We start from the raw sequence: 56,295 nt of genomic DNA, 5'->3' as shown, positions 1-56,295 counted from the left end.
CCCGACCCCGCCGAGGTCCGGGCCGTGCTGGACTGGGAGCTGTCGACCCTGGGCGATCCGATGGCCGACTTCTCCTATCTGCTGATCGCCTGGGCCATTCCGGCCAGCCTGCGTAACGGCCTCGCCGGGGCCGATCTGGAGGCCCTGGGCATTCCCTCGGTCGAGGAGACGGTCGAACGCTACGCCGCCGCCACGGGGATGCGGCCCGCTAATCTGGACTGGCTCTACGCCTACAATCTGTTCCGTCTGGCCGCCATCTGCCAGGGCATCGCCGGCCGGGTCCGCGACGGCACCGCCGCCAGCGCCCACGCCAAAACCATGGCCGCCCAGGTCGGTCCGCTCAGCGACGCGGCCTGGGGCTTTGCGAAGAAGGCGGGCGCCTGACGGTCGACGGCGGCGTGACCATCAACAAGACCTGACGGGTCTCAATCCTGCGTCGCCGCGCCGATGATCTGGCGGTCGCTCTTGGCCTGGACCAGGACGACGACGGCCTGGCCCTCGGCGGCGCGGGGCAGGGGGAACAGCACCGGGCGGCCGCGCCAGTCGCCCAGACGTTTGATGTCGCGCACCACATTGATGTGACGCACGGCCTGGCCCTGGTTCTCGCCCGTGCGGACCTGAACCACCTGGGGACCGGGCGTATAGGTGACGGCGATGACCTCGGCGCCGCCGACAGGCGCACGGCCCGAGCCGACGCCGACCCGGTCGCCGGTCTCGCGGAACTCGATCTGGGGCGGCCAGTTCAGGCGGCCGGCCTCTTCGACGATGGCGGCCTCCAGCTGGGCGGCGTGGGCGCCCGACATCTGGCGGCGGCCGTCGATGACCACTTCCGGCGTCGAGACGCCGCGCAGGCGAAGCGCGGACCGATAGGCGCGCTGACGCTCCGAGAATTTGGGCTGGGCGAAGGTGTCGGTCCAGCCCAGATAGTCCCAGTAGTCGACGCCATAGGTCAGGGCGATCACGCCCCGGTCGTTCGCCGCCCGCTCGACCGCCGCATTGGCGTCCAGACAGCCGCCGCAGCCTTGGGCGGTGAACAGTTCGATCACCACGGGCGGCGCATTGCCGACGGCATGACGGAGGGGGGCGACGGGACGCGCGCGCATCGGCTGGGCGGAAGCGCCCACCGACACGAGGACGCCCGCAATCACCGTGCCCGCAATGACCCAGCCCGCAGCTTTCATGGCCCCATTCTTAGACGGCGCGGTCGGGCGGATCGCCTCATAAGTGCGTGAACCCGCCTCAATCCATCAGCTGTTGCGACAGATAGACATAGTGGCGGGCCCAGCGGCGGGCGTTGGCGACCGGATCGGCGTCGTTGGAGTGACCGCCCGCCGTGTCCTCGTAATAGAGGTGGTCATAGCCCAGGTCGCCCAGACGCGCGGCGAACTTGCGCGCATGGCCGGGGTGGACGCGGTCGTCGCGGGTGTTGGTGGTCAGATAGACGCGCGGATAGGCGGCGCCGGGGCGCAGCTGCTGATAGGCGGAATAGCGGGCGATGAAGGCGGCGTCGGCGGGGATGCGCGGATCGCCGTATTCGCCGATCCAGGAGGCGCCGGCCGGAAGCTCCTGATAGCGCAGCATGTCCACCAGCGGGCTTTCGATCACCGCCGCATTGAACAGTTCCGGGTGCTGGGTGATCGACACCGAGGTCAGCACCCCGCCGTTCGACCGGCCGTATATGCCCAGGCGGCGCGGACTAGTGACGCCGCGCTGCTCCAGATCGCGGGCCACGGCGGCGAAGTCGTCGAAGGCGCGCTGACGGTTCTCTTTCAATGCGGCCTGGTGCCAGTCGGGACCGAACTCGCCGCCGCCCCGGATATTGGCCTGAACGAAGACCCCGCCTCGCTCCAGCCACAGCTTGCCCATCTCGGGCTTGTAGGCCGGGTTCAGGCTGACCTGGAAACCGCCGTAGCCCAGCATGATGGTCGGGTTCGACCCGTCCAGCTTCATATCGCGCGGGCGGGTGATGAAATAGGGAATCTTGGTCCCGTCGGTGGAGGTCGCCTCATACTGTTCGGTCACGTCGCGCGAGGCGTCGAACTTGGCCGGGGCGGATTTCAGCGTCGTCAGGGTCGCGGCGTTGGCGGCGGCCAGGCTGAGCGTCGGCGGGACCAGGAAGCCCTGGGTCGAGACGAACACCACGCCGCGCGACTTTGAGGAATCGCCCAGGCCGACGGCGAGGTTGGCAGGCACGGCGATCGGTGCGGCCGCCCAACCGGCGCCTTCGGTGCGAAAACGCATCAGGGCGCCCGCCACATTGTCGGTCACGGCGGCGACGACCGTGTCGGAAAGCACCGCCACGTCCTGCAAGGCCTGACGCGGGGTCGGTTGAAAGATGACGGCGGAGTCGCGGCCAATGGCGATATCCAGTCGGGGGTCTCCCAGCACGCCGAGCGGCAGGGCCAGCAACGATCCGGCCCTGTAGTCCTGACCATCGAAGCGCCAGGCCTGGTCCGGGGAGAAGACCAATCGGCCGTCGATGACGCCGTGGACCCCGACCCGCTCAGGCAGGTTCAGCTTTTGCGCCTTACCGTCGTTCGCCAGTATCCACGTCTCCGACCGGAAGGTGTCCAGCGGGCGGGTGATGATGACGGCGGTGACCTTGCCGTCCCTGTCGCGATAGACGGTCGGGCTGACGCCATAGCCGCCGTCGGACTGCTCGCCGCGATAAACCTCGGTCGCCTGGGCCAGGGTCTGGCCGCGCTTCAGCGTCTTGACGATGAAGGGATAGCCGGACTCCGTCAGGGTTCCGGCGCCGAAGTCGGTGGCGACCAGAAGCGTGTCGCGGTCCAGCCATTCGATCCGGTGCTTGCCCTCCGGCAGGTTGAAGCCGCTGTCCACGAACCGCTTGGTCGGGATGTCGAATTCGCGCACCACCACCGCGTCCTTGCCGCCGTCCGACAGCATGATCAGGCAGCGCGCGTCGTCGGGCGCCAGGCAGTCGGCGCCCTTGAACACCCAGTCCTTGCCCTCGGCCTTCGACAGGGCGTCGATGTCCAGCAGCGTCTCCCACCGGGGCGTGGCGGTGCGATAGCTGGCCAGTGTCGTGCGCCGCCACACGCCCTTGGGATTGGCCGCGTCCTGCCAGAAGTTGGCGATCCCGTCCCCCAGGAAGGAGGGGCTGGGGATGCGGTCGGTGGCCGTCAGTATGGCCTCGGCCTCGGCCCGGAAGGTCTCGTAGCGCGGATCGCCGGTCAGGGTGGCCAGCGACTTCCGATTTTCCGCCGCGACGAAGGCCATGGCCTCGGCGCCGTCCACCTGCTCCAGCGCCAGATGATCGTCGGCGGCGGCGACCCCGGCCGGGGTCAGGTCGCGCGGGAAGTGGGGCGGCGCTTCACGGGGGATCATGACTGGCGGGTCCGAATATTCGGCATGCTGTTGCGCCTGAGCGGTCGCGCAAGCGCCCATCAGAAGCGCCGGGATGGCGGCGGACAGGATCAGGTGACGCATGGCTTAGACTCTCCGCTCATCCCCGCGAAGGCGGGGACCCAGACCTTTGGGCGTTCGGCGTCGCCCGTCTCTTACTGAACGCGATCCCAGCCGCCGAACCTTGCGAAAGCACTGGGTCCCCGCCTTCGCGGGGATGAGCGGACTTTGGACTTACTGCTGCGCCGGCGTGTCCATCAGACGGCGCGACAGATAGGTGTATTCCAGCGCCAGCCGCCGGGCGGTCTCTCGCAGGTTCGCCCCCGCCGCATGGCCGCCGTCGGTGTTCTCGTAGAACAGCACCGGATAGCCCAGTTCCTCCAGCCGCGCGGCCGCCTTTCTGGCATGACCCGGATGGACCCGGTCGTCCTTGGTCGAGGTGTGGATGAAGACCTCGGGGTAGGGCTGGCCCGGGCGCAGGTTCTGATAGGGCGAATACTGCTCGATCCAGGCGCGCTGTTCGGGGATGTCCGGGTCGCCGTATTCGCCGATCCAGGAGGCGCCCGCCAGCAGCTTGTGGAAGCGCAGCATGTCGAACAGGGGCACCTGGATGACGGCGGCGTTGATCAGGTCCGGACGCTGGGTCAGCATCGCCCCCATGAACAGCCCGCCCTGCGAGCCGCCCATGATGCCGAGTTTCGGCTGGCTGGTGACGTCGCGCGCGATCAGGTCCAGGGCCACGGCCTGGAAATCCTCGTGCGCGCGCTGGCGGTTCTGTTGCAGGGCCGCTTCGTGCCAGCGGGGGCCGAACTCGCCGCCGCCGCGCGTATTGGCCACCACATAGACCCCGCCACGCTCCAGCCACAGCTTCCCGACCGTCGCCGAATAGCCGGGCAGCAGCGAGCTTTCGAACCCGCCGTAGCCATAGAGCAGCGTGGGGTTGGAGCCGTTCAGCGGCATGTCCGCCTTATGCACCACGAAATAGGGGATCATCGTCCCGTCGGCGGATCGGGCCTCGTGCTGGTCGACCGTCATGCCCGTCGCGTCGAACTTGGCCGGCATGGACTTGACCTGATCGACCGCGCCGGTCGCCGCATCGGCCAGCCACAGGCTGGACGGGTTCAGATAGCCGGTGACGCTGACGAAGACCTTGTCGTCCCTTTCCGACGCCGAGCCGACGCCGACCGAGACGTTCTGGGGCAGGTCCAGAGTCGTGTACGCCCATTCTCCGTCGCCCGGCGTATAGACCCGCAACGACCCGCGCACATTGTCGTAGAGGGCCACGACCAGGCGGTTGCGGGTGACGTTGACGCCCTCGATGGCCTGACGCTCGGTCGGGCGCAGCACCAGCTGGGCCGGGGTCTTGGGATCGGCCAGCCAGGCCTCCAGCGGCCAGGCGATCAGGTCGCCGGTCTTGAAGTCCTGACCCGAGGGCGCGGTCCAGTCCTGCTTCAGCGACACCAGAAGCCGCCCGTCGACCAGGCCGCTGATGTCGGACTTGGGCGGCAGTTGCAGCTGGGTCAGGGCGCCGTCGTCTGTCACGCGCCAGGTCTCGGACGAATAGAAGTCCACCGAACGGTTGATCAGGACCGCCTTCACCACGCCGTCCGCGTCGCGCAGCGTATAGCCGGACACGGCCACGTCGGTCGGCTGGCCGGTGAACAGGGTCTCGGCCTGGTCCAGGCTCTGGCCGCGCTTCATCCGCTTGACCACCATTGGATAGCCCGAGTTGGTCAGGGTGCCGGGGCCGAAGTCGCGCGAAACCAGCAGCGTGTCCTTGTCGATCCAGGAGGCGCCGCCCTTGGATTCGGGCAGGACGATGCCGCCCTCGACGAATTTGCCCTCGACGCTGTCGAACTCGCGCAGCGTCACCGCATCCTTGCCGCCGTTCGACAGGCTGATCAGGCAGTAGCGTTCCTCGGGCTGCAGGCAGGTCGAGCCCTTATAGACCCAGTTCTGGCCCTCGGCGGCGGCCAGGGCGTCCACGTCCAGGATCGTCCGCCATTCCGGCGTCGCGGTGCGATAGCTGTCCAGCGTCGTGCGGCGCCACAGGCCGCGAACGTGCTGGGCGTCCTGCCAGAAGTTGTCGATCTGGCCATCATGGGTGAAGCCGGGCGCGGGAATGCGGTCCTGGGCCTGGACGATGGCCAGGGCTTCCTGATGCAGGGCCTCGTAGCGGGGATCGCCCTGCAGCACGCCCAGCGAGCGGGCGTTATGCTCGCGCACCCAGGCCATGGCGCGCTCGCCGTCCACATCCTCCAGCCAGACATAGGGGTCGGTCGCCTCGCTGGAGGCGAAGCCGCCCGCGGGCGCGGGGGCGGAAGTCGGGGACGCGGTCTGGGCCATGGCTGCCGAGGTCAAGCTGGTGGAGGCGAGAAGGGCCGCGAGCGCGGCGGCGGACGAACGGATCATTGGTTGGGCGGTCCCCGAAAACGAAGCCGGCACCTTAGCGACGGCGCATCCATCGGCAAGTCGGACGGCCGGACCGATTTGTCACACCGCCTCAATCCTCGTCGGGAATGCACAGCAGATTTCCGCAAGCCTTGCAGTGGACGGCGTCGGGATCGTGGGTCTGCAGACCGCAGGCCTCGCACGGATAACGGACCTTGTGCGGCTTGATCAGGGCCTGGGCCAGCCGCAGGAACAGGGTGATCCCCACCAGCATGACGGCGATGGACAACAGCCGCCCCCAAGGCCCCGGCAGGGTCACGTCGCCGAACCCGGTCGTGGTCAGGGTCGCCACGGTGAAATAGAGCGCATCGACATAGCCCGAAATCCCGTCATGCCCCCGGAAGGTCGCATAGACAAAGCCGGTCGCCACGAAGACGAATGTGACCAGATTGGCCAGGGCGCGGGCGATGGCCTCCACCCGCGTATCGTCGAACCGGCGCCCCACCGTGCGCCAGAAGAAGTCCGAGTTCAGCAGGGTCCACAGCCGCAGCATCCGCAGGAAGCCCAGGTTGAACAGCCAGGCCGGGAACAACAGGGTCGCCAGGACGAACAGGTCGACCCAGACGATGGGCCGCTTCAGCCAGTCCTTGATGTCCGCATAGGCGTAGGCCCGCGCCGCCAGGTCCGTCGCCAGCACCGCCGCGATCAGATAGTCGACCGCATAGAAGGCCCAGCCCATGTTCTTCAGGATCGGGGCGGCCAGGAAGAAGCCGATGATGACCAGATCGACCGCGATCACCGTCAGGCGGAACCGCACCGCCGGCGGCTGGGAGCCGTGATAGAGGTAGCGCAGCCGGGCGCGCAGACGCAGGCCGTCGTCCTTGGGATCGGTTTGGGTCTGGGACACTCTGGTTTCCGGGACGCAGGGATTGCGCCTATATGGCCTGCATGACCCGTCCTTTCGTCAAGATGAACGGCGCCGGCAACGACTTCGTCGTCGTCAATGCGCTGGAACAGCCTTTCGCTCCGACCGAGGACCAGATTCGCGCGCTCGGCGACCGTGAGACGGGCGAGGGATTCGACCAGCTGATCGCCATCGAACCGGCCGAAGACGCCGACGCCTTCATGCGGGTGTGGAACGCCGACGGCTCGATGGTCGAAACCTGCGGCAACGCCCTGCGCTGCGTCGGCTGGCTGCTGATGCAGGCCAGCGGCGCCGACCGGGCGGTCATCGACACGGCGGGCGGCCCGACCGTGGCGACCCGCGCCGGCGATCACAAGGTGACGGTGGACATGGGACGCCCCCGGCTGGACTGGACCCAGGTGCCGCTGGCCGAAGAGATGGACACGCGCGGGATAGAGCTTCAGGTCGGCCCCATCGACGATCCGGTCCTGCATACGCCGGGCGCCGTCTCGATGGGCAATCCGCACGTGGTTTTCTTCACCGACCGCCAGGACGACGCCTTCGTCACCGGCTCCGGCTCTCTGGTCGAGCATCACCCGCTGTTTCCGCAAGGGGTCAACGTCGGCTTCGCAAACGTGCTGGACCGCGACCATGTGCGCCTGCGGGTGTGGGAGCGGGGCGCTGGCCTGACCAGGGCGTGCGGCACCGGCGCCTGCGCGGCCCTGGTCGCCACGGCGCGTCGGGGCCTGACCGAGCGCAAGGCCACCGTGGTCGTGGACGGCGGCGAACTGGTCATCGACTGGGACGCCGAGACCGATCACGTCCTGATGACCGGCCCGGTCGAGATCGAGCGCACGGGCGTCCTGGCGATCTGAAACCCCGCGCCCTTTGCGGAAATCCGCACGGACGGGCGCGCCTCCATCACCTTTTTCGCACACCGTCGAAGCGCCGCCGCGCCGGCCTCGGTCGCGTCGCCCGTGATGACGGGATGGCGAACGATAAGGCCTGGCCGGTTGTCCCGCCCCGTCGCGCGCTTTAGGACAGGCGAAGCCAACCAGAACGACGCGCCGGAAACGCCTGAAGCCCATGCCCGACCAGACCGAAAAACAGACCTTCTCCGACGAAGAAGCGCTGGACTTCCACCGCATCCCGACGCCGGGCAAGATTTCCATGGCGCCGACCAAGCCGATGGCGACCCAGCGCGACCTGTCGCTGGCCTATTCGCCCGGCGTGGCCGTGCCGGTCCTGGCCATCGCCGAGGATGCGGACAAGGCCTACGACTACACCGCCAAGGGCAATCTGGTCGCCGTGATCTCGAACGGCACCGCCATCCTGGGCCTGGGCAACCTCGGACACATGGCCTCCAAGCCGGTGATGGAGGGCAAGTCGGTCCTGTTCAAACGGTTCGCCGACGTCGACAGCTTCGACGTCGAGGTCAAGACCACCGACCCGGAAGAGTTCGTCACCGTGGTCAAGAACATCGGCGATACCTGGGGCGGCATCAATCTGGAGGACATCAAGTCCCCGGAATGTTTCGTGATCGAGAGCGAGCTTCAGGACCTGCTGGACATTCCCGTCTTCCATGACGACCAGCACGGCACGGCCATCATCTCGACCGCCGGCCTGATCAATGCGGTCCACATCGCCGGCAAGAAGCTGGACGAGGTCAAGGTGGTGTTGGCCGGCGCCGGCGCGGCGGGCCTGTCCTCCATCGCCCTGATGAAGGCGGCGGGCGTCAAGGCCGAGAACACCGTGATCTGCGACCGCGACGGCGTGGTCTATAAGGGTCGCGAACACGGCATGGACCAGTGGAAGGCCGCCCATGCGACCGACACCCCGTTCCGCACCCTGGCCGAGGCCATGGTCGGCGCCGACGTGGTGCTGGGCCTGTCGGCCAAGGGCGCGATCACCAAGGCGATGGTGGCCTCGATGGCCCCCAATCCGATCATCTTCGCCATGGCCAACCCCGACCCCGAGATCACGCCCGAGGACGTGCAGTCGGTGCGCTCGGACGCCATCATCGCCACCGGCCGCTCGGACTATGTGAACCAGGTCAACAACGTCCTGGCCTTCCCCTATCTGTTCCGGGGCGCGCTGGATGTGCGGGCGCGCCGGGTGAACCACGAGATGAAGGTCGCCTGCGCCCAGGCCCTGGCCGCGCTGGCGCGCGAGGACGTGCCGGACGAGGTGGCCGCCGCCTATCGCGGGCGCAAGCTGAAGTTCGGGCCGGACTACATCATCCCGACCCCGTTCGATCCGCGCCTGATCTGGTACATCCCGCCCTTCATCGCCCAGGCGGCGATGGATACCGGCGTGGCCCGTGTCCAGATCGACGACATGGACGTCTATCGCAACGCCCTGCGCTCGCGCGTCGATCCGTCCGCCGCCCTGATGCAGAAGATCAACTCGGCCGTGCGCGGCGGGCCGGACAAGCGCGTGGTCTTCGCCGAGGGCGAGGAACCGGCCGTCATCCGCGCCGCCTGGGGCTTCAAACAGGCCGAACTGGGCACGCCGATCCTGGTCGGACGCGAGGATCTGATCCGCCAGAACGCCGCCGAGGCGGGCCTGAACTTCGACGACCTAGGCATCGAGATCACCAACGCCCGCGTCTCGCCCAACAACGCCGAGGACACCGACTGGCTGTACGAGAAACTGCAGCGTCGGGGCTATCTGCGCCGCGACGTGCAGCGGATGATCAATCAGGACCGCAACTATTTCGCCGCCACCCTGGTCGCCAAGGGCCGGGCCGACGCCATGGTCGCGGGCGTGACCCGCAACTTCAACATGGCGTTGAAGGAGGTCCAGCGCGTGCTGGACGTGGACGACACCCTGATCGGCCTGTCGATCCTGCTGGCCAAGGGCCGCACCCTGTTCGTCGCCGACACCACCATCCACGAACTGCCCAACGCCGAGGAGCTGGCCGACATCGCCATCAAGGCGGCCGAGACGGTCAGGAAGCTGGGCCGCAATCCGCGTGTGGGCTTCCTCAGCTACTCCACCTTCGGCAACCCGCCCGGCGACCGCGCCGAGAAGGTGCGCGAGGCCATCCGCATCCTGGACAAGAAGGGCGTCGATTTCGAATACGAGGGCGAAATGCCGCCCGAGGTCGCGCTCGATCCCAAGGGCCATCCCGCCTACGCCTTCAACCGCCTGACCAAGCCGGCCAACGTCCTGGTCATGCCCGCCATCCATTCGGCCGCCATCTCGACCAAGCTGGTCCAGGCCCTGGGCGGAGCGACCGTGATCGGCCCGCTGCTGGTCGGTCTGGAGAAGCCGGTGCAGATCGTGTCCCTGGGCGCCTCGGTTTCCGAGATCATCACCGCCGCCACCTTCGCCGCCTATGACGCCGGCCCCGCCTTCCAGGGATCGGGCCTGACCTCGGCGCCGCGCCCGCCGGCGGCCGTGGTCGAGCGTTGAGCGAACCCGCACCCTTTCCCCCCGCCGCCCCGCCGCCCCGGCGGGTGGAGCCGGGCCTCTATCTGGTCGCCACCCCGATCGGGAACCTGCGCGACATGACGCTGAGGGCGCTGGACGTGCTGGCCGCCGCCGATCTGGTGCTGGCCGAGGACACCCGCGTCACCGCTAAACTGCTGAGCGCCTATGGGCTAAAGGCGAAGCTGGAACGGTGCGACGACCATGCGTCCGGCCGCGCCGCCGACCAGGCGATCGAACGGCTGCGTGAGGGGCAAGTCGTGGCCCTGGTGTCGGATGCGGGCACGCCGTTGGTCAGCGACCCCGGCTTCGTCGTCGCCCGTGCGGTCATCGCCGAGGGTCTGCCCGTCCATCCGATCCCCGGCGCCTCCAGCCTTCTGGCCGCCCTGTGCATCGCCGGCCTGCCAGCCGACCGGGTGCTGTTCGCCGGCTTCCTGCCGCCCAAAACAGCGGGCCGCCGCGCCGCGCTGGAGGACCTGAGGGGCCAGCGCCAGACCCTGGTCTTCTTCGAAAGCGGCCCGCGCCTGAAGGACAGCCTGACCGACATGGCCGCCGTGCTGGGGCCGCGTCCGGCCGCCGTGGCGCGCGAGCTGACCAAGCTCTACGAGGAATGCTTGCGCGGTCCCCTGGAGCAGCTGGCCGTCGACCCGCGCCTGGATGCGCCCAAGGGCGAGATCGTCGTGGTGATCGGCCCCGGCGAGGCGGTTCAGGCGACCGAGGCCGACGCGGACGCCGCCCTGATCGACGCCCTGAAGACCCTGTCCACCGGCGACGCCGCCTCCGAGGTCGCCAAGGCGCTGGGGCTGAACCGCAAGACCCTGTATCGCCGGGCGCTGGAGCTGAAGGCCAAGTGAAGCGGCTGACCCGCCCCGCGCCGGTCCCTCGCCCCAAGGCGGCATGGCGCCAGGCGAAGGGCGGAACGGCGTTCCGGGCGGGCCATGCGGCCGAATGGGTCGCGGCCTTCTGGCTGATGCTGCGCGGCTATCGCATCCTGGGGTTTCGCCTGAAGAGCCGGGCCGGCGAGATCGATCTGCTGGCCTGTCGCGGCCCTGTGCTGGCGGTGGTGGAGGTGAAGCAGCGCGCGACTCTGCAGGCGGCGCGGCTGGCGCTGAAGCCCGCCCAGTTCGACCGGCTGATCATGGCGGGCGAGGCGATCCGGCGCAATCGACCGGCCCTGCAAGGTCTGGATTTGAGAATTGATATGGTGGCGCTGGCTCCGTGGCGGTTTCCGCGTCATCTTCGCGGCGTCGAACGCGGCGGTTGAAGGACGGCATGACGCGCGAGGAGGCCGAGCGTATCCTGACGGCGGCCGGCGAGGCCGACGACGAGGCCTTCCCCCTGCTGGAGGCCGCGATCGCCTGCGCCATCCACGACCACCCCTTGCGCGATGCCGAGCCGACCCGCGCCCTGGCCCGAAACGCCTGCGTGCGGTTGAAGGAGCGGCTGGGCGGCGAAAGCCCCGACGACGCCCTGTCCGAGACCCTGTGCGCGGACCTGCGTCTGAACGGCGACCTGATCCATTACGACCACCCGGCCAACACCGACATCATCGAGGTGGCGGAGCGGCGGCGCGGCCTGTCCGCCGCCCTGGCCGTCTTCTATCTGCACGCGGCGCGTCATGCGGGCGTGGCGGCGGCGGGCGTGGACTTTCCCGGCCATTTCATGGTGCGCGTCGAGACGGCGGAGGGGCCGGTGGCGCTGGACCCCTTCAGCCAGGGGCGGCTGATCCTGCCCAGCGAACTGACCCGCCGTGCGCTTAGAGCCGGGCTGACGCCGCACGTGGCGGACCGGCTGGACATACTGATGGCGCCGGTGACGGATCGGCAGTCGCTGATCCGACTGCAGAACGTGCTGTTCAGCCGGGCCATTCGCGACCGCGACTATCAGGCGGCCGAACGCTCGGCCCTGCGCCGCGCCCTTCTGGACCCCGAGGACCACCGCCCCTGGCTGGACGTGGCCTCGGCGCGCGAGAAGCAGGGGGCGCTGGCCGGCTCTCTTGAGGCCCTGTCGCGCGCTCGGGGCCTGAACGGCCCGGAGGAGGCGCGACGCTTCACCACCTTCGAACGAGTGAGGCTGCAGCTGAACTAACGCCCAGACCTCTCCCTCCCCGCTCCGGGGAGGGTCGTCGCGCAAGCGACGGGGTGGGGGCGGCCCGGCAGGGTCGCGCTTGCCTGAAACAAGAGAGATCGTGGGACGTCGCCTTGCCGTCCCCACCCGACCTCGCTTCGCTCGGCCACCCTCCCCGGAACGGGGAGGGAGAGGTTATTAGACCGCCTCGCCCCTCAACAACCTCGGCAAGTCCCCCGTGGCGCCGCCCGCCTCCTGCATGAAGGCGCGGCGCAGGGGGCCGATGCGGTTGACCGCCGCCATCCCCAGGTCGCGCGCCAGACGGATCGGCGCGATGTCGTTGGAGAACAGCCGCACGAAGGCGTCGAATCCCGCCGCCAGGGCCGCATTGTCGAACCGGCGCCAGCGGGCGTAGCGGTCCAGCACCGTCTCGGCGCCGATGTCCTCGCCCAGACGCGCGGCCTCGGCCAGCACCTCGGCTAAGGCGGCGGCGTCCTTCAGCCCCATGTTCAGCCCCTGACCCGCGACCGGGTGAACGCCGTGGGCCGCATCGCCGATCAGGGCGATGCGCGGCGCGACCAGTTTCTCGGCCAGACTGAGCGACAGCGGATAGACGAAGCGCGGCCCCTCGACCGTCGCCCCGTCCAGGAATTCGCCGAACCGCCGCATCAGATGGGCGTGGAAGGCGTCGTCCGAGGCGGAGCGCAGGGCCTCGCCCCGCCGCGTCGTCTCGGTCCAGACTAGGCTGGCGCGCTGGTCGGTCAGGGGCAGGATGGCGAAGGGGCCGCCCGGCAGGAAATATTCGTGGGCGACATTGCCGTGGTCGCGGCCCAGCCGAACCGTGGCCACCACCCCGCTCTGGCCATAGCCCCAGCCGACGGTCTCGATGCCCGCCGCGCGGCGCACGACGGAGCCGCGTCCCTCGGCCCCGACCACCAGGGGCGCGGTCAGGACCGCCCCGTCCGCCAGCGTCACCGTCGCCCTGCCCGCATCGGTCACGACCGTCGCGACGGACGCCGGCGCCCGGACCGCGATCCCGGCCGCCGTCACCGCCTCGGCCAGAGCGGCGCGGATGCGGCGGTTCTCGACCATGTATCCCAGCGGCTCGCCGCCCGTCCGGCCGCCGATCTCCTCGGCGTCGAAGCGCAGGAAGGCGGGCAGGGCGGGGCGGCTGGCGGCGCCCGGACGGCGGCCGTCCGTCACCAGAATATGATCCATGCGACAGGCGTGGGGCCGCAGCGCCTCACCCAGTCCCAGGGCGTCCAGCATACGGAAGGTCGAAAAGGCGATGGCGGTCGACCGGCCGTCGAAGGTCGGCGCCAGCTGGGCGTCGAACGGCTGGGGGTCGATCATCACCACCTTCAGCCCGCCCTGCGCCGCCGCCAGGGCGAAGGCCGCTCCGGTCAGGCCCGCGCCGGCGATGACGATGTCGTAGCGTTCGATGTCAGCCATGACAGGCTTGTCGCCCCGCGCGGTCCAAAGGTCCAGAGGGCGAAACGCCCGCGCAAGGCCAAGCTGGTAAACAGCCCTATTACAGTTTCACTTTACCTGTGCGGCTCAACCCATGTGTTGGCCTGACCATCGTCCGACTTTGGGGCGTTCATCCGACTTTGCGAAAGTCGGATGTCCGACTTGCGTTCGCGGCGCGTTCTAGACGGCGACCTTGAAACCGGAGCGTTCAGCGTAGCCGGACAGGCGCTCGGCGCTTTCGATGGCGCCTTCGTCCAGCAGGGAGAGATAGTGCTGGCGCAGGATCCGCTCACCGGATTTTCGGCTGTGCCCCGTCCAGGGCATGATGCGGTCGATGTTGGGGTCGGACGCGAACAGGCGCGTGACGCAGGTGTCGCGCATGTCCTGGAGCTTCTTGTCGGCGAGCGTCGCCGGCACCGCGCCACTGGCGATCGCCGCCGCGCGCGCCTCGGTGAAGCGGTCGCGGATCGAGGTCGAAGTGTGGGGCCGGTTCAGTCCGTGGTTCCACAGGAACAGCATGGCGTCGGGATTGAGAACCAGGCTCTTGGCCAGTTCGGCGCGGCGGCGGGCGACGCGCTGGCGCACCGGGTCGGTGATGCCGGGCACGGCCTCCTGCTTCTTGCGCTTCGTCTTGGCGCGCATGTAGCGCCAGACGGATTTCGAAAGATCGCCGACGGTGGCGGCGCAGATGTCCACGGGACTGGCGGCGGTCCACAGGCCGGTGACGACACAGTCGGCCACGTCCGAATAGCCGTTGGCGTCGCACCATGCGGTGAAGGGCTGCTCCTCCTCGAACGTCCAGAAGACGAGACGGCCTTCGGCCTGGTCGAGACCGAGGTTGGTGCAGGGGCTGGCGTCGATCCAGGCGGGGTCTTGCCACATGGCCCAGCGGAACAGGGCGCCGGCGACGCCGATCGCGGCGTTGGCCGTCGTGGTCGAGACGGACTTCTGCAGCTCCAGATACCAGGCGCGCAGCTGGGGCCGCGTCAGGGCATCCACGCGATCCCGGCCGAAGCGGGCCGACAGTTTGCGCGACTGAATCCGATACTGGCGCTGGCTGGACCGGGCGATGCGGTTCAGCGCCTCGGCGTCATTGAAGAAGCCTTCGATCATCGCATCGACGGTGCGGTCGCCGCGCGAAGTCGCGGCGGTCAAGCCGGGTTCGCGATCCTCCAGCACGGCGCGGCCGCGCTCGATCAGGTCCGCGACCAGGGAGCGGGCGTGCGGATCGGCGGCGAAGGTCGGCAGGCGGTCCAGGGCGGCGCGGAGCTTGATGCGCGCAGCGCCGCCGGCGTCGGTGTCCTGCATGGCCTCGCGCACGATCTTGGCCCACAGGGTGCGCGCGTCGGCCGCCGTCGTCGCCGCGCCGCGCTCCATCCATTCGCCCGCCGCCGTCTTCAGCACCATGCCCTTGAAGCCGCAGGCGCGGTTCGCCGGCGACGGCTCCCAATAGGGTCGGCCGTCACGCCATTTCAGGCCGTTGCGGAGGTTGGACGGTGCGGCGGGCGTCTTCATGATGGATTGCTAGCAGAGGTCAGGCCCAGCCGAAACGGCGACACTGCACGCCGTGATCCAGCATCGGCCCAAGATTGCCGTCCAGCGCACCGCCCGCCGACCAGTTGAACAACCTTTGGCGGCCCACCAACGGGATCGGGTCAAGAACACGTCGGATGTCTTCGATCCTCCAGGCGAAACGGCCCCGGTCGAAGTTTCCTGCCGCGCGGTCCGCAGGCGTCAGATGATCGGCGACCTTCTCGGCCGGATCGCAGGCGGCGAGATAGCCGACGGCCACCACGACACCGCGCGGCATTTCCTTGGGCCAGAAGCGTCCGCTGACGGCTTCGCACAGAAGATCCGGCGCGCCGGCCAGATCGAGCGTCCTCGCGGCGTGAATGGCGATAGGCCCGCGGTATGAGGTGGCCCAGTGCCGGGTTTCGTGGCGCTTGACCCCGGCGGCCATGAGCGACGCCCACGGCTGCCAAAGAGAGATGGTCTTCATGGAGGCGCCTTCGCCAAACAGATCGGTCATGATATTTCCAGAAGTTCAGGGAAAGCACCGCGCGGCGGGTGCGAGACCAAAGGCCACGAGCCCCGCCGCGCGGTGCTGCTCTCTCAGGCGAGGCTCGTCGCTTGGGCGATTTCAGCATCTAGAAGTGCAAAGAGGGTTTCGACCTGGCTCCATCTCGCCTCCGCCGCCTCCGCCGCCGCCGCCGCCGCCCACGCCGCCCTCGCCGCCCTCGCCGCCGCCGCCGCCCTCGCCGCCTCCGCCGCCTCCGCCGCCGCCCACGCCGCCGCCGCCCACGCCGCCCTCGCCTCCGCCGCCTCCGCCGCCTCCGCCGCCGCCCTCGCCGCCGCCTCCGCCGCAGTCGACAGAGCCTTCGCGTCGCCGCTGCGGAGGGCCGAGACGACCATTCCACAGGCGTCATGCACCTGGTCCCAATAGGCGCGCCGCGGCTCCGGCTGGGATTTTTCAGCCGCGGCGACCGCCGCTTCGACGCAGTGGATCAGGAACCCGGTCCTGACACGATCCCACGCCGCCGCGTCCAGAACCTTCCATCGCGCGGACCGCTCGGCCAGGCCGATGGTGAAATCGACGACGCGGTCGGCGGCGATGCCGTCGTCAAGCCCGGGTATCAGCTCGGCCAGCCATCGCGGCATATAGTCGGCCGGACAATCGGCCGGGCTGTTGATGTCGGTCCCGAACGCCGCCAAGGCGCAGACCATATCCTTGCCTGCGGATTTGCGCCGCCAGGCGCCCTGGATGATGCGGCCGTCGCGGGCCGCCGAAATCACGCTATCCGCCACGTCGGCGGGCACCTGGTAGGTCATGGTCTTTCTCCGTTTACAAGTTTGAAGCGTCAGCCGCCGGCGGCGGCGAGAAGGGCGTCAACGTCGGGCTGGCGCGCGTGGTGGACGAGGTCGTTGGCGACGGCGAAGGCGGCCGAGGGGGCGACCTGGGCCGGAGCCTCGGCCGCCCAGCGACGGCCGAGGCGGTATTCGAGGATGACGGCCCGCGCCCAGAGCGGCCGCTGGCCCTTGCCCGCGCCCTTGAACGGCGGGGGGAAGCCCGGCTCGGTGCGCCAGTGGCGCTGAAGCCAGTCGTAGGTGACGCCCAGGACCTGGGCGACGCCGCGCAGATCGAGGACGTCGGGTGCGATCACAGCAGCCGCTCCCGGCCCGTCAGGGCGAGGATGACCGCATGGGCCAGGAGCAGCAGCCGAGCCATCAGAAGGCGGCCGAGGCGCGGTTCAGGATCGAGCGGGCCTCGGACGTGACCCGGACGCCGCCGTGCGAGCCGGCGTCGGGATCCCATTCGGCCAGCCCGGCCGACACCAACGCCTCGGCCGAGGCGGCGTCGATGTAGGGCGGGTGGGTGTTCGACGAATAGCCGTGCGCGGACTTGTAGAGGAAGCGGTTGTCGACCAGGCGCCGCGCGTCCTCGCGCCTCACCGAGACGGAACCCTTGGGGGTCGCGATAGTCAGCAGGTCTTCAGCCAGACCTGTCCGCGCCGTCAGTTCCTCGTCCGTCAGGACGGCGGACATCTTGGAGCCGGAAGCCGTGACCGTATAGGGCCTGTCTCCCCAGGCCGTCTTGGCGCGCTCGTCCAGTTGCGCGCGCACCTGTTCGGGCGTGATGTCCGCCCGCCACGGGACGCAGACGATGATCTTGGTTTCGGTCGGTTGAGCCTCGGCCGCCGCCGCCACCTGTTCGGCGTCGAAGGTGTCGCCGTGACCGTCCGGCTCGAAGTGGACTTCCCATTCGCCAAGAACGTCAGGCAGCGGGATCGACGCGCCCTCGGCCGTGACCTCTTCGCCCTCGGCGTTCCGATGTCGGCCAGGCGCGAGCATGGCGTCGGCGAAGGTTTCGACGGTGAAGGCTTCCTGATCCGTCCAGCTCTCTACGACGGCCTCGACCGAAAGATCGGAGCAACGGGCGCCGATGTCCGTCAGTTTGCCCGTTAACCGGGCGTCGTCGCGGGTCCAGCCGGCCGCGTCCCGAGCAGCGGCGTTGGCCTGGTCCACTTCGCGCTCGATGGCTTCCAGCTTTTCGGCACCGTCGCCGGGCGTGGTGCGGGCGTTGGCCAGGTCGTCGCCGGCGGCGTCGGCCATCGGGGCGGTCTGGTTGCCGGGCAGGGAGCCGCCGGGGGCGCCGTCGCCGTCGCGGTCGAGGGGGTGGGTGCGCTTGGACTTGGTGGTCACGTCGGATCTCCGATCAGTGGCGGGTGGTGGAAGGGTTGAGCGCGGCGTGGACCGCGCGGGCGAAGGCGTCGGGGGCGTCGCGGCCGTAGCGCACGACCATCCGGCCGGTGCGGCGCACGACGCAGTAGTCGGGGCTGCGCAGGGCGGCGATGAAATCGGCCGTCTCACCCTGGCGGATCACGCAGCGCCAGCCCGGCAGGCCCGCGTCGCGACAGGCGTCGGACACCTCTTCGTCGGACAGGGGGCGGCCGTGCGCCGGGCGGGCGACGACCAGGGTCACGACAGAATGACCCAGGCGGCCAGGGCCATGACCGCCAGGACGGCGACGGCGCGGACCAGGCGGATGGCGAGCGGCGGCGGCGGGCGGTGCATCCAGTCGATCACCGGCGACGGCGCGCTGTCCGGGATGCAGGGCGTGGCTTTGTGGCGCAGCGCGGCCATGACCACGGCCGGGATGGCGTTCTTGCCCTTCCCGGCGCATTCCAGCGGCAGGAGATCCATTTCATCGATCCAGACGCCCTCGACCTGAACGCCGTCGTAGGGGCCGTCCTCGTCGAACTTCGGCACATAGCAGCCGAGCGGTCCGGTCCCGTGAACCACGGCGTCGCGCCAGTCGTCCATGTCCGCCTCGGTCAGATCGATGCGGGCCGGCGGAAGCGGCGGGGCCTGGATGCCCTCGAAGTTGAAGCCGCCGGGCATCAGATCTCTCCCAGGGCGGAGAGGTAGAGGTCCAGGATGGCGTCGGCTTCCTGACGTTTGGCCTTGTCCTGTTTGCGCAGGGACACGACCTTGCGCAGGATCTTGACGTCGTAACCCTCGCCCTTGGCCTCGGCGTAAACCTCGGCGATGTCCTGGGTGATCGCGGCCTTGTCCTCTTCGAGGCGTTCGACGCGCTCGATGATGGTGCGAAGCCGGCCCTGGGCCGTGGCGTTCAGAACGTCTCCGCCGCCGTCGAATGCGCTGTCGTCGGCCATCCGGCCCTCCTCACGTGGAAAGTGTGGAAGATATGGATGGATGATTTCTCTTCCATGTCAATATCCATAGATCATGGACACTGTTTCAATATCGCCCCGCCGCCTCACAGCCTACGGTGGCGCTTATGATCTGGATCGCGATAGTGTGTTGGTTCGCAGCGCTCTTGGTGTTGGCGTATGATGCCTCCGGCAACGCGGTGGCTCGCCGAATTGGCCCGCTCTATTACGCGGCAGCGCTATCAGGATTGCCTTTTTGGAAGCTTACGATCTGTGCTGTCGCTCCTTGGATTTGCTATGCAGCGTTGGTGCTCGCTGCATACTTCGCTTTCCAGTTCTGGGGCTTGCTGGCGCTCGGCGCGGGATGGTTCGCCAGCTTCAATCTTGGTGCCGCTGTATGGATGCGAGCCGTTAGCGACGGGTCTGTCGAAATAGACGACTACCTGCCGACCAGGTGGCTGCATCTGGCTTTGGCGGTCGTCTTGGCCATCGCCGCAACAGTCTTCGCCTTACTGGCGATTTAGATCATCCCCGGCTTCCACACGCTATGCAGCGCCGCAACTGTCGCGGCTTCATAGCTGAGGCTCTGGTCGGGATTGTATTGGGACGCAAACACCCGCCCGTCTCTCTGGCCCTGATAGGTCTTGATCTTGGCCGTGCCGTCCGTGAACTCGATCAGGCAGTCCGATCCTTTGGCGGGCGGAAGGTTTAGGCGCACCGCGACTATCTCGCCCGAGAAGTAGCGGGGCTCCATGCTTTCCCCGACCAGGCGCACATAGGCCAGGTCGTCGCCGCCCCGCCAGAAGGGCGGCGGATCGAGGTAGTCAATGATATGGCTGTCGGCGTAGGCGATCCGCTCGCCCTGCCCGGCCGCCGCATAGCCATAGACCGGGATTTTCGTTGGCGTCGCCTTGCGGCGCGGGGTCTGCGGCGCTGTCTCCGTTACGCTGATCGACAGCTTTTCGCCGAAGAATTTCTCGATCTCGATGGCCTCGGCTGGCTGGACGCGGCGGACGCCCTTGATCGTTTTCGTCAGCGACGACGGATCAAGGTCTAGCGTTCGCGCCAGATCGGCTTGGCTGCGGCGCATCAAGCGCAGGCGGTCAGGTATGTCGGACAGTTCCATGCTGTGGATTGTGGAAAAGAATTCCACTCCACGTCGTTGACGAACTTGCCGAAGCACTTGAGGCATAGACGTGGAAATAACGTCCATATGGATTTTCCACAATATGGCCACGCTGAAAATCGAAACACCCGCCGGGCGCGCCATGCGTCTGCTGTCCGCAAAGAGGATCGCCTATGCCTGCGACCTGACCACGAACGCCGTCTGGAAATGGGAGACGAGCGGCGGTGGACGCATACCGTCGCGTCATCTGGCGACCGTTCTGGACCTTGCGCGACAGATGGGTGTCGATCTTCCGGCGACCGACCTGATTGAAGCGCGGGGCGCAGCATGACGTCGGTTCAACACATCGAGATCGCGCCGTCATGGCGGGGTCGAGTTGATCGTTCGGGCGGCCTGGCAGCGTGCTGGCCTTGGCGCGGCGCGCGGATGACAAACGGTTATGGTCAGACGCGCGTCAAGATGGATGGGCGCTGGCGTGGCGCGGGCGCGCATCAGGTCGCCTATTATCTCGCCACAGGGCGTTGGGAGCGAAAGGCGGAGGGTCGCCTCGTCCGGCACCGTTGCCACAATCGGGTCTGCTGCAATCCTGCACACCTCGTCGGCGGCACGGCTCAGGACAACGCCAACGACAGGGCGTTGCGCGTCGCCCGGCTTGGACTGCGGCTGCCTTTCCTGTGTCTGCCCGTCGTCGGGTGGGCGGCATGACCGGCCGCGTCGTGGACATGAACCGCGAGCGCTGGCTGGGGCTGGCGAACGCCGCGATGGCGGCCGTGGCGGACCCGACGGCGATGCGGCGCGAGCGGTTGAAGATCGCGGCCGGGCGGATGGTCAGCGCCACGCCGCCCTCCACCGCGCCGGCGGCCATGAGCCTGTGTCTGTCGTTCCGCTGGGGCTGTGTGGCGTTCGCGACCAGCCCCGGCGGGGTGGATCAGCAGCTGGCGGGCGACGCCCTGGTCAAGCTGGGGATGATGATCCGGCGTCTGTTCGGCCATGTCTCGCCGCCGAGCGAGCCGGTTTCGGCCGTCGCGCCGCCGCCGCCCGTCCAGGCCGCGCCGGACCTGCCCGAGCATCCGTGGATGCAGCGCCGCGACATCGGGGGCTGACGTCATGGCCGGGGGACTGGACACCATCGGGAACCGCGAACCGGGCCTGATGCGCGCGCTGAAGGCGGCGCGCGGGGTGCGGGCGCTGGCGCGAAAGCTGAGCATCGCGCCGCAGTCGGTGAGCGGATGGCCGCGCGTGCCCCGCGACCGGGTGTTCGAGGTGGCGCGCGTGACGGGATTGGCGCCGGTCGAAATCCGGCCGGACCTGGCGGACTGGCTGAAGGCCGAACAGGAGCGTGGGTGGATGGAGCGCGCGCGGGCCAAGTTCGCGATCCGCAACGATCTGGTCGGTCGGGCGACGGTGAAGTCGGCGCGCGACGTGGATCGCCCGGACGGGCGCACCATGGACCTGCTGGACCTGGGGCTGATCACGGCGGCCGTGCGGTTCGCGGCGGGCGAGCGCGGCCTGACGCTGGGAATGGTGATGAACGCCCCGCGCGGCGGTGCGGGCGGCGCCCCGACCCCGGCGCAGTCGGCCCGGTCCTATGCGATGTCGCTGGCCGTCGTGGTCGGCCGGGTCAACGCCGAGACGGTGGCGGGCCTGTTCGGCCTGACCCGACAGGCCGTGGACAACGCCGCCGAACGGTATCTGCGCGCCCGCGAGGGCGACGAGGACGCCGAGGACGGCAAGGTCATCGAGCGCGGCCGTGAACGGCGCGCCAAGGCGGCGGACCCGGCCCTGTGGGCGGCTGAGCGCCGGTTCATCGCACAGTTGGCGGGAGAGGCATGATGGGATGCGCGCGATGCGATGCGCTGGCCCGCGAATTGGCGGAGGCGCGCGAGGAGCTCCGGGCCTGGGAAGACTATGACCGGGACAACGGGCGGGTGGACGCCGATGAAGATCGGTTAGCGCGATGGCGCCAGGCCTATCGCGGCTTGAGCATCGGCGGCGTGCTGGCGCTGATGGCCTTGGCGGACAGGCCGGACAGGATTGTGAGCCGCGATGGCGTTCTCCGCGCTTCGCGACGCGGGTCGGTGAAGCCTGTTGAAGAGTGCCAAGCCAGACTTGCAGCTGTTCTGATCTGCAAGGCGCGCGCCAGCCTGAGGGTCCGCGCCCAGGACGGGCGGCTGCCAGATGTGTTCGGTACGCGCACCGGCGGGATCGACCTGACCTGGGGGGCAGGATGGACCCTGTCGTCGCGGAATGCGGCGGCCGTGCGCGCGCTCGCGGGCGAGGCCTGAGCCATGGCCTGCCTGCATCTGAAGAAGATCCAGCGCCAGCAGCTTGCGATCATGCGCGAGGAGCTGGCGCCGTGGGGTCTGGCGTCAGCCGTCATCATGGGCGGCAAGCATCTGATCCTTCAAGTCTGGGGGCCGGACGGCAGCGCCTATCGCCTGGTGGTGCCGGGCACGCCGCGCAGCGACGGCCAGTCGCTGGATCATGCGCGACAGAACGCCCGCCGCCTGGTGCGACGGATCAATGTGAGGGCGGGTTATTGAGCAAGGACGGCGTGACCCCGGCCGAGCTGTCCACGCGGCTGGCCGACGAGATCGAGAGCGTGTGCGCGGCCTTGGGGCTGAAGTTCCGGCGCAGCACCGGCTGGCTGCGATGCCATTCGCCCTGGACGCTGAAGAAGGCGCCCAAGCTGGACGTCGATGTCAGCCAGAAGCCGGGGCGGTGGAAATGCTGGGAGACGGGCAAGGAGGGCGACGCCCTGGGGCTGGTCGGCTGTCTGCTGACGGCCCAGCCCGACATGCGCACCCATGCCGCGCGGCTGGAGGGCATCCGCTGGGCGCGCGACCGCTATGGCCTCGCCGGCGGCGATTTCGACCGGGCGGCGTGGAAGGCCTCGGTGGAGGCGGCGAGGGTCCGCGCACAGGAGGCCAAGAAGAAGGCCGAGGCGGACGCCAAGCGCAATCGCGGCATCGCCGAGGCGGTCTGGATCAACGCCGATGCCTTGCGCCCTACATCCAGGGCGTCGGATGGGACGGTCATCCCCGGCTGCGACGGCGCGCGGTATCTGGAGGCGCGCGGGATCGACCTGGCCCAGCTGGGGCGGTTGCCGCGCGCGATCCGGTTCAGCCCGGCCGAGACGTGGAAGGATCCCAGGGGCGAGACGCCCGACCACACCGGCCCGGCCCTGGTGTCCGCCATGACGCGGGCGGACGGGACGTTCGCCTGCATCCACCGCATCTGGATCGACCCGACCCGGCCGGGCGAGAAGGCGCCGCTCGATCCACCGCGCAAGATGTGGCCGTCCAGCCATGGGGCGGCGATCCGCCTGTGGCGCGGCGACGGCGCGTTGAGCGAAGGCGATGCGGAGAAGCGCGGCAAGTCCGGGCCTCTGGTCGTCTGCGAGGGCGTCGAGGACGGCCTGTCCATCGCCCTGATGACGCCGGAATATCGGGTGCATGCGGCCGGAAGCCTGTCGGGCATGATGTCCTATGAGCCGCCGGCATGCGCCAGCGAGATCATCGTCGCGGCCGACAACGACTGGACCACGCCGACGGCGATGGGCCAGCTGGCCCGCGCCGTCGCGCGGCTGAAGGACACGGGCAAGCCGGTTCGGGTGGCGAGAAGCCCGGTCGGCAAGGACTTCAACGATCTGTTGCGGGGCTTAGAGTGAAAACCAGAGGACAGAGCGGCGGCGGCTGGGGCGGGGAGTTCGACCTCGCGCATAGCTGGGCCGAATGGGATGCCTTGCCGCGCGGCGTCAGGCGCTTGTACGCGAGCGCGCCTTACAACTACACGGCCATCGAGGCGGTGCGCGCGATGGCGCGCGGCGAAGACATGCGGGCCTTTGCCCAGCACAAGCAGGCGCGGTTCGAGCGCCACGTCATGCGCGAGAGCAAGCGTCTCTATGGCGAAGTCCAGATCGGATACGTCCGATGACGACGGATGCGCCAAAGAGCTTTCCGCCCGGCTCGCCTGAAGCGATGGCCGAGTATCGACGGGTCAAGGCCGAGATCGACGCCAAGCTGAAGGGCGGGCGTGACGCGATTTTGCATGCGCCAGAGTTTCAGGATGATTGGGGCGCGCCTCCCGGACGCACCAAAGACCGCGATGATGACGATGACGACGCCGGCGACGATGACGGCGGCGGTGGCGACGGCGCTGGCGACGACACCCCGGCCCGCCGCTATCGCAGCATCCGCTTTCAGAAGATCAATCATGAGGGCCTGCTGTATTGGGCCACGCTGGGGCCGGTCGGGGACGACTGCCCCGTCACCTGTCTGGGGCGCGACGGGAAGGTGTTCTTCTTCCTGACGCCGGGCGGTCAGCTGGTGAACTATGAAGACGGCAAGTTCGGGCAGGCGCACATTCAGGCCCTGTTCGCGGGGCCGGCCATCGACTGGCTGTTGCGGGAGTTCCCGGCGATCAGCGCCAACGGCCTGTGGACCGGGTTCAAGGCCAACTACGCCCAGATCGCCCTGTTCTCGGCCTGCAACGCCCAGGGCGTGTTCGACGCGCGCGAGAAGGTGCGCGGCCTGGGCTGCTGGAAAGGGCCGAACGGCGAACTGATCCAGCACCTGGGCGACGAGGTGTGGATCGACGGGCCGGACGGGCGGACGACGCACAAGCCCGGCATGATCGGCAAGCACGTCTATCCCGGCCGACCGCCCGTTCCCCGCCCCCTGCCGGGCGGCGCCAAGGCGGCGCGGGTCGTGTTCGATGACCTGAGAAGCTGGAACTGGGCGCGCGGAGAGCTGGACGCGCGGCTGCTGCTGGGCTGGGTCGCGTGCGCGATCATGGGTGCGGCGCTGGACTGGCGACCGATGATCTTCATGACCGGCGATGCGGGGTCCGGCAAATCGTCGGTGCAGGAGCGACTGAAGAAGCTGATGGGGCCGCGCCTGGCCTCGACGGTCGATGCGACGCCCGCCGCCCTGCGCCAGATCGTGAACCACGACGCCATCGGGGTCAGCTTCGACGAGATCGAGGCCGACATGAACAACAGCCAGGGGACCGACGTGATGAAGCTGGCCCGCGTGGCGGCGTCGGGCGGGACCACCTATCGCGGCGGCAAGGATCACAACGCCTCGGAATTCACCCTGCGCGGCTGTTTCGCCTTCTCGGCCATCGTGCCGCCGTCGATGCGGTCGCAGGACATGCAGCGCCTGGCCTTCCTTCGGCTCGGCCCGCTGAAGGCCGGGGGACGGATGGCGGAGTTCACCGACGCGGACATGGAGCGGATGGGCCAGCAGATCGCCGGGCGGATCGCCGAGGGCTGGCACCGCTGGACCGACACGCTGCGCGCCTATGAGGACGGGATGCAGCGGATCGACCACAATCAGCGCGGGGCCAAACAGTTCGGGACGCTGCTGGCGGCGGCGGACCTGCTGCTGTTCGACGACGTGCCGGCGTCGGACACGGTCGATAGCTGGGTCGCCGGTCTGGAGCGCAAGGAGCTGTATGAATACGAAAGCTCGGACCCGACCTGGCTGCGGGTGCTGCGGCACATTCTGGCGGCGCAGCCGGACATCTGGCGCACGGTCGGATCGCCGACCGTGGCCGAGGTGATCCGCGATTACATCAACAACGTCGGCGAGGACGACAAGCGCAAGGAGCAGCGCCGTCTGAACCGGGCGGGCCTGGCGCTGGTCAGGGATCGCAAGAAAGGCCATCTGTGGCTGGCCGTGCCCGCGACACACCAGCAGCTGTCGGCGATGTTCAACAACTCCGACTGGCGCGCCAACGGCGGCGAGGGCCTGTGGACCACGTCGCTGCGCGGCGGCGACAAGTGGGACGCCGAAACCGACCAGGGCGTCTATCGCGTGGACAATGTGCCCCAGCTGGGGCGGGTCAAATGCACCCTGATCCGGCTGGACGCCAAGGTGACGCTGAACGGGGTGCTGACGCCGATCTTCGACGTGGACCCGGAGAAGGAAGAGGCCCTGCCCGAAGCGGCCTAGGCCGCATCGTCGCGAAGGATCGCGGCGACCTCAGAGGCTTCGCGCGCCTTCAGCTCGTGGTCGAGCGAGGCGCGCGACAGGGCCGTCGCCAATTCGGCCCGCCAGTTCTGGTTGATGGTGTAGGGCTGACCCTGACGAGCGGCGCTGGCGATGCGGCGGATGGTGCGGTCGTTGACGTTCAGCAGGGCGGCGAGCGGGGCCTGCCACTCGCGCCCGAACAAGGCGGCGCCGGCGCGGCATACGAGATCGGGCGTCAAATCAGTCATGGGGCGTATCCATAGGGCAGGAAGGCGGGGGCGGCCAAGCCGTCCCCGCCCCTGGGGTCAGTCTTCGTCGTCGGCCGAGGCCGTGGGATTGGCCGTCAGGTAGTCGGTAGCGGACATCGCGGCGTCAGCTCGGGTCCAGTTGTAGTGTTCGTCTCCAACCTCCGCGCCGTTCGCTTGAGCGCGTTCGTCGATCAGAGCCCGTAAAGCCACGGCCTTGGCGTCCACGTCTGCGAGGCCATGCGTCTCGATCAACGCCGCCTCGATCCAGCCGAGGTATTCGGCCTCGTCAGCCGCATCGCGGTCTTCGTCCTGGTCGACGGCATCGTCGTCCGCTTCGGCCGAGACCGGTTCGGGCGCGGCGACTTCGGTGAATGTCGCCAGCAGCTGCGGACGCCAGCCGAGTTCGCGGGCGTTGTGCGCCACGATGTCGGACAGATCAGCCTTTTTCGCCCCAGCCCCCGGCGACGAGTTTCCGACGGTGGCGATGACGTCCAGCAGGGCGTCCTTAGACCCGCCGTTGATGAAGTTCCAGTCAGGGGTCCACGCCTGTTCGATGACGACGCCCGCCTTGTTGGCCATCCAGCCCAAATGGGTCCAGCGATCAGCATTGCGGCTTTCGATCTTCTCCTCGTCCGCATCCAGCGTCAGAGCGAAGCACAGGGCCATAAGCGACTGGCGCTCTTCGACCGTCAGGGCTGCTATGGCGTCGCAGAAGGCGACACGACCTTCGGGTAGGCGTTTCGACCACGCATCGACTTCCTCGCCGACCAAGTCCTGCCCCTTCACCTTGACCTCTGGCGTCTTGCCATGCCGGGTTTCGGGCAGGAGACGGCTGGGGAGGCCGTCGCGCTCTGGACGGCCCCAGCGATCCTTGCGCAGGGTCGCCCAGGCCAGCTGGGTCGCCATTGCGATCATCGCCACGTCGGGTTGGTAGACGAGCGCGACGCGGGTCGCCTCGGTCGCGACCTGGGTCATGACGTGGTGGCCCTTGTGGCCCCAGCCGTAGAGGGCGGGTTCACGCTTCGCCAGCGGGAGCGGCGCATTGACGTCCACCTTCTTTCCGAGTTTGCGATAGCCCTTCTTGACCTCGAAATCGGCGCCGTGCTGCGGGACGAGGAAGACGATGCCCTGGGCCATCTGCTCGGCCGTGAAGGGCTTGGGCTTGTTCTTCTTGCCCTCGCCTTCCGGCTTCATGACCTCATAGCCGTCCTGCCAACCCCAGCTGTATTCGGCAACGATCATCTTAGACCATCCCTCGGCCAAAAAGCCGTTCTCCATCTCGCGCAGCTTGCCTTGCGCCAGTTCATGGACGAGGTCGCCGTCCGACCATTGTTCGTCTGCCTGATGGTGCGAGAACAGGTCCTGGACGAAGGTTCCGCCCGCCGCCGCATAGGCGTCCCGGCCGATAAAGCGCGCCCACTTGTGGTTTGCGGTGACGGCGCCCTTGGTCAGGGCGCTCTTGATGTGATGGGCGTAGAACGGCTTGTCGCCGGGCTGGGCGTCCAGCAGGGCGTGTTGCTTGTCGTGGTCCGTGGTCAGAGTGAAGGCGTAGGCGACATCGAGGTCGAACCGGCCGGAGCGGAAAGCTTCCAGAACGCGCGGCGACAGGGTGCGGAAACGCAGCAGCTGGGTCACGGTTTTTGGCGAGACGGCGAAGGCGGCGGCGATCTGCTCGGCCGACATGCCCTCGTCGAACTTGGCGTTATAGGCGAGGAATTCGTCTGCCGGGTGTTGATCCTCGCGGACGAAGGTGGCCAGCGATGCGGCCGAGGCGTCCTCTTGCGACGTCACGAAGACGTCCACGGCCTCGACGATGACGGCCCCGACCCCATCGGCTTCGGCCTCGATCAGTTTCAGGGCGGTCCAGCGGCGGCCGCCGTCCCAGACGGCGGCGCGGCCGTCGGCATCGATGTAGGCTTTCAGCGGCTCCAGCAGACGCCCGAAGTGGCGGATCGATCCGGCCAGCAGGGCGATCTTGTCAGCGTCATGGGCCGTTTCGGCGCGGACGTTCTCGCCGGCGATGTAGGTCTGCGACAGGGGAAGTTTGACGACGGTGTTCAATTCGGCAGTCATGGCGGTCCTCTTTTGACCAGCGGACGCCCCGACCCAATGCCGAAGCGTAGAACCTGACGGTTCAGGAAAACCCTCTCGCCGGAGCAAAAGGGTTAACCGGAGGCGTCAGGCAGCAACGCGGAGAGCGCGGGCCTGTGCGATGATCGTCGCCGTGTCGGCATCGACGTCGATGTCCGCCAGCACCCAGCAGCCCGGGTAGGATCGCGACCAGAAGGCCAGGTCCGGGGTGAAGTCCTGGAACGCAGTGCAGACGACGCCGACCTCTCCGTCGTCGCGATCCGCCATCAGGGCAAAGCGGGTCATGCCGCCACCGCCATCGGGCGCAGAGCCTCGAACGCGGTGCGAGCGACCAGTGCGCAGATCCAGCGCGGGCAGTCGCCGAAGGATTGCAACTTGTCGGTCAGGGGGCGCTCGGTGGCGCGGGGCGTGTGTCTGACCAGTTCGATGGCGACGATGAGGCGTCGGGCGATCAGGTCGCGATCACGTTGAGGAAGGTGCGCGGTCTCGCGCTCTAGCACGGCTGCTACGGTCATCGGGTCCATCCCAGATGTGCCCCCGGCCCAATGCCAGAGACGTTGAGCGTCGGACCGACGCCCTGTCACGCCCTCTATCTAGGACAGCCCGAGCAGCGCGTCAACATTCTTCATCCCCGACCCTTGGCGCGGACGCGAACCTGAGCGATAACAGGGCGTTCGCCGCCATCTGGCGCTCTTGTCTCCGACCGTGGGTCGGGGGGTAGAGACAATGACCGGGACATCTAAGTGTCTGTTTGGTCGATGGTTTTCAGGCGTGTCCCCAATGTCTCCGATGTCTCGGTCGTTTCACATGACGCGCGCGCCTGACCGACTGCGACCGGCGTTGAGCCGTGGCGATCCATCGTATGACGACGCGACCCCGAGACATCGGAGACATTGGGGACATGTAGTGATTATCATAAACAATAGAGACACTTAGAAGTCTCCGATCCTGTCTCGATCAAGTCTCCGACCCGCCGCGTTGCGGATCGGGCGGCGGCGTCACCCTCGGATCGAATAAACAAAGAGGGTGATATGAGCGGCGGCGTGGGTGCGGCGGTAGGTGAGGCCTTGGCGGCGGGCGCGGACATGGCCGAGGTTGTCCAGGCGGGCCTATTCGAAGATCTCGACGTGCAGGACACCGGCGCGCTGGACGCGCCGTCGCCGTTGTCGGCCGCCCTGCCCTCGGTCGTTCGGCGCGGACGGCCGAAAGGATCGAAGAACCGGCGCACCGAGGCGGTCACGTCTTGGCTGCTGGGCCAGCACCGTCACCCGCTGTCCGTCATCATGGAGGCCTATTCCATGACGACGATCCAGCTGGCCGAGCGCCTGGGCCTGCAAAAGGCGACCAAGACGGTGAAGGAAAAGCGCGAGGTCGCGGGCGGCATCGTCGAGGTCGAGGTCGAGGTGAAGCTCGACTACTATTCGAACGACGTGCTGCTCGACCTGTTCAAGCTCCAGATGCGCATGGCCGAGGTCGCCACGCCCTACGTCGCGCCGAAGATCACGGCGGGCGGCGAAGGCGAGAGCGGTCCGACGCTCAACGTCAGCTTCGCGGCGATGAACTTCGGCGGAACAGGCGTCTCCGTTCCCGCGCGCGGGGTCGATGCCGGTCAGGATTTGGGCGGTGGGATGAGCGTTCGACTAGGCCAAGTCGGACGGAGGCAGTCGGACGAAGACACAACGTCCTAAATAGGCTTGATAATTTGGATAACTAGAAGTTATCTTTGACGTGTCCGCGATCTAGGACGCCCCCGGAAAACGCCTCCACCAACCCCTTATGGGCAAGCGGTCCCGCACTGATTGGCGTTGCCGGAATTCGAAGGCGGCGAACCTCCCATCGATAGCCCCAGGGTCGGGGTGACGCGCGGGAGGTTTCAGGGTGGGGGAGACGGTTTTCGATCCCAGGGTCTATGTGCCCTCCGGGCCGACGGTGCGTCGGTTCCACGAATCAACCGCCTTCACCCGACTGATGGCAGGTCCGATCGGATCCGCCAAGACCACAGCTGCATTTGTCGCCGAACCCTTCTTCACGGCGATGACGCAGAAGCTGAACAATCAGGGCGTCCGCGAAGCCAAGGTCGGCGTGCTTCGCGACACCTATCGCAATCTGTACGCCACGCTGATCCCGACCTGGCATCAGTGGGTGCCTCGCGACTTCGGCAAGTTCACCGGATCCGACGACCGGCCGGCGTCTCACGATCTGGAGTTCCATGCGCCGTTCACGGACGGCACGCCGGGCATGGGGCTGTGCAAGCTGCGCGTCGAGATGCGGGCGCTGGGGACCAACACGGTCGAGGCGGTCTGTCGCGGCTGGGAGCTGCACGGGGCCGGGGTGGACGAGGCCGACCTCGTGCCGATCGAGGCGTTCAGCTTCCTGGGCGGTCGCGTCATGCGTGGCGGGCGGACGGAGTTTCGCGTCAGCCGCGGGGTCTGGGGCACGTTCAACAAGCCCGACACGGACCACCCCCTCTACACGAAATGCGTCGAGGAGGCCGAGCATCATGTCCGCGACGACTTCGAGTTCTTCGACCAGCCCGGCGGCCTGTTGCCCGGCGGTCCGCCCTTCGTGACCAATCCGGCGGCGGAAAACCTCCAGAACCTCGATCCGCAATATTACATCCGCGCGGCGGCAGGCCAGCCGTCCTGGTATGTGCGGCGCATGATCCGCAACCTCTGGGGCGCGTCGATCTCGGGCGAGCCGGTCTTCCCGGAGGCCAATCTCGACATCCTGTTCCTGGCGGAGGAACTGGAGCCTCGACCGGGCGATCACCTGTTCCTGGGCCTCGACGGGGGCGGCACGCCGGCCTGCACAATCAAGGGCGTGACGCCGAGCGGCCGGCGGATCACCTATGCCGAAGTGGTGATCTACGACCCGAGCGACCCGCGCCGGCGCAAGCTGATGCACGGCGTCGGACCGAAGCGGTTCGCCGAGGCGATCCGCGATCTGCTGTCCACGCGGTTCGCGCGCCAGCATGTCAGCATCGGCTATGGCGACCCCGCCGCCTTCTACGGCGCCGACCGCGAGATGGGCGAGTTCTCCTTCATGGAGACCGTCAGCCAGCATCTGAACATCCCGATCCAGCCTGCGCCGTCGAACGAGTTGCAGCTGCGGTTTGATGCGACGCGGAGCCTGATGCTGTCGCTGAACCCCGTCGACGGCCTGCCGCAGAAGCTGATCAATCCGTCCTGCCGGATGCTGCGCAAGGGTTATGGCGGCGACTACAAGTGGGAAGCGCACGATCCCAAACAGCCAGGCAAGCGGCTGAAGCCCCAGAAGTCCGCCAGCTCCCACGCGGTCGAGGCGGACGGCTATGGCGACCTGGGGAGCATCGGCCGCGCCGCACTGACCTCGGGAAATAGGGCCTACGATCAGTTCAAGCCAAAATCTACCATGACCGCGCCGGCCGGCGTGCCGGGCGGCTGGGCGCAGACGTCCGGCGGTGTCTGGGCGCCCACCTCTCCCCAGCCCGCACAGGTCGGCGGGCAAGGCAGCTACAGCTCGGACTGGTCGCCGTGGGGTTGATCGTCAGCGAGGCGTCGGCGTTCGACATGCTGGAGGCGCTGACGGATGCGGGTCAGCGGGGGCGGTTCACGCGCCAACGGTTCGGGGAGATGGCGGCCCAGGTGGCGGCGGGCGTGAGCCTGACGGTGCGGGACGACGCCGGCGTGATGGTCTGCGTGATGGGGCTGTGGCCCGAGGCGGATCATGCAGAAGCCTGGCTGGCGACGGGGCCGGGGTTTCGGCCGCATCTGCGCCGGGCGCTGTCCTGCATCGCGGACGCGCTGTCGGCGGTGGCGGGGGCGGTCGGGCCGCTGGAGGTCCGCATCTATGTGCGGGCGGCGACGACATCGGGCGACTGGAGCGACCGCGTTGCGGGCGCGCGCATGGCGGCAGGATTGGGCTTCGAACGGATCGGGGAAGAGGCGACGCGCCTAGGCCCCGTCGCCGTGTTCAGTCGCATCTATCCCGGAGCAGTCAGCGATGGCCCAGCGCGTTAAGAGCTTCTTCGGAGGCCGCACCCGCGAACAGAAGTGGGCGCAGATCGACGCCGAAAAGGCCCAGGCCCTCACCGCGCGCGAAACCGAGGAGGAAAGCCAGCGGATCAAGGCCGAAAAGGCGGCCTCCGGGCGGCTGCTGCGCGGGGCCGGACGTCGGATGCTGACCTTCCAGGGCGCCAACACCCTCGCCGCCACGATGGGCGGCTGAACGCATGGCCGGCTGGAGCGTCAGCAAGATCCTCGCCCGCGAGCAGGCGGCGCTGCGAAAGCGCAGCGAGGTCAAGCATTACATCGACCGGGCCATGCAGTTCGCCATGCCCTGGCGCGTCGAGCATGGGCGCGGGCGCACGGCGTTCGAACAGTTGTTCGACAGCTCCGGTCCGACCGGCGTCCACCGTTTCGGGTCGCGGCTGCAACGCGATCTGACCCCGCCCTTCTCGCGCTGGACCAAGCTGGAAGGCGGACCGCTGATCCCGGAGGATCAGGTGGAGGCGGTCAACCGCCGGCTGGAGCTGGCGACGACGGTCGTTCATGCCGCGCTGGACGCCTCCGGTTTCGCCAAGGCCAGCCACGAAGCCTATTCCGACCTGTCCATCGGGACGGGCGCCTTGCTGGCGCAGGAAGGCGACGACAACGAGCTGATCCGCTGGAATGCCGTGCCGCCCTGGGCCCTCGCCATTGAGGAGGGCGCGTCGGGCCGTGTCGATAACGTCTATTGGCGTCGCAAATATCCGGCCGATCAGCTGGCGGTGTTGTGGCCCAAGGCGACGGCCTGGCCCGAACGAGTGCGCAAACTGATCGCCGAGGGCAAGACGGAAGAGGTCGAGATCGTCCAGGCCAGCTATTTCGACCTGTCCATCGGTCGCTGGCGGTTCGACGTGATCTGCGTCGAGGGCGGCAAGGACGCCTCGGCCAAGATCCTCGAGACGGAGAACCGCACCAATCCCTGGATCGTCTTCCGCTGGTGGACGACGCCCGGAAATCCGTGGGGGCTGGGTCCGCTGATGCTGACCCTGCCGGACATCATGACCGCCAACAAGGTCGTAGAGATGGTGCTGAAGGCGGCGGCCTATGCCCTGGCGCCGCCGTTGATGGTGGCGCATGACGGCGTCGTGAACCCCGATACGCTGCGGGTCGCGCCGCACGCCCTGATCCGCGTGGCGAGGACCGGCGGGCCGCTGGGGTCGTCGATCCAGCCGCTGGCGATGAACGGCAGCGTGGACCTGGCGCAGCTGTCCCTGTCGGACATGCGGCAGAACATCGCCCAGAACCTGATGGCGCGGCAGTTGCCGCCCGAAAGCGCCTCAGTGCGCTCGCCGACCGAGATCGTCGAACGGATGCGGGAATTCGCCTTCGATACCGGATCGGCGTTCGGGCGCATGAATCACGAATATATCCCGGCCGTGATCAGCCGCGTGCTGGACGTGCTGGACAAGAAGAAGGTTCCGGGCATCGACTTCGACGAACTGCGGATCGACCACCTGATCCTGAAGGTGCGCGTCACCTCGCCGCTGGCCCAGCAGCAGAACCTGGAAGACGTCGAGCGCGGCACCCGGTTCATGGAGCTGGTCAAGGCCATCGGCGGCGACGAGCTGCTGACCGCGACCGTCAATGTCGAGGACATCGCCAAGTTCGCGCCGTTAATGGGGGCGCCGGCCTGGTTGCCCCGCGCCAAAGAAGATCGCGACAAGCTGTTGAACGCGGTCGGCGACGCCGCCGCCGAAGGTCAGGCGCCGCCGATGATCCAGACCCAGGGCGCGCCCCCTGAAATGCCGAACCTCGCCGCATGAGCCCGCTCGTACTCGCCACCCTTGCGTGGGTCCGGTCGCAGATCGTGGAACCCGACGACGCTGTCGGCGACGACTATCGGGCGGACGCCGCCCTGGTTCACCGCGTCTTCACGGGGCCGGACGGCCCGGCGCTGATCGAGCTGCTGGCCAAGACGACGGTCCTGCGCCCGGCCTTGAACCCGGCGCTGCATGGGTCCGCCAGCCATGACTACGCCCAACGTCGTGCCGGGGAGAACGGCGTCTTCGCCGCCCTGATCCACCTGCATGACACCCACGTCAAACTCACCGAAAGGACCGACCATGACCGACGCCATCGAACAGACCGACCCGTCCCTGTCTTCGGATGGGGCGAACCCGACGCCCGAACAGGCGGCGGCCACGACCGCCCAGCAGGATCCGACACAGGCTTCGACCGAGCAGGCGAAATCGCCTTCCGAGGCTGAGAAGACGCCGGAACAGATCGCCGAGGTGGCGAAGGCCGAGGCCGAGGCGGCCCGCGCCGTCGTTCACGCGGAGGCTTCGGCCTATGGCGTCAACATCGACGACGACGCCAAGGCGGCGCTGGGCCTGTCGGAGGCTGACGATCCGATCATCAAGGGCCTGACGGAAATCGCCGCCAAGAGCGGCATGACCCAGGGCGCCGTCGACGACTTCCTGAAAACGGCGGCCGAGATGGCCAAGGCCGGACTGTTCGACACGGGGTTCGATCCGGCCGTCGAAATGGCGGCCCTGGGCGAGAACGCGGCCGGACGGCGCCGCGAGGTCGAAATCTTCGCCGATGCGCTGAAGGCGCGCGGCGAGGGTTTCGACGACGGGATGCATCAGGAGCTGATGAGCCTGTCGCCCACCGCCAACGGCGTGAAGTTGGTCGAGTTCTTCCGCAAACTGGCGGGACCGGCCGGGGAGATCGTGGCGCCGGACAAAGGCGGCCCGACGGCCAAGGATGAGGCCCTGGCGAAATGGCGCGAGCAGCGTGTCGATCCTCGATATGAGACCGACAAGGACTTCAGAAGGGCGACCGAAAAGCTGTTTGCGGACGCGCATCGCTGACCGCGTTGCGGGATCGGACGCGGCCGTAGCGTCGGCAGGGTCAACCTGCCGGCGCTTCAGTCGGCCCCTATGGAGCGCCTGCCATGTCCTTCAATATCGACGCCGCATTCATTCCGAAGTTCAAGGAAGAATTCATCATCCGCGCCCAGCAGACCAAGCGGATGCTGGACGGCCTGTCCGAGGAGGGCGGCACCTTCATCGGCAACGAGGTCCACTTCCCGCGCTTCGGTCAAGCCGAGACCACCAAGTCGAGCCGACTGCAAGAGCTGGCGATGAACGGCGTGCCGATCGACTGGGTGAAGATCGCCGCCGAGCCCGAGTTCGTCACCTTCGGCATCTGGGATCCCGACAAGACCAAGATGACGATCCCGATGGCCGGCGCTTTCGCCCAGGCCGCCGTCAAGGCGGTGAACCGCGCCAAGGATCGCCAGCACATCGAATGTCTGGCCGACGTGGCGAACAACGGCGTCAGGAACACCAAGGGCGATATCGAGACGATCACGACCCTTGGCTCCTACACGACCGAAATCGATCTGGAGCAGGTCGCGAACGCCATCGTCGAACTGGGGACCAACGAGATGTTTGAGGGCGAGAAGGTCTCGATCATCACGCCGTTCAAGATCAACGTGCAGCAGCAACTCGATCCGATCCTGCACAAGATGGACGTCAAGACCAATCGCGTGTGGGACCGCATCGACTGGCGCACCTATGAACGCCTGCCGGGCAACGGCCCCGCCGGTCAAGGCTGGGCGTCGGCCGGTGCGACCGGCGTCGATGTCTTCATCCACGCCAAGTCGGCGGTGATGCACGCCACCAACGACGACGACGTCGAGATCAACGAACGGATGGGGTCGCGCCTCGGCGACCTGATCGGCCGCTGGTTCCAGACCGCCTCGGGCGTCACCCAACCCAAGGGCGTCATCCGCATCAAGGGCAAGCTGGACTTCGCCCTGCACCGCGTGGCGACGCCGACCAAGACGGTCGCCTAAGCCCTCTCCCCGTCTCGGCCCGTGTCCTGGATGCAGGACACGGGCCGTCATTCTAGGATCGCGCCGTGAGCCAGACCGACCTCGACATCTGCAACCTGGCCATCGACCGGGTGTCCGGAGACCGCATCGACAGTTTCGGCGAAGATAGCCCGCTGGGCGTCTTTTGCGCCGACCACTATCCGCACACCCGCGACGTGCTGATGGGGAAATACCGCTGGACCTTCCTGAACATGGTGCGGCCGCTGGCGCGCCTGGCCTTGCAGCCGGGCGACACCGGCGTCATGGCTTGCAAGTTCGCCGCCCCGGCCGATCTGATCGGCGCAGTTCACGCCTTTCGCGACGCCGCCGATCCCCAGGCCGCCCGGCTGACGCCCTATGTGCTGCTGGTGGACGGCTTCTATTGGGCCGACGACGCGCCCCTGTTCGCCGAATATACGGCCGCCAAGCCGGTGACGGCCTGGCCGACCTGGTTCAAGGAACTGCTGGTGACGGCCTTCGCGGCCAAGCTGGCTGATCATTGCCAGAACGGCGTCCTGGCCCGCCGCCTGGAACAGACAGCCTGGGGCCTGCCCGGCGAGAACGGCGAGGGCGGCCTCTACGCCCAGGCCCGAAACGAGGACAGCCGACAGGCGCCGCAGCGGACCTTGAACAGCGTCGGCGGCGTCGATGCCGGGCCTTTGGTGGGCGTCCGCTACGGCGGCGGCTTCTCGGCCTTCGACCGGTTCGGCATTGGGTACGGCTGATGGGCGAGGTTCACCGGCAGTCCAACTTCACCGGCGGTGAGATCGGACCCCGCTTTCTGGGGCGGCGCGACCTGAAGGCCTACGCCTCGTCGCTGGCCCTGTGCGAGAACATGCTGCCGCTGCCCCAGGGCCCCATCGTCCGGAGGCCGGGTCTGGCGCATCTGGACATGATCCGCAATCGCCTGGAAGCCGTACCGATCACAGCAGCCATGCTGTCGGCGCCCAATGGCGGAGACGTGGCCGCCCTGGTCGCGGGAACCGGAATGGTCACGACCTCGGTCATCGGCGCGGCCGATCCGCACGTCCTGCTGGAGATCGACTTCGGCGCGCCCGCGATGGTCGGCATGATCGACCTGGTCGATTTCGCGCTCGTCGAGGCCGGAACCGGCGGGGGCGATCCCGGCGACCTGCCCGATCCGACGCCTCCGCAATATCCGTGGAAACCCAGCCGTCCAGAGTATCAAATCCCATGACCTTGCCTGCGACAGCTGCAAAGGCGGTGGCCTTGCAATATCAGGCGGCGGACGGCGGCTGGGTCACTGTGGCCGAATGCGATGTCGGCGCCATCCTGCGCACCCGACGTCTCGCCAGTCCGCCGGGGCAAGCGATCACGGCGCGGCGCTGGCGGGTGATCAAGAAGACCGCCGAGGATCTGGCGGGGGTTTTCCGATTGAGTGGCCTGAGGGCGTTTCGGGAAACCGCGACGCTCTCCGCCCACAAGCGCTGGACCTTCGACTTCGACGCCGGTGAGCAGCGTTACGGCCTGATCGCTACCGACGGCAATGTCGAAGTGTATCGACGCGGCGTTCGCGTGGCCTCCATCCCGTCGCCGTACAGTCATGAGACGACGACGCAGGTCCGCCGCACCCAGTCCCGCGACACCCTGATCGGTTTTCATGTCGATGTCGCGCCCTATCGGTTCGCGCGACAGGGTGGTCACACGGAATGGGACAGCCGTGTCCAGCCTCTGAAGAACGTCCCGATCTTCGACTATACCGGCCAGCGCGCCGGCGGGGTGAACGAGGTCCAGACGCTGACCTTCGTCGACTACGAAGGCGGCGACACCTTCAACATCACGCTGGAAGGCGAAACCACGTCCAGCATCGCCTACAGCGCGTCGGGCGCCACGCTCGCGGCTTCGGTCGCGGCGGCGTTGCAGAGCCTGTCGAACGTGGGCGCCGGCGGCGTCAGCGTCGCCGCGCCCTCGGGGGCCACGCTGCATGTGACCTTCATCGGCGCGAACCGGGCCGACGATCTGGGCGAGATGGCCCCGACCACCCTGCAATCGGAGAAGGGGCGGGTTCGGGTCGCCACCCTGGTTCAGGGCAAGGCCGGCGGGGAGCCGGTCATCAGCGACGCCAGGGGCTGGCCCGCCGTCGGGGTCTTCTTCGGATCGCGGCTCTGGATGGGCGGGCTGAAGTCGCGGACCCAGACCCTGTTGTCGTCGCGGCTGGGCTTCTTCTTCGACTTCCAGACCACGGGTGCGGCGACGGCCGACAAGGGCATAGACGTCGATCTGGACACCGACGAAAGCACCGACATCATGGCGCTGTTCCCCGGTCGCCACCTTCAGGTGTTCAGCCAGTCGCAGGAGTTCTTCTGCCCGGCCATCCCCATCGTGCCGCCCGCGCCCTTTCCGCCCTCGTCGAAGGCGGGGCTGGAGCCCGGCACGCCGATCCTCGAAATGGACAGCAACGCCGTCTTCGTCCAAGCCGGAGGCCAGACGATCTCGCGCACGCTCTACAGCGCGGCCGACGAGGAAAAGTATATCGTCGATCCACTGTCGTCCTTCGCCTCGCACCTGATGGCCGGCGATAACGGAAAGATCGTCGCCGGGGGGATGCGGCGTCATCGCAGCACCGACCTGCCGAACCTCGGCCTGTTCATCCGTGCGGATGGCGGCGGGGTCGCCATGACCGCCCTGTTGTCTCAGGAGGTCCTGGGGTTCGCGCCCTGGACCACGGACGGGGCTTTCACGGAGGCGGGCGGCGAGATGGCCGGCGACCTGTATGTCTGCACCCGCCGCCAGTCGGGCGGGGTCGAAAGCCATCGACTGGAGCGCCTTGACGAAGGGCGGATGCTGGACGCCTCGGTGCTGGTCGAGGGGCCGTGCGCCGTCGTGACCGGACTGCAGCATCTGGAGGGGCGAACCGTCGTGGCCTATGTCGATGGCGGGGACGCCGGCGACGTCGTGGTTTCCGGCGCAAAGGCGGTCCTCCCCTATCCTGCCCTGCGTAGCGCAGAGGTCGGTCTGCTGTTCACGCCGCGCGGCTGCACCTTGCCGATCGTGCTTGAGCGCGACCCGCGCGCGGCGCCGTCGATGCACGCCCGCACCGGCGAGATCGCCTTCCGACTGGGGCCGACCGCCAATCTTCATGCCGGGATGGCGGGCAAGCGGCTCTGGCCCGTCCCCCTGAAACGCAGGGGCGGCCACGGCCGACAGGGCGCGTTGCTGGACCATGGCCCCGGCGAAGATGCGTTCGAGGGTTGGACGCGGCTTTATCCGGTTCCCGGCTTCCAAGACGACGCCCAGATCGCCTGGGAGCAGCGTCGTCCGGGGCCGTTGGAGATCCGCGAGGTGGTCGGAGACGTCCAATCCTGAAGAGACAGGAGACGGCGATGCAGGCGGTGATGGCGTTCACCAGGAAGACGGCGGCCCAGGCGGCGGCCAGCTTCACCACCACGAAGGGCGGGCAAGCGACGCCCGGCGGCGGCCTGAGCGGCAAGACGCTGGGCGGGATGAGCCGGGGTGTGTCCATCCTGTCGTCGCTGAGCGAATACGCCGGGGCGCGCCAGCAGGCGGCGGGGCTGGATCAGCAGGGCCGCGACGAGGCGATGGCCGGCCGTCAGGAATACATCCAGGCGGCGCAGCGGGTGAACGCCATCGATGCGGAATACAACGCCCTGGTCGGCGAGCAGCTGGCGGCGACATCGGCGATGGGGATCGACCTGTCGTCGGGTTCGGTCGTGGCGGCGCGGAATGCGGCCGGCGCCGATGCGGATCGGGAACGCCGCCTGATCCGCAACGGAGCGGACACGAACGCCAAATTGAGACGGGTGCGTGAACTGGCCTTCCGTCAGGGCGCCAAGAACCAGAGGTTCGGCTCGACGGTCAAGCTGGGCCTCGACATCGCCTCGGCGTTCGTCTGATGGCGCGCTCGACCTTTCCCGCCGGCGACTTCGGTCGCGGCGTCAGCCAAGGCCTGGTCGGCGGCGCGGTCGGCGCGCCCGGCGCTGGCGGCGCGGCGGCCATAGCCGAGGCGGCCCAGGGGTTCGGCCAGCGCGTGCGCAAGATGGCGGAAACGGCCTGGACCCGCGAAGGCGAGGCCGATGCGGCCCGGATGATCGGGCTGGAAAAGGATTTCGGCGTCACCGCCGCCCTACGTCCAGGACAGGGGGTGGATGACCAGGCCTATAACGCCGCGCTCCGGGGCCAGCATCTGGCGGATCGCCAGGCCGCCTATGTCGAGGAACTGGGCAAGATCGAGATCGCCAATCCCGACAGCGAGGTCGCGTTCGGTCGCGCGCACGAGGGCATGGTCGCGGCCTTCGCGCCGACGGGCGACGCCGAAACCGATCTGGCCTTCGGTCGCTTCCGCACGCTTCAGGACGTGCAGGCCCTGGGGCGGGTGCGCGGCGCGCAGGAGGAGAAGCGCCAGCAGACGGTTCGCGGCGCCTATCTGTCCACCTCGGCGACGGCCGGCACGGCGCTGGGTCAGGCTATCGCCTCCGCCGGGTTCGACACCGCAGGGGCGCAGCTGGTCGGGCAGTCGCTGACGCAGTTCGCGCAAGGGTTGGCGCAATACGGCCCGCGCGAAGCCTTCAGCGTCGGCGGCGTGGACTTCCCGGCCGATCCGACCCGCGCCGGCGTCGTCTCGGTCGAGAAGCTGGCGAGCGATTTCAACGCGGCGCAGGCCCAGGCGCGCATGGCCTGGCTTTCGGCGGCGATGGATCGGGCGCCGACGGCGGCGGCCAAGGCCGCCTTCCTCGGTCAGGTCCAAGAACGCTGGCAGAGCGGCGACGCCATGTTCGCCGGACTGGACGCCCAGGACTTCGGCCAGTTGACGAACCGGCTGGACGCCGAGGTGTCGCGGGCGCGGACCGGCGAGAGCGCGGCGCAGACCCAGATGGCCGAGCGGACCCGCCAGCTGCTGAAGGCCGGGGAATATGGCGACGATGTCGATCCGGGCGAGTTGCGGGCCGCCGCCGCCGCCTCTGGCGATCCGGGCCTGATCGCGCAGGTGGATTTCGCGCTGCAGAACGGGTTCGAGGCGACGCCCGCCAGTCTGCGTGCGGCGGCGACGGCCAGCGGCGTCGCCAGCATAGGCGACACCGCCGACTTCATTATCGACGTGCTGGAGGGGTCAGGCTTTATCGCTGACGACAATGGCCGCGGCCGGTCCCAATACGGGATCACCGAGAAGAGCCATCCTGCGGAGTGGGCGGGTCGGACGCAGATGGATCGGGGTGTCGCCCGCGGCGTGATCCAACGCGACTACGTGCAGCCCTTCGCCCATCTGTCGCCAGCGATGCGAACCGTTGCGAGTGCTGCCGCGACCGTTGGCGGGGTGCAGACGGCGCAGCGCCTGCTGGCGCAGGCCGGAGATGATCCCGAGCGTTTCCTGCAACTCGAAGAAGCGCGATTCCGTCGTTTAGCCTCCGAGAACCCAGATAGATATGGGCGATTTCTGCCGGGCTGGTTGAGGCGGCAAGGTCAGGTGCGTGGCTACCTGCAACAGCAAAGCGCGCGGGTTCGAGCGCTAGAAGGCTTTTCCAGCGACCCTATCGGGTTCGCGCGTGGAAACGGCCGCCGAGCCGCGCTGGCGCCCATCGCCGAATACGATCCGAACGCGGTGTTCAACGGCGACGTAGCCGGTTGGGGCGACTGGCTGCGATCACGCCGTGCGACGGGTCAGCAGTTGGCGCGCGAATGGAAAGGCATCCCGCCCGCGATCCTCAGCGACGATGAAGAAGCTTTTTACAAGGCGCGGTTCCAGTCCGATCCGGCGTCGATCATGACCTTCACGACGGCCGCCGCCCAGGCGCTGGGCGAGGACGGGGCGCGCGAACTGCTGGGGCAGCTGGGGCGCAATCCGGGGCAGGCCTCGGCCGATCTGCACATGGCGTCACTGGCTCTGGACGCCGGGGCGCGCAGCTTCGCGGCCCTGGCGACCGAAGGGCGGCGGCTGATGGCCGAGGGCGCGCCTGCGCCCAGGTTCGAGACGGGCGAAGGTCTGGAGGACGCGCAGCGCGGCGTGGCCGGCGCCTATCGCACCATGCCCGATCTGGCGGGGCCGGTGCTGGCGACGGCGCGGGCGGCGGCGGCGGCGGATGCGGCGCGCGGTCAGCAGCGGCCGGCGGATCACTATGTGCAGAGCGCGCTGGGGCGGAACCCTTACAACGGCAAATTCTATGGCGGCGCGGTCGATGTGAACGGGGCGCAGACCCTGTTGCCGTCGTGGGTGCGCCAGGACGCCATGGACGAGGTGCTGACGTGGGTGTCGCGCGCGGCCGTGGCAGGCAACTGGGGGCCGGTGTTCGACAACGGCCAGCCGATCCCGGTCAGCGGCCTGGCGCGGATGCAGCTGCAGGCCCAGCCGGACGGCCAATATCGGCTGATCAATCCGCGCACCGGGCGGCCCGTGCCGAACCGCCAGGGGCGGCCGTGGGAGTTCGACATCGACACCGACGAGCGTCACGCGGCCCTGCGCCGCGTCATGCCCGACCTGATCCGGCCGCGCCGATGAGCATTCGTTTTCGCAGCGTGCGGCGCGACCAGCCGCGCCAGACCGACGACGTCGCCCCGGCCATCGCCGCCCCGGTTCCGTTCTGGGACACGGTGAACCGCAACATGATCGATGCGGGCCAGACCCGGCGCGCGGGCGCGCGGGAGGAAAGCTACAACGCCCTGATGTGGGACCGGCACCGCGAGGCCGAGCGCCTGCTGGGGCGGCGTCTGCCGTTGTCGGACACGCTGAACGGCGAACCGACGGCGGATCGCGACGGGCTGAAGCGGTTCATGGACCGGGTGATCCCCGTCGACGACTGGAACGCCCGCATCCTGGGGCGGCCCGGTTCCTTGCGGGACGACGCCTATGAGGCCGAGATCGACCGGCTGAGGCGCGAGAACCCCGGCGTTCTGGACGCCCTGCCGACCGAGGCGATGGTGCGCCAGTCGCTGGACCAGGCGCTGACCGGCATTCGACGCCGCGCCGACGACGCCTCGACCGGCTGGACCGGCGGGGCGGCGTCCTTCGTGGGACAGACGGCCGGGGCGATGCTGAGCGATCCGGCCCAGCTGGGGGTCGCGGTCGCGACCGGCGGCTGGGGCGCCGGCAAGTCCCTGCTGATCCGGATGGCGGCGCAGGCGGGCGCCGGCGCAGGGGCCGCCGCCCTGGATGTAGGGCAGAGGATCGAGGACGCCCAGTATGGCGGCCCCGCCTATACGCCCGGCGAGGCCGTGCTGGACATCGGCTTCGGCGCGGCGGGCGGCGCAGGCTTCGAAGCCCTGGCGGCCGGCGGCGGCGCCGCGCTGAGAGCCGCGCGGGCGCGCCTGGTGCGGGCGGGCAACTCCGAGGCGCGCGGCGTGGGCGAGGCGCTGGATCGGCTGCTGGACGACGAGGCGGCCATCGGGACCGCCGACGACTTCGACGCGGCCCGAGAGGCGCTGGCGACGGGCGGTCCCCTGCCCCGCGTCCAGCCGGAGCAAGGGCTGGACGATCTGTTCGGATCGACCGGAACGGACAGGGTGTCAGGGCCTGTCAGGCATTCGCAACCCAAATCAGGCGATCCGGGGGTGTCAGGCGGTGTCAGGCCATCGCAACCTGAATTGCAGGCCGCCGACTATCGGGGCCGGACCATCTATGCGGGCCGGTTCGATCCGATGACGGTCGAGGCGGACGCCGCCCGGTTCCAATACAAGGCCGAGGGCGACGCCGACGGGGTGACGAACCGGCTGAAGGGCGTCGAGCGCTGGGACGCCACGGCGTCGGGCAAGGCGATCCTGTTCGAGGATCTGGACGGGCGGATGATCGTCGCGGACGGCCACCAGCGCCGGGGCCTGGCGCGCCGGCTGGCGGAACAGGGGTGGGAAGACGCCCAGCTGGACGGCTATCTGTTCCGGGCGCGCGACGGCTGGACCGACCGCGAGGTGCGCGTGGTCGCGGCGCTGAAGAACATCCGCGAAGGGTCCGGCGCGATCATGGACGCGGCCAAGCTGTTCCGCGAGGCGCCCGGCGCGATGCGGGATCGCAGCCTGCCGATCACCGGCGAGTTCATCCACCAGGCGCGCCAGCTGGCCAGCCTGTCCGACGAGGGGTTTCGCGCCGTCGTCAACAAGGTGATCCCCGAACGCTACGCCGCCGTGATCGGCGAACAGGCGGCGGACCGGCCCGAACTGCACGGCGATCTGGTCGAGCTGATCCGGCGCGGCGAGCCGAGGTCGGCCGAGGGCGCGCGGGCGCTGGTGCAGGAAGGGCTGCTGGACGACTTCATCAAGTCCGAGGGGCGGCAGATGGATCTGTTCGGCGGCCTGCCGCGCGAAAGCACGGTGATCGCGCGCGGCCGCATCCGCGAGGCGGTCATGGGCGCGCTGCGTCGGGACGAGAAGCTGAACGCCGCGCTGGTGCGCAATGCGGAGGCCATCGAGGCCGGCGGCAACATCCTGGCGCGGTCGGACAACGAGCGGCGGCTGGCGGTGGACCGGGCGGCGTCCGAGCTGGTGTCGCGGCTGGCGCTACGCTCCGGCGAGATGGGCGAAGCCTTCGCCGAGGCGGCCGCCGCCGTGACCAAGGGCGAGACGACGCCGGCAGATGCGGCAAAGGGGCTGACGGCGCGCATCCGCGCGGCCGTGGCGGCGGGCGAGGCCCTGGACGCGGTGCGGGCCGAGATGATCGACCCCGCGCCGCCGTCGGCCCAGGCGCTGGAGGCGGCCGGATTGTTCGATGAACCGGCGGGCGTCGGGCAGAAATCCCAGATCGCGCCGAAGCCGGAAGACGCCGCTTTGGAAATGGCAGGCTCTCCAACCGCCCAGGAATTGGTTGTCTATCATGGCTCGCCGACGAGGGGGCTCACTCGCTTGGAGCCCAGCGCCCAACCGGGGTTCGATTACGACCCCGTCGTTTCCGTGACAACCGACCGCAAACTGGCGGAGCAATACGCAACTGTTGATGGCGAGGTTTACGAGGGGCGGGTCTCGACTGTCGGTCTCGGGGACTTCCGCAACGAGGACCACATCAATCAGGTGATCGCGTTCTATGAGCGAACCGAAGGCGCGCTGAGCGATATGGACCTAGAGGCCGTCCGACACGGCGCGTGGAGGCTTTGGGAAAACCCGAAGCTTTGGGACGAGCAAGGTTGGCGCGGCTCCTTTGTCAGAGAACAGCCAGGACGGCCGGACGCGGACTATCTCAATATCTCGTTCCGGTCAGCCGATGACGTGCAGCTTGGCGCCGACCCGCCGAAAACTGCGATCCACCCAGCATTCGAAGATAAGCCGCCGCCCGGCCTGTTCGACGATCTGGATGAACCGCCGCGCGCCCAGCAGGCGGCCGATGTGTTGCGGCGCTGTGCGCCTGGTCAAGGATGATGACGATGGATATGTTTGAATACGTTAGCGCCGTAGGGCGTGTGATCGTTTGGTCGAGCGCGGCTTTCATCGCGGTTTCGTTCGCGTGGGCGTGGGCCTGCGTTCTGCCCCACTACGCAGCAGAGATTTTCTCCCGAGCGCTGGCGGCTCGATACGGGGCGAAGGCCCGCGCGCTGCGGGCATCGGCGGCTCGATACAGGGCGACGGCCCGCGCGCTGCGGGCGAAAATCGATTGGCTGAAGTCGGAGCCTGACTGATGGCCGAGTTTCGGGGCTGTATCGTCGAGGCTCTGGCCAAGGGCGAGATCGACAAGGAGACGGCGGACCTGGCCAGCGCGGCCTATGAGGACGCCTATTCGGTCGCGTCGGAGACGCTGGGGCCGGTGGACGCCGACCGGGCGGCGGGCGAGGCCGCCATGCGCAAGCTGGAGGCCGAGGCCATCGAGGCGCGGCGTCGTCGCCAGTTGTCGGTGCGGACGCGGCGCGCGGCGCTGGAGACGATTGCGGGGCTGAAGGAGCGGCGCGGCTATAGCGGCGTCGTCGTCCTGGGCGGCGGCGACGGATCGGGCAAGCCGCCGAAGGGCGGCTGGGTCCAGGGCGGGACGCCGCCGGAGAAGGGCAAGCCCTATTCCAAGGGGGCGGTCGCGGCCATGGCGCTGAAGCGGCTGGTGGAGAACCGGCCGGGCCTGTCGGGCGCGCCGGGCGCCAGCGTCGAGGGACGATACCGGGCGGTGCGTGGCAAGTTCGACGCGATGATGGCGGACCTGATCGAGAAGTTCGAAACCAAAACGGGCTTCGATGCGCCCGGCCGCGCCCACATGGACAATGTGGTGCGCGAGGCGTTCGGCGAGGACACCGGCGACAAGGCGGCCAAGGCCCTGGCCCAAGCGTGGGACGGCACGGCCGAGACGGCGCGGCATATGTTCAACGCCGCCGGCGGGGCCATCGGCAAGCTGGACGGCTGGGGCCTGCCGCAGATGCACGATCCGGTCGCGGTGCGGCGGGTGGGCAGGGATCAGTGGGTCGCGGCGATCACGCCCCTGCTGGACCGGGCCAAGATGATCGACAGCGTGACCAAACAACCGTTCACCGACAAGCGGTTGGCGGCGGTTCTCGGCGAGGTGTGGGAGACCATCGCCAGCGGCGGGGCCAACAAGGGCGGCCCCGGCGAGCGGATCGGCAAAGGGGCGTTGGCGACGCAGCGCGCCGAGCAGCGGTTCCTGGCCTTTCGGTCGGCCGACGACTGGATGACCTATCAGCGCCAGTTCGGCGAGGGCGATCCGTTCCAGGCGATGATGGGCCACCTGGACGATATGGCGCGCGACGTGGCCCAGATGCAGATCTTGGGGCCGAACCCGCGTCACCAGTTCGAATGGCTGGCGGCCTTCGCGCGGCGCGAGGGCGCCCTGGAAGAGATGAACGGCGTCGTGGGCGCCCGCGACCGCGCCGAGGGCATGGTCCTGGAGGCCGAGCGGATGATGGCTCATTTCAACGGCGATCTGAGCATGCCGGTTAACACCACCCTGTCGAACGTGGGGGGCGGCGTGCGCGCCGTGTTGACCGCGTCCATGTTGGGAAGCGCGGTTTTGGGCGAGATCAGCTCGGGCGTTACTTTCGGCCGGATGGCGCGCAGGTTCACCGGCCTCTCGCGCAACGGCGACATGGGCGAGCTGATGCGTCTGCTGGCGGACCCGGCCGAGCGGGCCATCGCGCGGCGGACCGGCTTCATCATCGAACAGGCCACGGACGGTTTCGTGCGGGGGAGCCACGACAATCTGCGTCTGATGACCGTGGGGGCCAAGGCGGAAGGCAAGCTGAACGCCTTCTCGCGAAGGTTGCCTGCGGCGGTGATCCGCCTGCAGGGGCTGACCGGCCTGGTGGCGGCGCGCAAACGGTCGTTCCGGTTCGAGCTGATGGGCGCGCTGCACGACGCCAAGGTCAAGAGCTTGGCGGATCTGGCGCGCGGCGACGTGAAGGAACAGGCGCTAGCGCGCTGGATGGACGCGCAGGGCTTCACCGAGGCGGACTGGACCATCATGCGCGCGGCGCCGGTGTTCGAGCCGCGCACGGGCGCGACCTTCCTGAAGCCCGACGACATCGCCCACCCCGAGTTGGCGCTGCGGCTGTCAGAGGCGATTGACATGGAAACCCGCCTGGTGTCGCCAGAGACGACGCTGGAGACGCGGGCCATGTGGATCACCGCGCGACCGGGCAGTTTCTGGGGCGAGTTGCAGCGGTCCACGTCGATGTTCAAGGGGTTCACCGCCACACTGACCAGCCTGTACGCCCAGGAGATGGCGCTCCAGGCGCGGGCGCAGGGGGGCAACGCCTTCATGAACCTGGCGGGCATGGCGGCCGGGGCCGTGGCCTTCATGACCGTGGGCGGGGCGATCAACATCCAGCTGCGTGAGATGGCCAAGGGGAACGACCCCCGGCCGATGGACGATCCCAAATTCTGGGGCGCGGCCCTGGCGCAGGGCGGCGGCCTGGGGATGGCGGGCGACTTCTTCTATGCCGCCCAAGCGCGAAACGGAAAGACGGCGCCGGTGGCCGCGTTCGGCCCGGTCGGTCAGCTGGCCAGCGACGCCTGGGGCCTGACCGGCGGCAATGCGCTGGAGATCGCGGGGGCGATGACGGGCAAGCCCGGCGAGCCGGGCAAGCCGCTGGACGAGGCCGTGGCGGATGCGCACATCGGCCGCGAGGGCGCGCGGTTCGTCTCGAACTACAATCCCCTGTCCAGCCTGTGGTGGAGCCGCGCCGCCTTCAGCCGTCTGGTCGCCGACAATCTGCAGCGCGCCGTGGACCCCGAAGCCGAGGACGCCTTTCGTCGCCGGGCGCGGCGGATGGAGAAGGAAACCGGCCAGGGCCAATTCTGGCCGCAGGGATCGAACTTCCCCGAACGCGCGCCGGATCTGGCGAACATGGGCGGGCGCCCGGAGTAGCGCCGAACCGCGTTGCAGGTCTCGGCGCCGCCGCACAGTCGGATCATGGCCGCATTGCCCGAAAACGACCGGATCGCCGGTCCCTTCATCGCCGCCGCCGGTCAGACCGACTTCCCGGCGGACTTTCCTCTGATCGATGCAGCCGGACTGCGTATCCGGTGCGAGCGCGGCGAGGCGTCAACGATCCTTTCGGCGCCCGATGTTGCGCCCGTCGATGTCAACGGGGAAGCCTTCACGGCGCGTCTGACGGCGGCCGCTCAAGCCGGTGATCGCGTCTGGGTCTATTCTCGCCTGCCAGCGTCGCGTCTGCGGGCGCACACCCCGAATGGGGCTGTCCGGACCCCGACGCTGGAAGGCGACGCCGAAGAGTTTCAGGGGCAGTTGCAGGAGATCCGGCGCGATCTGGATCGATCAGTCGCCGCGCCGGTGGGCGAGGCCGGGTTCGAGTTGCCGCGCGTCCAGCGCCGCGCCGGAAGCGTGCTGGCCTTCGACGCGGCCGGCCATCCAGATCTTTCCCGCAGCCTGGAAAGCTTCGACGCCGACATCGCCGGGGCCGCAGCGGCGGCGAGCCTCGCCGAGATGGTTCATGTCGCTGTTCAGTCAGCCTTGACGCAGATCCTCGACCTGGCGAGCGCGTCTCCCACGGCGCCCAGCATTCTGAACAAGCTGGACAAGAGCCACAACCTGGCCGATCTGGCGGATGTGCTGAAGGCGCGAGAGAACCTTCAGATTGCGGATTTTCAAACCCGCACGGCGGCGCAAGCCGGCCGCGTCCCGGCCCCCCAAACCTATTTGCGCACGGCGGGCTTTTCGACCGCCGGAGATCGGGGCGGCGCGCTCTATACGCGCGCCGCCTCGGGGCAGCTTCAGACGGCGGATGGGCAATGGTGGGAGATCGCCGAAGCGGCCGTCACGCCCGAAATGTTCGGTGCAAAGGGCGACGGCGTGACGGACGACACCGCTGCAATCAATGCGGCGATTGCGCACCCTCGTGTTCGCAAGGTCGTTCTTCAGGATAAGGATTACAAGGTTGCAACAGTAAACATCAGTCGAACGATTGTAGTCCGAGGGATCAGTAAGTGGGGGTCGAGGCTTGTCGGCTCGACAACGAACTCCGCAACCGTACTGATCACTGTGGCGCCTGTCGAACTGAGCAACTTCACAGTCGATAGGTCTGCCGTTCCTGCGGATGGGGGCGTTGGCATCCAGACGCTGAACGGGGGTTTCGGGGTCATCAAGGATGTGATCACTCAAAATCACTATGACGGCATCCTTCTCCTCTCGACGGCCAACTCTGAGCTTTCGAATGTCATATCCCAGTTCAACTATCGTCACGGGATCCGGGGCGAAGTCACATCGACTGGGGCCGAGCCTGCGCTTCAGTGGAAGATGACCAACGTCATCAGCCAAATGAACAACGGCTATGGCTATCAACTCTATGCGTTCGGTTCGACCAACCTTCAGACCGGACCTGTCGCCATCAACTGCGGCGCGTTCAGAAACGGTCTGGGCGGGTGGCGGTTGGCTGGCGAAGCCGGGACGGCCTGGAACGACATCAATATGTATCACTGCTATTCGTCGTTCGATAACGGGCATGGGTTCGACTGGGCGAACTGCGGCGCAAACAACCAGATGTTCGACACGTTCTGCGAGTGGAACGGCATGGTGCCGGGCGGTCGTAACTTCGATAATATCCCGGCGACCCAAAATGCCTGTGGCGTCATCATTCAGGGTACGTCTCCAGCCGGCAGCAACCTGTTGATGTCGGGCTTGATCATCCAGAATAGCGCACTCGACGGGGTGTTTGTCGCCCCGACCGCCACCCTTAGGGTTCTTCAGGTTATGGGTGCAAACCTGAAGGACAACGGTCAGGCAGGTGTCGCCTACCGCAAGGCCGGCTTTGCCAGCGCCTCGACCACGACCAACATCTATATTTCCAATATCGTCAGCCGTCGTGAGGGCTACACCACCCAGGAATACGGGATTTCGACGGAGTCCCCGACTGTGGCGGCGAAGGTGTTCGTTTGGGGTGGTGACTTCAGAAACAACCTGACACCATCCCAGAACCCGGCGTCGTCTTATGGGGCCTGGATGGCGGTTCCGGCATCCTGGTAGGTTTCGTTTTAGGCCTGCTCGCGAAGCGCGTTGCCGGGTCCAGTTGCAGCGCAATCTAAGCGGCATGAACCGTATTGAAGCGCTGCGCTGATGCACTGGAAACCCGCCCTGATCGAGCTTCTGGACGGCCTGCGTCACTGGCTGGAGCCGTTCATTCCCGGCGCCGTGGGCGCGGCCATCGGGCAGATGTGGGAACCCGGTCTGGGCTGGCGCGACCGCCTGGCGCAATGGACGGTCGGCGTGACCTTCGCCGCCTTCCTGGTCCCGGCCGCCGGCCATGTGTTCCACTGGCCCCTGCCCCTGATCAACGCCGTCGGCTTCGTCGTCGGGACGCTGGCCTTCAAGGCCTACAAACCCCTGCGCGAGGCCTTCATCGCCGGTGCGGCGGGTGGGCTGAAGGCGGCCTTTTCCAATCTCGGCAGCTGGGTTCCGCGTCGCGGCGCCGCGCCGGTTCCCCCGAACACTGAAGGAGAAGGCTGACATGGCGTTCAACCTGTCAAAGGCCAGCCGCGCGCGTCTGGTCGGCGTGCATCCCGAGCTGATCGCCATCGTCGAACGGGCGATCCAGCTGACGCCGGTGGACTTCAAGATCACCGAGGGTCTGCGCAGCGTCACGCGCCAAAAGGAGCTGTTCGCCGCCAAGGCGACGCAGACGATGAACAGCCGCCACCTGACCGGCCACGCCGTGGACGTCGTCGCCCTGGTCGGCGGTTCGGTGCGCTGGGACTGGCCGCTCTATGGCCGGATCGCCGCCGCCTTCAAGCAAGCCGCCCTCGAACGGGGATCGCCCATCGTGTGGGGCGGCGACTGGAAGACGCTGAAGGACGGCCCGCACTTCGAACTGGACCGGAAAAGGTTTCCCTGATCGCCGCCGACTGGCGGGATGCGAGCCGGGCGCTCTCCCGGCACAGTCTGAGGAATACGACATGGACGACACTCTCAAGGTCTCCGACGCCGAAGCCGCCAAGGTCGCGGTCGCACCACGCGTTACACTCGATGATCTGGAAGGCTCCATCGCAAGCGAACACTACATCCGCGCCAACGAGGCCGTGACCACGTCGCAAGGCGATGCGCATGGCGATACGACGGAGGACGCCCTGGCGTGCCTGACGCTCTGCGTCTTGGTCACTAAGTCCGGGTTCACGGTCACAGGTGAAAGCGCCCGCGCCTCGCCAGCAAACTTCAACGCCGAGCTTGGCCGGAAGTTTGCGCGCGGACAGGCGATCCGCAAGCTGTGGGCGTTCGAAGGCTTCGCTCTGCGTAAGCGCTTGGCCGAGGCCGCCTAATAATGGCCGCCGCTCTCGCCCTGTTCCACACCTATCGCAAGTTCCTGACCCTGCTGGTGGTGCTGGCGGGGGCGGCGTCGCTCTATTTCTGGATGGAGAAAGCCAAGGATGATCGCGACCTGCTGCTGACCCAGGCGCGCGAGATCTGCGCCACGGCCGGCGAGCCGTTCCAGCCTGAAGGCTCGAAACAAAAGGACTGGGGCAAGCGGTGCAACGGCCGCGTCGCCGCCCTGGTCGAGTTCCGAGACAAGGCCCAAGTCGGATCGATCGACGCCATGCTGGCTGACATCGAGCGCCGCGAAGGCAAGCAAGCGGCGGATGCGGCCCTGGCGGCCGTCTATGCCAAACGGGCGACCGACGCCCTCACCCGAATGGAGGCGGCCGATGCGGCAGTCAAAGATGATCGTGTTGGCGGCGACTGGGCTGCTGCTGTCAACGACCTTGCCGGCCTGCGCTAGGCCGCCCGCCGTCGCGCCGCCGCCCGAGGTCGTGGTGCGCACGGTGCGCGAGACGCCGCCGGCCGAGCTGCTGCGCTGTCCCGCCGCCGTGCCCGGCCTGCCGACCGACGGCGCGGCCTCGATCCCCTCTGACTGGCGGGCCGGCATCCGCCGCCTGGCGAAAAGCCGCGGCGACCTGTTCGACCAGGTCAGCCGCCTGATCCAGTTCCATACCGGCGAGGCGTGTCCGGCGGGTTGAGGCGTTCGCGTTGCGGCGGCGCGGGCCGCCCTAACCTGTGGCCATGATCGTCGGCGTCGGCGATCCGCCTCAACAGGAGATCGTCTCATGGCCCTCGTCAAAACCCAGTTTTCCAAGGTCGCCAATCTGAAACCCCCGCCCTCGCCGGCGCTGGCCACCCGTCAGCTGTTCCATGCCGAATGCGGCGCCGACAGCGTCGCGACCGTCGTCGCCAACGGCTACTTCAACGACGTGCGCGGCGAACTGAAGGTGGGCGACCGCATCCAGGTCGTGGCGGCGGCCGAGACGGCCTATCGCGTGCTGAAGGTCTTGACCGTGCCCGTCGCCGGCGACGTGACCACGGCCGCCTTGGCCTTCAGCTAAGCCCTTCGCCGGCAGACGGCGGGGTTTCAGTCCTTTCCCTCGCCTCGCCTGCGCGGACAGACGCCCCGGTGCATAATGACGCCGGGGCGTTTTGCCCTCCGATCCGCCCTAGATACAGGGCGCGGCGTGGCCCGAACGCATCCGACTTGACCCGATGCTTATTCACGAAGTCGGATACGGTCCCTAGAAAAAAACCAATGAAATCAGGGCGCCCTTAGCAGTTATCACTAACAGCCCTTTAACCCTGCGGGTGCGACAAGGGCGGCCGAACGTCAGCCGCCCGGAAGGTTCGCCCCTTCATGTCCACCGCCCTCGCCGTCGGCCGTCAGGCCTGGATCAGCGCCCGCATCCTGTGGGACGCGCCGTTCGTGGTGCGATTCAGAGGGGTGCTGCAGGCCCTGCTGGCGACCCTGCTGCTGATCGCCCTGCTGTCTTGGAATCCGGCGGACGCCAGTCTGAACGCGGCCTCCACCCTGCCGACCACCAACTGGTTGGGGGCCAACGGCGCCCTGTTCGCAGACCTGTTCATGCAGTCGCTGGGTCTGGCCGCCTGGCCGGCCGCGCTTCTGCTGGTCGCCTTCGGCCTCGCGCGGGCGGTCGGCGACGCGCTCCAGCAGCGGCTGAAGCCCACGCCGCTGAAAGCCTTGGCCGCGACCGGCGGGGTGCTGGCCCTGTCCGCGGCCCTGGCGGCCCTGGCGTCGCCGGCGGCCTGGCCGTTGGCGGCGGGGCTGGGCGGTCTGTGGGGCGACGGCCTGACCGGGCTGACGGCCAAGGCCATCGGCGCCCTGCACATCCCCGGCGCGCGCATCTTCGCGGGCCTGATCTTCCTGATCGCTGGCCTGTGGCTGGTCGGTTTCGCCATCGGGCTCCGGGCCATGGATTTCCTGGACGCCCTGCATTGGGGACGGTCGTTGAAGGCGCCGGCGCCCCGCGCGCCTGCCCAGGCCGCGCGCGAAAAGGCCCCGCCCAGGGCGCGCGCGCCGCGCCCCGCGCCGGTTCAGAACGCCCCAACGTCCATCGAGCCGTCCGTGGATATGGAGGCGCCGGCCGATCTGGAGCCGCAGACCGCCTATGACGACCTGCCGCCATGGGAGGACGAGGCCACGCCCCCGCCGCCCAGCGCCGCGCGCGGCGCGGCGGCCCGCGCGGTCGAACCGCGCGTCGCGGCGGTCAAGGCCCCCAAGGTCAGGAAGGACGACCTGGACCAGCAGGCCTTCGACTTCACTCGGCCCGAGGGCGATTTCGACCTGCCGCCGCTGGGGATATTGAGCAAGCCCGGCCAGCGCACAGCCTCGGTCGACGAGGATTCGCTGAAGCAGAACGCCAAGATGCTGGAAGGCGTACTGCAGGAGTTCGGCGTGCGCGGCGTGATCGACCAGATCAGGCCCGGCCCGGTCGTCACCCTGTACGAACTGGTCCCCGCGCCCGGCGTGAAGCATGGCCGCGTCGTGGCCCTGGCCGACGACATCGCCCGCTCCATGTCCGCCCGCGCCTGCCGCATCAGCGTGGTTCAGGGCAGGAACGCCATCGGCATCGAACTGCCCAACGCCAAGCGCGAGACCGTCTATCTGCGCGACCTGCTGGCCAGCGCCGAATACGACAAGAAGGGGCATCTGCTGCCCCTGGCGCTGGGCGAGACCATCGGCGGCGAACCCTATGTCGCCGACCTGGCGCGGATGCCGCACCTGTTGATCGCGGGCACCACCGGCTCGGGCAAGTCGGTGGGGGTCAACGCCATGATCCTGTCGATCCTGTATCGCCACAGCCCGGCCGAATGCCGCTTCATCATGATCGACCCCAAGATGCTGGAGCTGTCGGTCTATGACGGCATTCCGCACCTGCTGGCGCCCGTCGTGACCGATCCCAAGAAGGCCGTCGTCGCGCTGAAATGGACCGTGCGCGAGATGGAGGACCGCTATCGCCGGATGTCCAAGCTGGGGGTGCGCAACATCGCCAGCTACAACGAGCGCGCCCGCGAGGCTCAGGCCAAGGGCGAGCATTTCGAGCGCACGGTCCAGACCGGCTTCGACGACCAGGGCCGCCCGGTTTACGAGTCCGAGAAGATCCGGCCCGAGCCCCTGCCCTTCCTGGTCGTGGTCATGGACGAAATGGCCGACCTGATGCTGGTCGCGGGCAAGGATGTGGAAGGCGCCGTCCAGCGTTTGGCCCAGATGGCGCGCGCGGCGGGCATCCACCTGATCATGGCGACCCAGCGCCCGTCGGTGGACGTCATCACCGGCACCATCAAGGCCAACTTCCCGACCCGCATCTCCTTCCAGGTCACGTCCAAGATCGACAGCCGCACCATCCTGGGCGAACAGGGCGGCGAGCAACTGCTGGGCCAGGGCGACATGCTCTACATGGCCGGCGGCGGCCGCATCACCCGCCTGCACGGCCCGTTCGTGGATGACAAGGAGGTCGAGGACGTCTGCAAACACCTGAAGGCCCAGGCCGAGCCCGACTATCTGGACCTGATCACCGACGAGCCGGACGGCGACGCCGACGGGGGTTATGACGAGGGCGGGAACGGCGGATCGGGCGACGACCTTTACGACCGCGCCGTCGCCGTGGTCACGCGCGACCGCAAGGCCTCGACCAGCTATGTCCAGCGTCGCCTCCAGATCGGCTATAACCGCGCCGCCTCCCTGATCGAGCGGATGGAGCAGGAAGGCGTGGTCAGCCCCGCCAACCACGCCGGCAAGCGCGACGTCCTGGCCGGCCCGCCGCCGATGGTGTGATCCGGGTCGAAGGAACGGCTGCGCCTCAGAGCCGTTGTCTGACCCGCCATCGCGTCCAAGCTTCAGCATTTCGATGAACAGGGCTTCATCGCAGCGCCGGAATATGGTCAGGCTCGCGTCATTCCGACGCCAAGCCGACCGGGCAAGACGGCAGGATCGACAACCATCCCGAACGGGAGACGGACTTCAATGACCTCGCGCGCCAAGACCGTGGCTGTGGCCACATCCGACCTGAACCGCCGCGGCCTGCTGCTGGGCGCGGGCCTGACCAGCGGCCTGATCGCCCTGGGCGCCTTCGACGCGGCCCAGGCCCAGTCGAACCTGTCGGCCGACGACCGGGCGGTGGTGCAGCAGGCGCAGGGCTATCTGCAGGCCCTGACCTCGGCGCAGGGGACGTTCACCGAGACCGGCCCGAACGGCCAGACGCGCCAGGGCCGCTTCTATCTGCAGCGGCCGGGCAAGATGCGGTTCGAATACACCGACCCGGCCGGGCTGCTGGTCGTGTCGGACGGCTATAATGTCAAACGCTACGACCCTCGCCTGAACACCTTCCAGCAGGTGCCGCTGGGGCGCACGCCCCTGTCCACCTTCCTGGCGCGCAACGTCCGACTGGATCAGGGCGTCCGCATCGAGCGGGTGACGCGCATGGCGTCCGGCGCCTTCGCCATCACCGCCCGCGACGCCAACCGGCCGAACGACGGTCAGGTGGTGCTGGCCTTCGCCGGCAATCCCGTGCGGCTGCATGAATGGACCATCAC

General features: G+C 68.3%; 58 protein-coding genes (2 of these 58 only partly in view). 39 read left to right on the top strand and 19 right to left on the bottom strand.

Annotated features, from left to right (window positions below; translation table 11 throughout):
• A protein-coding gene (locus SH203_RS14505; protein WP_087121670.1) for a phosphotransferase family protein crosses the window boundary here: on the top strand, window positions 1-384 show its 3' end. The gene continues 714 nt to the left of window position 1, outside the view; the window shows 384 of its 1,098 coding nt (coding positions 715-1,098); its start codon lies beyond the left edge, outside the window; its stop codon occupies window positions 382-384.
• Between the two features lie 41 nt (window positions 385-425).
• Here SH203_RS14505 and SH203_RS14500 read toward each other — a convergent pair whose 3' ends face one another.
• From SH203_RS14500 to SH203_RS14485, 4 genes are all read right to left on the bottom strand, one after another.
• Window positions 426-1,181 carry a thioredoxin family protein gene (locus tag SH203_RS14500; RefSeq protein WP_087121669.1) on the bottom strand — a complete coding sequence of 252 codons (756 nt, stop codon included), beginning with the start codon at window positions 1,179-1,181 and terminating at the stop codon, window positions 426-428.
• A gap of 58 nt (window positions 1,182-1,239) precedes the next feature.
• Window positions 1,240-3,450 (bottom strand): prolyl oligopeptidase family protein, encoded by a 2,211-nt coding sequence (locus SH203_RS14495; protein WP_087121668.1) that lies wholly within the window; start codon window positions 3,448-3,450, stop codon window positions 1,240-1,242.
• Window positions 3,451-3,600: 150 nt separating this feature from the next.
• Window positions 3,601-5,778, bottom strand: a complete 2,178-nt coding sequence (locus tag SH203_RS14490; RefSeq protein ID WP_087121667.1) for a prolyl oligopeptidase family protein — start codon at window positions 5,776-5,778, stop codon at window positions 3,601-3,603.
• A gap of 91 nt (window positions 5,779-5,869) precedes the next feature.
• Window positions 5,870-6,664 carry a potassium channel family protein gene (locus tag SH203_RS14485; RefSeq protein WP_087121666.1) on the bottom strand — a complete coding sequence of 265 codons (795 nt, stop codon included), beginning with the start codon at window positions 6,662-6,664 and terminating at the stop codon, window positions 5,870-5,872.
• A 41-nt stretch (window positions 6,665-6,705) separates the two neighbouring features.
• On the opposite strand from SH203_RS14485, the gene dapF reads away from it, so the two are divergent.
• The 5 genes from dapF (at window position 6,706) to SH203_RS14460 (ending at window position 12,181) form a co-directional block, all read left to right on the top strand.
• Window positions 6,706-7,536, top strand: coding sequence for a diaminopimelate epimerase (dapF, locus tag SH203_RS14480; RefSeq protein ID WP_200808965.1), 831 nt, complete (start codon window positions 6,706-6,708; stop codon window positions 7,534-7,536).
• A gap of 211 nt (window positions 7,537-7,747) precedes the next feature.
• Entirely contained in the window at window positions 7,748-10,078 is a 2,331-nt protein-coding gene (locus SH203_RS14475; protein WP_087121664.1) for an NADP-dependent malic enzyme, read from the top strand.
• Entirely contained in the window at window positions 10,075-10,947 is an 873-nt protein-coding gene (rsmI, locus tag SH203_RS14470; protein ID WP_200808964.1) for a 16S rRNA (cytidine(1402)-2'-O)-methyltransferase, read from the top strand. The genes SH203_RS14475 and rsmI overlap by 4 nt, the downstream gene beginning before the upstream one ends.
• Complete coding sequence (locus tag SH203_RS14465; RefSeq protein WP_087121662.1) at window positions 10,944-11,357, top strand: YraN family protein; 414 nt, start codon at window positions 10,944-10,946, stop codon at window positions 11,355-11,357. Before rsmI ends, SH203_RS14465 begins: the two co-directional genes overlap by 4 nt.
• Before the next feature lie 8 nt (window positions 11,358-11,365).
• Window positions 11,366-12,181, top strand: a complete 816-nt coding sequence (locus SH203_RS14460) for a transglutaminase family protein (protein ID WP_087121661.1) — start codon at window positions 11,366-11,368, stop codon at window positions 12,179-12,181.
• Between the two features lie 177 nt (window positions 12,182-12,358).
• Here SH203_RS14460 and SH203_RS14455 read toward each other — a convergent pair whose 3' ends face one another.
• The 9 genes from SH203_RS14455 to SH203_RS14415 all read right to left on the bottom strand — a co-directional run bounded on the left by SH203_RS14455 (window position 12,359) and on the right by SH203_RS14415 (window position 18,804).
• On the bottom strand, window positions 12,359-13,612 hold the full coding sequence (locus tag SH203_RS14455; RefSeq protein ID WP_087121660.1) for a UbiH/UbiF/VisC/COQ6 family ubiquinone biosynthesis hydroxylase: 1,254 nt from the start codon (window positions 13,610-13,612) through the stop codon (window positions 12,359-12,361).
• Between the two features lie 198 nt (window positions 13,613-13,810).
• A complete protein-coding gene (locus tag SH203_RS14450; RefSeq protein ID WP_087121659.1) occupies window positions 13,811-15,145 on the bottom strand; it encodes a hypothetical protein in 1,335 nt (444 codons plus the stop codon).
• 19 nt (window positions 15,146-15,164) lie between these two features.
• Window positions 15,165-15,590: a hypothetical protein gene (locus tag SH203_RS14445; protein ID WP_159457577.1), complete on the bottom strand. Its 426-nt coding sequence runs from the start codon at window positions 15,588-15,590 to the stop codon at window positions 15,165-15,167.
• A gap of 152 nt (window positions 15,591-15,742) precedes the next feature.
• Window positions 15,743-16,459, bottom strand: coding sequence for a hypothetical protein (locus SH203_RS15660; RefSeq protein ID WP_200808963.1), 717 nt, complete (start codon window positions 16,457-16,459; stop codon window positions 15,743-15,745).
• A gap of 29 nt (window positions 16,460-16,488) precedes the next feature.
• Window positions 16,489-16,791: a hypothetical protein gene (locus tag SH203_RS14435; RefSeq protein ID WP_087121657.1), complete on the bottom strand. Its 303-nt coding sequence runs from the start codon at window positions 16,789-16,791 to the stop codon at window positions 16,489-16,491.
• A 64-nt stretch (window positions 16,792-16,855) separates the two neighbouring features.
• Window positions 16,856-17,830, bottom strand: a complete 975-nt coding sequence (locus tag SH203_RS14430; RefSeq protein ID WP_087121656.1) for a hypothetical protein — start codon at window positions 17,828-17,830, stop codon at window positions 16,856-16,858.
• Between the two features lie 13 nt (window positions 17,831-17,843).
• On the bottom strand, window positions 17,844-18,110 hold the full coding sequence (locus tag SH203_RS14425) for a hypothetical protein (RefSeq protein WP_087121655.1): 267 nt from the start codon (window positions 18,108-18,110) through the stop codon (window positions 17,844-17,846).
• On the bottom strand, window positions 18,107-18,529 hold the full coding sequence (locus tag SH203_RS14420) for a hypothetical protein (RefSeq protein WP_087121654.1): 423 nt from the start codon (window positions 18,527-18,529) through the stop codon (window positions 18,107-18,109). The genes SH203_RS14425 and SH203_RS14420 overlap by 4 nt, the downstream gene beginning before the upstream one ends.
• Window positions 18,529-18,804, bottom strand: coding sequence for a DUF2312 domain-containing protein (locus SH203_RS14415; protein ID WP_087121653.1), 276 nt, complete (start codon window positions 18,802-18,804; stop codon window positions 18,529-18,531). The genes SH203_RS14420 and SH203_RS14415 overlap by 1 nt, the downstream gene beginning before the upstream one ends.
• Window positions 18,805-18,929: 125 nt before the next feature.
• Between SH203_RS14415 and SH203_RS14410 the strand changes: the two genes are divergently transcribed.
• Window positions 18,930-19,325, top strand: a complete 396-nt coding sequence (locus SH203_RS14410) for a hypothetical protein (protein ID WP_087121652.1) — start codon at window positions 18,930-18,932, stop codon at window positions 19,323-19,325.
• On the opposite strand, the gene SH203_RS14405 is transcribed toward SH203_RS14410, so the two are convergent.
• The gene (locus tag SH203_RS14405) at window positions 19,322-20,071 is read right to left on the bottom strand and encodes a LexA family transcriptional regulator (RefSeq protein ID WP_234989520.1); all 750 of its coding nucleotides are present in this window, start codon (window positions 20,069-20,071) and stop codon (window positions 19,322-19,324) included. The two genes, SH203_RS14410 and SH203_RS14405, sit on opposite strands and share 4 nt — an antisense overlap.
• Between SH203_RS14405 and SH203_RS14400 the strand changes: the two genes are divergently transcribed.
• Genes SH203_RS14400 through SH203_RS14365 form a run of 9 tightly spaced genes read left to right on the top strand, consistent with a single transcriptional unit; the run spans window position 20,070 to window position 25,884 of the window.
• Window positions 20,070-20,258, top strand: coding sequence for a hypothetical protein (locus tag SH203_RS14400; protein WP_234989519.1), 189 nt, complete (start codon window positions 20,070-20,072; stop codon window positions 20,256-20,258). The genes SH203_RS14405 and SH203_RS14400 overlap by 2 nt on opposite strands.
• Window positions 20,255-20,632 carry an HNH endonuclease signature motif containing protein gene (locus SH203_RS15995; protein WP_087121649.1) on the top strand — a complete coding sequence of 126 codons (378 nt, stop codon included), beginning with the start codon at window positions 20,255-20,257 and terminating at the stop codon, window positions 20,630-20,632. The genes SH203_RS14400 and SH203_RS15995 overlap by 4 nt, the downstream gene beginning before the upstream one ends.
• Window positions 20,629-21,030, top strand: a complete 402-nt coding sequence (locus SH203_RS14390) for a hypothetical protein (protein ID WP_087121648.1) — start codon at window positions 20,629-20,631, stop codon at window positions 21,028-21,030. The genes SH203_RS15995 and SH203_RS14390 overlap by 4 nt, the downstream gene beginning before the upstream one ends.
• A 4-nt stretch (window positions 21,031-21,034) precedes the next feature.
• On the top strand, window positions 21,035-21,760 hold the full coding sequence (locus SH203_RS14385) for a helix-turn-helix domain-containing protein (protein ID WP_087121647.1): 726 nt from the start codon (window positions 21,035-21,037) through the stop codon (window positions 21,758-21,760).
• Window positions 21,757-22,212, top strand: a complete 456-nt coding sequence (locus SH203_RS14380; protein ID WP_143275749.1) for a hypothetical protein — start codon at window positions 21,757-21,759, stop codon at window positions 22,210-22,212. Before SH203_RS14385 ends, SH203_RS14380 begins: the two co-directional genes overlap by 4 nt.
• 3 nt (window positions 22,213-22,215) lie before the next feature.
• Window positions 22,216-22,470, top strand: coding sequence for a hypothetical protein (locus SH203_RS15560; RefSeq protein ID WP_159457576.1), 255 nt, complete (start codon window positions 22,216-22,218; stop codon window positions 22,468-22,470).
• An 11-nt stretch (window positions 22,471-22,481) separates the two neighbouring features.
• The gene (locus SH203_RS14375) at window positions 22,482-23,597 is read left to right on the top strand and encodes a toprim domain-containing protein (RefSeq protein WP_159457575.1); all 1,116 of its coding nucleotides are present in this window, start codon (window positions 22,482-22,484) and stop codon (window positions 23,595-23,597) included.
• Window positions 23,594-23,863 (top strand): hypothetical protein, encoded by a 270-nt coding sequence (locus tag SH203_RS14370; RefSeq protein WP_087121644.1) that lies wholly within the window; start codon window positions 23,594-23,596, stop codon window positions 23,861-23,863. Before SH203_RS14375 ends, SH203_RS14370 begins: the two co-directional genes overlap by 4 nt.
• Entirely contained in the window at window positions 23,860-25,884 is a 2,025-nt protein-coding gene (locus SH203_RS14365) for a hypothetical protein (RefSeq protein ID WP_143275748.1), read from the top strand. Before SH203_RS14370 ends, SH203_RS14365 begins: the two co-directional genes overlap by 4 nt.
• Here the strand turns inward: SH203_RS14365 and SH203_RS14360 are convergent.
• From SH203_RS14360 to SH203_RS14345, 4 genes are all read right to left on the bottom strand, one after another.
• A complete protein-coding gene (locus SH203_RS14360) occupies window positions 25,881-26,150 on the bottom strand; it encodes a hypothetical protein (protein WP_143275747.1) in 270 nt (89 codons plus the stop codon). The genes SH203_RS14365 and SH203_RS14360 overlap by 4 nt on opposite strands.
• 57 nt (window positions 26,151-26,207) lie before the next feature.
• Window positions 26,208-28,223, bottom strand: coding sequence for a ParB N-terminal domain-containing protein (locus SH203_RS14355; RefSeq protein WP_087121641.1), 2,016 nt, complete (start codon window positions 28,221-28,223; stop codon window positions 26,208-26,210).
• A gap of 105 nt (window positions 28,224-28,328) precedes the next feature.
• Window positions 28,329-28,526, bottom strand: coding sequence for a hypothetical protein (locus SH203_RS14350; RefSeq protein ID WP_087121640.1), 198 nt, complete (start codon window positions 28,524-28,526; stop codon window positions 28,329-28,331).
• Window positions 28,523-28,756, bottom strand: a complete 234-nt coding sequence (locus SH203_RS14345) for a hypothetical protein (RefSeq protein ID WP_087121639.1) — start codon at window positions 28,754-28,756, stop codon at window positions 28,523-28,525. The genes SH203_RS14350 and SH203_RS14345 overlap by 4 nt, the downstream gene beginning before the upstream one ends.
• Before the next feature lie 516 nt (window positions 28,757-29,272).
• On the opposite strand from SH203_RS14345, the gene SH203_RS14340 reads away from it, so the two are divergent.
• From SH203_RS14340 to SH203_RS14320, 5 genes are all read left to right on the top strand, one after another.
• Window positions 29,273-29,929 carry a hypothetical protein gene (locus tag SH203_RS14340; RefSeq protein ID WP_087121638.1) on the top strand — a complete coding sequence of 219 codons (657 nt, stop codon included), beginning with the start codon at window positions 29,273-29,275 and terminating at the stop codon, window positions 29,927-29,929.
• Between the two features lie 190 nt (window positions 29,930-30,119).
• Window positions 30,120-31,763 (top strand): hypothetical protein, encoded by a 1,644-nt coding sequence (locus SH203_RS14335; protein WP_087121637.1) that lies wholly within the window; start codon window positions 30,120-30,122, stop codon window positions 31,761-31,763.
• Entirely contained in the window at window positions 31,754-32,239 is a 486-nt protein-coding gene (locus SH203_RS14330) for a hypothetical protein (RefSeq protein WP_143275746.1), read from the top strand. The genes SH203_RS14335 and SH203_RS14330 overlap by 10 nt, the downstream gene beginning before the upstream one ends.
• Window positions 32,223-32,447 (top strand): hypothetical protein, encoded by a 225-nt coding sequence (locus SH203_RS14325; protein ID WP_087121635.1) that lies wholly within the window; start codon window positions 32,223-32,225, stop codon window positions 32,445-32,447. Before SH203_RS14330 ends, SH203_RS14325 begins: the two co-directional genes overlap by 17 nt.
• Window positions 32,448-32,451: 4 nt before the next feature.
• Window positions 32,452-34,029, top strand: coding sequence for a portal protein (locus SH203_RS14320; RefSeq protein WP_087121634.1), 1,578 nt, complete (start codon window positions 32,452-32,454; stop codon window positions 34,027-34,029).
• On the opposite strand, the gene SH203_RS14315 is transcribed toward SH203_RS14320, so the two are convergent.
• Entirely contained in the window at window positions 33,966-34,331 is a 366-nt protein-coding gene (locus SH203_RS14315; protein ID WP_087121633.1) for a hypothetical protein, read from the bottom strand. The two genes, SH203_RS14320 and SH203_RS14315, sit on opposite strands and share 64 nt — an antisense overlap.
• Here SH203_RS14315 and SH203_RS14310 point away from each other — a divergent pair.
• From SH203_RS14310 to SH203_RS14220, 18 genes are all read left to right on the top strand, one after another.
• Complete coding sequence (locus tag SH203_RS14310) at window positions 34,330-35,079, top strand: hypothetical protein (protein WP_087121632.1); 750 nt, start codon at window positions 34,330-34,332, stop codon at window positions 35,077-35,079. The genes SH203_RS14315 and SH203_RS14310 overlap by 2 nt on opposite strands.
• A gap of 83 nt (window positions 35,080-35,162) precedes the next feature.
• Window positions 35,163-36,068 (top strand): phage capsid protein, encoded by a 906-nt coding sequence (locus SH203_RS14305; protein ID WP_087121631.1) that lies wholly within the window; start codon window positions 35,163-35,165, stop codon window positions 36,066-36,068.
• Between the two features lie 65 nt (window positions 36,069-36,133).
• Complete coding sequence (locus SH203_RS14300; RefSeq protein WP_087121630.1) at window positions 36,134-36,811, top strand: hypothetical protein; 678 nt, start codon at window positions 36,134-36,136, stop codon at window positions 36,809-36,811.
• A complete protein-coding gene (locus SH203_RS14295; protein ID WP_087121629.1) occupies window positions 36,811-37,284 on the top strand; it encodes a hypothetical protein in 474 nt (157 codons plus the stop codon). Before SH203_RS14300 ends, SH203_RS14295 begins: the two co-directional genes overlap by 1 nt.
• Window positions 37,281-39,413, top strand: a complete 2,133-nt coding sequence (locus SH203_RS14290) for a hypothetical protein (RefSeq protein ID WP_143275745.1) — start codon at window positions 37,281-37,283, stop codon at window positions 39,411-39,413. The genes SH203_RS14295 and SH203_RS14290 overlap by 4 nt, the downstream gene beginning before the upstream one ends.
• 17 nt (window positions 39,414-39,430) lie before the next feature.
• Complete coding sequence (locus tag SH203_RS14285) at window positions 39,431-39,961, top strand: hypothetical protein (protein ID WP_087121627.1); 531 nt, start codon at window positions 39,431-39,433, stop codon at window positions 39,959-39,961.
• Entirely contained in the window at window positions 39,961-42,558 is a 2,598-nt protein-coding gene (locus tag SH203_RS14280) for a hypothetical protein (protein WP_087121626.1), read from the top strand. Before SH203_RS14285 ends, SH203_RS14280 begins: the two co-directional genes overlap by 1 nt.
• Window positions 42,555-45,398 carry a hypothetical protein gene (locus tag SH203_RS14275; protein WP_087121625.1) on the top strand — a complete coding sequence of 948 codons (2,844 nt, stop codon included), beginning with the start codon at window positions 42,555-42,557 and terminating at the stop codon, window positions 45,396-45,398. Before SH203_RS14280 ends, SH203_RS14275 begins: the two co-directional genes overlap by 4 nt.
• A gap of 256 nt (window positions 45,399-45,654) precedes the next feature.
• Complete coding sequence (locus SH203_RS14265) at window positions 45,655-48,339, top strand: hypothetical protein (protein WP_087121623.1); 2,685 nt, start codon at window positions 45,655-45,657, stop codon at window positions 48,337-48,339.
• Between the two features lie 45 nt (window positions 48,340-48,384).
• Window positions 48,385-50,454 (top strand): hypothetical protein, encoded by a 2,070-nt coding sequence (locus SH203_RS14260; RefSeq protein ID WP_143275744.1) that lies wholly within the window; start codon window positions 48,385-48,387, stop codon window positions 50,452-50,454.
• 90 nt (window positions 50,455-50,544) lie between these two features.
• Window positions 50,545-50,934, top strand: coding sequence for a hypothetical protein (locus tag SH203_RS14255; protein WP_087121621.1), 390 nt, complete (start codon window positions 50,545-50,547; stop codon window positions 50,932-50,934).
• 1 nt (window position 50,935) lies between these two features.
• A complete protein-coding gene (locus SH203_RS14250; RefSeq protein ID WP_087121620.1) occupies window positions 50,936-51,319 on the top strand; it encodes a M15 family metallopeptidase in 384 nt (127 codons plus the stop codon).
• A gap of 61 nt (window positions 51,320-51,380) precedes the next feature.
• Window positions 51,381-51,740 carry a Gp49 family protein gene (locus tag SH203_RS14245; protein ID WP_087121619.1) on the top strand — a complete coding sequence of 120 codons (360 nt, stop codon included), beginning with the start codon at window positions 51,381-51,383 and terminating at the stop codon, window positions 51,738-51,740.
• A 2-nt stretch (window positions 51,741-51,742) separates the two neighbouring features.
• A complete protein-coding gene (locus SH203_RS14240; protein WP_087121618.1) occupies window positions 51,743-52,198 on the top strand; it encodes a hypothetical protein in 456 nt (151 codons plus the stop codon).
• On the top strand, window positions 52,182-52,436 hold the full coding sequence (locus SH203_RS14235; protein ID WP_087121617.1) for a hypothetical protein: 255 nt from the start codon (window positions 52,182-52,184) through the stop codon (window positions 52,434-52,436). Before SH203_RS14240 ends, SH203_RS14235 begins: the two co-directional genes overlap by 17 nt.
• An 87-nt stretch (window positions 52,437-52,523) precedes the next feature.
• On the top strand, window positions 52,524-52,799 hold the full coding sequence (locus tag SH203_RS14230; protein ID WP_087121616.1) for a hypothetical protein: 276 nt from the start codon (window positions 52,524-52,526) through the stop codon (window positions 52,797-52,799).
• Between the two features lie 299 nt (window positions 52,800-53,098).
• Window positions 53,099-55,537: a DNA translocase FtsK gene (locus SH203_RS14225; protein ID WP_087121615.1), complete on the top strand. Its 2,439-nt coding sequence runs from the start codon at window positions 53,099-53,101 to the stop codon at window positions 55,535-55,537.
• Window positions 55,538-55,726: 189 nt separating this feature from the next.
• A protein-coding gene (locus SH203_RS14220) for an outer membrane lipoprotein carrier protein LolA (RefSeq protein WP_087121614.1) crosses the window boundary here: on the top strand, window positions 55,727-56,295 show its 5' portion. Its footprint extends 115 nt past the window's final position; 569 of the gene's 684 nt are visible here — the first part of the coding sequence; the start codon lies at window positions 55,727-55,729; its stop codon lies off the right edge, out of view.

This window comes from Brevundimonas sp. SH203, assembly GCF_002157625.1.
In the GTDB taxonomy this organism is placed as follows: Bacteria; Pseudomonadota; Alphaproteobacteria; order Caulobacterales; family Caulobacteraceae; genus Brevundimonas.
Note: the sequence above shows the minus strand (reverse complement) of the source record. Positions and strands in the feature narration are given on the sequence as shown.

Bases quoted from the DNA above. Each gene is read 5' to 3' on its own strand.
- SH203_RS14500 (WP_087121669.1), bottom strand. From the start codon at position 1,181: ATGAAAGCTGCGGGCTGGGTCATTGCGGGCACGGTGATTGCGGGCGTC.
- SH203_RS14495 (WP_087121668.1), bottom strand. From the start codon at position 3,450: ATGCGTCACCTGATCCTGTCCGCCGCCATCCCGGCGCTTCTGATGGGC.
- SH203_RS14490 (WP_087121667.1), bottom strand. From the start codon at position 5,778: ATGATCCGTTCGTCCGCCGCCGCGCTCGCGGCCCTTCTCGCCTCCACC.
- dapF (WP_200808965.1), top strand. From the start codon at position 6,706: ATGACCCGTCCTTTCGTCAAGATGAACGGCGCCGGCAACGACTTCGTC.
- SH203_RS14475 (WP_087121664.1), top strand. From the start codon at position 7,748: ATGCCCGACCAGACCGAAAAACAGACCTTCTCCGACGAAGAAGCGCTG.
- SH203_RS14460 (WP_087121661.1), top strand. From the start codon at position 11,366: ATGACGCGCGAGGAGGCCGAGCGTATCCTGACGGCGGCCGGCGAGGCC.
- SH203_RS14455 (WP_087121660.1), bottom strand. From the start codon at position 13,612: ATGGCTGACATCGAACGCTACGACATCGTCATCGCCGGCGCGGGCCTG.
- SH203_RS14450 (WP_087121659.1), bottom strand. From the start codon at position 15,145: ATGAAGACGCCCGCCGCACCGTCCAACCTCCGCAACGGCCTGAAATGG.
- SH203_RS14445 (WP_159457577.1), bottom strand. From the start codon at position 15,590: ATGGCCGCCGGGGTCAAGCGCCACGAAACCCGGCACTGGGCCACCTCA.
- SH203_RS15660 (WP_200808963.1), bottom strand. From the start codon at position 16,459: ATGACCTACCAGGTGCCCGCCGACGTGGCGGATAGCGTGATTTCGGCG.
- SH203_RS14420 (WP_087121654.1), bottom strand. From the start codon at position 18,529: ATGCCCGGCGGCTTCAACTTCGAGGGCATCCAGGCCCCGCCGCTTCCG.
- SH203_RS14415 (WP_087121653.1), bottom strand. From the start codon at position 18,804: ATGGCCGACGACAGCGCATTCGACGGCGGCGGAGACGTTCTGAACGCC.
- SH203_RS14410 (WP_087121652.1), top strand. From the start codon at position 18,930: ATGATCTGGATCGCGATAGTGTGTTGGTTCGCAGCGCTCTTGGTGTTG.
- SH203_RS14400 (WP_234989519.1), top strand. From the start codon at position 20,070: ATGCGTCTGCTGTCCGCAAAGAGGATCGCCTATGCCTGCGACCTGACC.
- SH203_RS14405 (WP_234989520.1), bottom strand. From the start codon at position 20,071: ATGGCGCGCCCGGCGGGTGTTTCGATTTTCAGCGTGGCCATATTGTGG.
- SH203_RS15995 (WP_087121649.1), top strand. From the start codon at position 20,255: ATGACGTCGGTTCAACACATCGAGATCGCGCCGTCATGGCGGGGTCGA.
- SH203_RS14390 (WP_087121648.1), top strand. From the start codon at position 20,629: ATGACCGGCCGCGTCGTGGACATGAACCGCGAGCGCTGGCTGGGGCTG.
- SH203_RS14385 (WP_087121647.1), top strand. From the start codon at position 21,035: ATGGCCGGGGGACTGGACACCATCGGGAACCGCGAACCGGGCCTGATG.
- SH203_RS14380 (WP_143275749.1), top strand. From the start codon at position 21,757: ATGATGGGATGCGCGCGATGCGATGCGCTGGCCCGCGAATTGGCGGAG.
- SH203_RS15560 (WP_159457576.1), top strand. From the start codon at position 22,216: ATGGCCTGCCTGCATCTGAAGAAGATCCAGCGCCAGCAGCTTGCGATC.
- SH203_RS14365 (WP_143275748.1), top strand. From the start codon at position 23,860: ATGACGACGGATGCGCCAAAGAGCTTTCCGCCCGGCTCGCCTGAAGCG.
- SH203_RS14360 (WP_143275747.1), bottom strand. From the start codon at position 26,150: ATGACTGATTTGACGCCCGATCTCGTATGCCGCGCCGGCGCCGCCTTG.
- SH203_RS14355 (WP_087121641.1), bottom strand. From the start codon at position 28,223: ATGACTGCCGAATTGAACACCGTCGTCAAACTTCCCCTGTCGCAGACC.
- SH203_RS14350 (WP_087121640.1), bottom strand. From the start codon at position 28,526: ATGACCCGCTTTGCCCTGATGGCGGATCGCGACGACGGAGAGGTCGGC.
- SH203_RS14345 (WP_087121639.1), bottom strand. From the start codon at position 28,756: ATGACCGTAGCAGCCGTGCTAGAGCGCGAGACCGCGCACCTTCCTCAA.
- SH203_RS14340 (WP_087121638.1), top strand. From the start codon at position 29,273: ATGAGCGGCGGCGTGGGTGCGGCGGTAGGTGAGGCCTTGGCGGCGGGC.
- SH203_RS14325 (WP_087121635.1), top strand. From the start codon at position 32,223: ATGGCCCAGCGCGTTAAGAGCTTCTTCGGAGGCCGCACCCGCGAACAG.
- SH203_RS14320 (WP_087121634.1), top strand. From the start codon at position 32,452: ATGGCCGGCTGGAGCGTCAGCAAGATCCTCGCCCGCGAGCAGGCGGCG.
- SH203_RS14310 (WP_087121632.1), top strand. From the start codon at position 34,330: ATGACCGACGCCATCGAACAGACCGACCCGTCCCTGTCTTCGGATGGG.
- SH203_RS14315 (WP_087121633.1), bottom strand. From the start codon at position 34,331: ATGGTCGGTCCTTTCGGTGAGTTTGACGTGGGTGTCATGCAGGTGGAT.
- SH203_RS14305 (WP_087121631.1), top strand. From the start codon at position 35,163: ATGTCCTTCAATATCGACGCCGCATTCATTCCGAAGTTCAAGGAAGAA.
- SH203_RS14295 (WP_087121629.1), top strand. From the start codon at position 36,811: ATGGGCGAGGTTCACCGGCAGTCCAACTTCACCGGCGGTGAGATCGGA.
- SH203_RS14290 (WP_143275745.1), top strand. From the start codon at position 37,281: ATGACCTTGCCTGCGACAGCTGCAAAGGCGGTGGCCTTGCAATATCAG.
- SH203_RS14285 (WP_087121627.1), top strand. From the start codon at position 39,431: ATGCAGGCGGTGATGGCGTTCACCAGGAAGACGGCGGCCCAGGCGGCG.
- SH203_RS14280 (WP_087121626.1), top strand. From the start codon at position 39,961: ATGGCGCGCTCGACCTTTCCCGCCGGCGACTTCGGTCGCGGCGTCAGC.
- SH203_RS14275 (WP_087121625.1), top strand. From the start codon at position 42,555: ATGAGCATTCGTTTTCGCAGCGTGCGGCGCGACCAGCCGCGCCAGACC.
- SH203_RS14265 (WP_087121623.1), top strand. From the start codon at position 45,655: ATGGCCGAGTTTCGGGGCTGTATCGTCGAGGCTCTGGCCAAGGGCGAG.
- SH203_RS14260 (WP_143275744.1), top strand. From the start codon at position 48,385: ATGGCCGCATTGCCCGAAAACGACCGGATCGCCGGTCCCTTCATCGCC.
- SH203_RS14255 (WP_087121621.1), top strand. From the start codon at position 50,545: ATGCACTGGAAACCCGCCCTGATCGAGCTTCTGGACGGCCTGCGTCAC.
- SH203_RS14250 (WP_087121620.1), top strand. From the start codon at position 50,936: ATGGCGTTCAACCTGTCAAAGGCCAGCCGCGCGCGTCTGGTCGGCGTG.
- SH203_RS14245 (WP_087121619.1), top strand. From the start codon at position 51,381: ATGGACGACACTCTCAAGGTCTCCGACGCCGAAGCCGCCAAGGTCGCG.
- SH203_RS14240 (WP_087121618.1), top strand. From the start codon at position 51,743: ATGGCCGCCGCTCTCGCCCTGTTCCACACCTATCGCAAGTTCCTGACC.
- SH203_RS14230 (WP_087121616.1), top strand. From the start codon at position 52,524: ATGGCCCTCGTCAAAACCCAGTTTTCCAAGGTCGCCAATCTGAAACCC.
- SH203_RS14225 (WP_087121615.1), top strand. From the start codon at position 53,099: ATGTCCACCGCCCTCGCCGTCGGCCGTCAGGCCTGGATCAGCGCCCGC.